Origin of the sequence: Streptomyces sp. NBC_01476, assembly GCF_036227265.1 — a bacterium.
Lineage (GTDB): Bacteria > Actinomycetota > Actinomycetes > Streptomycetales > Streptomycetaceae > Actinacidiphila.
The window spans coordinates 2,146,598-2,203,373 of the sequence record NZ_CP109446.1 but is presented as its reverse complement, the minus strand read 5'-3'; the positions used below and the strand labels follow the sequence as shown (position 1 = coordinate 2,203,373).

The window sequence follows — 56,776 nt, the reverse complement described above, 5'->3', positions numbered from 1 at the left end:
GGAGCGGCTGAGCAGCGCGTTGGCGTACGTGTTCACGATCGGGTCGTTGTCGACGTACGCGATGCGCACGTCGGGCGCCACTTCCTGGGCGATCTCATGGACGTTCGGCGAGGTGGGCAGCCCGGTGCCGATGTCGAGGATCTGCCGGACCCCGCTGCCGACCACGTACCGGACCGCGCGCTGCAGGAACGCGCGGTTCGCCCGTACGCCGATCCGCACCTCGGGCGCCGCGAAGGCGATCTGGTTGCCCGCCTCGCGGTCCACCTCGTAGTTGTCCTTGCCGCCCAGCAGGTAGTCGTAGATCCGCGCAGGGTGCGGTCTGCTGGTGTCGATCTCTTCGGCGCGGAAACCATTCTGCGTCACGCTGCACTCCCCTCGACGGCCGCCGCGGCCACCCCCGGACCGCGAACCGGCTGATCAGAGTTTCCCACACCGACTCCCACACCGACTCCCACTCCAACTCCCGCCCCGGCTCCCGCACTTCCGCCCGGCGACGGTCCGATAAGGAGCTGATCGGGAGGAAATCCCCGTGCTCGGTGAGGTCGTCCCAGAAGTTGACGGGGACGTGGCCGACCGCCCGGCCCAGCTCGTCCAGCAGCCGCCCCATGCGCTTGACGGTACGCAGCACGATGAGGCGGTCGACCACCTGGACCTGGGGGAGTTTCGCGGCCATCGCCAGCTCCAGCCGGTGGACCTCCTCCACCGTGCGCAGCCAGGTGCCGAGCACCAGGCTGGACTCGGCCGCGACGGTCGCGCACAGGCGGGCCTGGCGCAGCCGGCTGAGCGCCTGGGCGCTGTCGGCGCGGGCGTCGACCGGGGCGTTCGCCCACAGATACGCCTGCACCGGCCATCCGCAGACCGCCGCGGCGACATCGGTACGGGGCAGGATGACGCCGGAGGCCAGCAGGTATTCCACCTGGCGGCGGGCGGTGGTGGGGCTGACGCCGGCCCGTTCGGCGAGTTCTGCGTACGAGGCGCGCCCGTCGTGCGAGAGGTGGGTCAGCATCGTCTTGAGGGTGTCGGTGAGGGCGAGCGGCGCGTCGCCGGGCCGCTGCGCGGGCCGGTCGTCACGCCGCTGGTCGAGCAGCGCCGCCGCGCGGGGCGCGAGATCCCCGAGCCGCCACACCGAGCCCTCGGCGTACAGCCGGGTGGCGAACCAGGCCCGGGTGGTCAGCACGTGTTCCACCTGGCCGAGGTGTTCCAGCAGGTAGTGGGACATCGTGGTGAGGTCGGCCGCCGCGACGGTGACCAGGATGTCCGCGCGGCCCGAGGTCAGCTCCACATTGAGGGCCGGCGGATGGGTGGCCAGTTCCTGGGCGACCCGCATCCGGTGCGCGGGATGGCAGGTGATCTCCACATAGGCCAGGCACTGGGCGTTGCGGTAGGTCATGCCGGGGCCGACGGTGACCCAGGCGACGCCGTTCTCGGTGAGGTGGCGCCACCTCCGCGCCGCGGTCACGGGGGTGATGCCCAGCGCCGCACCCAGCGCCGACCAGGAGATGCGGGGTGCTATCTGCAGGGCATCGATCAACAGTCGCTCACCATCGGTGAGAGTGATTGATTTCGACAATTTCACCACCCAAAAAAGTGATTTCTGCACATGTAACATCCCGGTGATTATTCGGATCCTAGCCTCATCCGCACCCCGTCAGCCCTACAGACAGGTACGGACATGGCTTCTCAGCAGGCCCTTCGCACGGCTGCGGCAGAGCTTTCGCCGCAGCTCACGGCCTTGCGGCAGCGGTTGCACCGACATCCGGAAATCGGTCTGGAGCTTCCCTGGACCCAGGAGACGCTGCTCGGCGAGCTCGACGGCCTGGGTCTGGAGATCTCCACCGGCAAGGCGCTGAGTTCGGTCACCGCGGTCCTGCGCGGACCGCGATCCGCGCGGGCCACCGTACTGCTGCGGGCCGACATGGACGCGCTGCCGGTGACGGAGGCGAGCGGGGCCGCCTTCGCCAGCGAGATCGACGGTGCGATGCACGCCTGCGGCCACGATCTGCACATGGCCATGCTGGTGGGGGCGGCACGGCTGCTGTCGGAGCACCGGGAGGCGCTCCGCGGTGATGTGGTCTTCATGTTCCAGCCCGGCGAGGAGGGCTGGGACGGCGCCGGCCTGATGATCGACGAGGGGGTGCTCGACGCCTCCGGCCGGCGGGCCGACGCGGCGTACGGCATGCACGTGATGGCGGCGAAGTACCCGCGGCGGACCTTCGGGACCCGGCCCGGCACGCTGATGGCCGCCAGCGACTGGCTCCGGGTCACCGTGCACGGCCAGGGCGGCCACGGCTCCGCGCCGCACAACGGGCGCGACCCGGTGACCGCGGCGGCGGCCATGGTCACCGCGCTCCAGACGATGGTCACCCGGCGCTTCGACATCTTCGACCCGGTGGTGGTGACCGTCGGCGCTTTCCACGCCGGCACCCGGCGCAACATCATCCCGGACACCGCGCACTTCGACGCGACGGTACGGACCTTCTCCGATCGGGCCAGGGACCGTATCCGCGCGGAGGCGCCGCGGGTCTGCGCGGAGATCGCCGCGGCCCACGGGGTGGAGGCGGCGGTCGAGTACCGCGACGAGTACCCGGCGACCGTCAACGACGCGGTGCACGCGGAGTTCGCCCGGCAGGTGGTCACCGAGGTCTTCGGCGAGGACGGCTACCGGGGCATGGCGCACCCGGAGGCCGGGGCGGAGGACTTCTCCCGGGTGCTGGCCGCGGTGCCCGGCTGCTATCTGATGCTCGGCGCGGCCACCGGCGACCCGGCACGGAGCCCGGACAACCACAGCCCCCGGGCCACCTTCGACGACGCCGTGCTGCCCATCGGGGCGCTGCTGCACGCCGAGTTGGCGATCAGGTCGCTCGCGCGCGACGACGCGGCGGCGGCCGGCGCACCGGCCGGAGCGGCGGAAGGCGGCCGCTCATGACCGCCGCGTCCGCGAACCGGCCGGCTCCCCGCCGTACCGTCCTGCACGGCGGCTCCCTCTTCGACGGCACCGGCGCCGCCCCCGCCGCCGCGGACGTCGTGCTGGCCGGCGGCCGGATCGTCGAGGTCGGCACCGGGCTCGACGGCGACGACGGCGTGGACGTCAGCGGGCAGACGATCCTGCCCGGCTTCTTCGACTGCCATGTCCACGTCACCATGGCCGGCGTCGACGTCATGCGCCGGATCAACCAGCCGTTCAGCTACGAGTTCTTCCAGGCCGGCCGGCACCTCAAGGCGACCCTGGACGCCGGTGTCACCACGGTGCGGGACGCCGGGGGAGCGGACGCGGGGCTGCGCGAGGCGGTGCGCGACGGGCTGATCGAGGGCCCGCGCACGCTGATCGCGATCACCATCATCGGCCAGACCGGCGGCCACAGCGACGGGCTGCTGCGCTCGGGGTACGACCTGCGGCTGTCGCATCCGCACCCGGGCCGCCCCAGCGGCCTGGCCGACGGGCCCGACGAGATGCGCCGGGTGGTCCGGCAGGTGATCAGGGCCGGCGCCGACGTGATCAAGGTCTGCTCGACCGGCGGTGTGCTCTCCCCCGACGACAACCCGCGGCACGCCCAGTTCGGCCGGGACGAACTGACCGTGGCGGTGGCCGAGGCGGAGGCGGCGGGGCTGTCGGTGATGAGCCACGCCCAGGGGCCGGTGGGGATCAAGAACGCGCTGCTGGCCGGCGCCCGGTCCATCGAGCACGGCATCTACCTCGACGACCAGGCCATCGAGCTGATGCTGGAGTCCGGTGCCTGGCTGGTGCCCACCCTGGTCGCCCCGCTGGCCGTCATCGAAGCCGCGGCCGGCGGCGTACAGCTCGCCCCCTCGGTGGTGCGCAAGGCCGTCGAGGTCGCCGAGGCGCACCAGGACTCGGTACGCAGGGCGGCGCTCGCCGGGGTGCGGATCGCGATGGGCACCGACAGCGGGGTCGGCCCGCACGGCGACAATCTGCGCGAACTGGGCCTGATGGCCGAGTGCGGCATGCGGCCGGCCGACGTGCTCTACGCGGCGACCGGCAGCGCCGCCGAACTGTGCGGCCTCGCCGAGGTGGCCGGCCGGGTGGCGCCGGGCCTCGCCGCCGATCTGGTGGTCGTCGACGGCGACCCGTACGAGCTGACCGGTATCGCGGACCGCATCGCCCAGGTCTGGCAGGGCGGACGGCGCGTGGTCAGGACCACCCGCACCCCCTCCGCACCGACCGCGACCGAGCACACCGAGAACGAGGAGCCCGCCCATGCCCGGTGACCTGCTGCTGGCCAACGCCACGGTCATCCCCCTCGACCCCGGCGTCCCGCCCACCGCCAACGCCATCGGCGTCCGGCGCGGCCGGATCGCCTGGGTCGGCGACATCAAGGACGCGCCGTACGCCTTCGGCGGCAACCCCCGGGAGGTCGACCTCGGCGGCGCCACCGTGGTGCCCGGGTTCATCGACGCGCACCAGCACGTGATCACCCTCGGGTACTGGATGTCCCAGATCGACTGCCGCTACCCCGCGGTCCGTTCCATCACCGAGATCACCCGCGCGGTCGCGGAGCGCGCGGCCGGCACCGAGCCGGGGCAGTGGATCCTCGGCCGGGGCTACGACGACAACAACCTGCACGAGCACCGGCACCCCACCCGCCAGGACCTCGACGCGGTCAGCCCGCACCACCCGGTGATGATCCGCAACGTCAGCGGCCACATGAGCGTGGCCAACTCCGTCGCGCTGCGGCAGGCCGGCATCACCCGGAACACCCCGAGCCCGTTCGGCGGCCACATCGCCACCGACGCCGACGGGGAGCCGACCGGGCTGCTCCAGGAGAAGGCACAGGACCTGCTCGGGGTGCCCTTCCTGCCGCAGGACAGGTCACAGCTGCGCGAGTACCTGCGCACCGGGGGCCAGGCGTGCCTCGCGGCCGGCATCACCAGCGGCCACGAGGCGGGGATCTTCAGCCCGCCGGAGTTCTCGGTCTTCCAGGAGGCGTGGGCGGACGGGACGCTCGCGCTGCGGACGTACATGATGATCCGCACCCCCTTCCTCGAAGCGCTGGAAGGGCTCGGCCTCTACACCGGCTTCGGCGACGACCGGCTGCGGGTCGGTTCGATCAAGGCGATCTCCGACGGGTCGCTGATCGGCAGGACCGCGGCGGTCTGCCACCCGTACGAGGACGCGCTGCGGGAGTCGTCGGCGGACGGCGCGGCCCCGGCAGGCAACGAACTGGGCCTGGCCATGTTCACCCAGGACGAGCTGGACGACATCGTCTGGCGCGGGCACAGCGCCGGCTGGCAGCTGGCGATCCACGCCATCGGCGACCGCGCGATCGACATGTGCCTGGACGCGTACGAGAGCGCGCTGCGGCGGGCGCCGCGGGCCGACCACCGGCACCGCATCGAGCACTGCGGGGTGATGCGCCAGGACATCATCGAGCGGATGGCCCGCATGGGCGTGATCCCGGTGGGCCAGCCGCCGTTCATCGCCGAGTTCGGCGACGGCTTCCTGCGGCACCTGGGGCCCGAGCGCTGCCGGCTGACCTATCCGCTCGGCTCGCTGCTGCGGGCCGGCATCCCGGTGGCCGGCAGCAGCGACTCGCCGGTCTCCTCGTACCAGCCGCTGATCGGGATCCAGGCCGCGGTCACCGAACTCACCGCGAACGGCAGGCCGTTCGCGCCCGACGAAGCGCTGACCGTCGAGGAAGCGCTCACCGTCTACACCCGCAACGCCGCCCACGCCGCCTTCGACGAGCGGAAGAAGGGCTCGATCACCGTCGGCAAGTACGCCGACCTGACGGTGCTGGACAGCGACCCGCGAACGGTCCCGGCCACGACGATCTCGCAGATCGGCGTCGCGGCCACGATTCTCGGAGGTGAGATCGTCCATGAGGCAACGACCACAGTGCCCCGCTGACTCCGCACGGTGTCACGGAGCCGCGCGATGAACGCCCGGCTGGCCTACGCGGTCCGCAGAGTGCTGCTCACCGTGCCCGTGCTCTTCGCGACGAGCGTCTTCGTCTTCCTGCTGATCCGGCTGGTGCCCGGCGACCCGGTCCGCACCATGCTCGGCATCCGGGCCACCCCCGGCACCATCGCCACCGTCCGCGACCAGCTCGGTCTCGACCGCCCGCTGCCCGAGCAGTACTGGATGTGGCTCACCGGGATCTTCCACGGCGACCTGGGCACCGACTTCGTCAGCCACGAGCCCATCACCCAGCTCCTGGGCGTGGCGCTGCCGGTCACCCTCGAACTGACCGTGCTGTCCATGCTGCTGGCACTGCTGGCCGGGGTGCCGCTGGGGGTGCTCGCGGCCACCCGCGGCGGCTGGACCCGCAAGCTGACCGGCGGCTTCGTGATCGGCGCCATCAGCATCCCGGACTTCTGGCTCGGCCTGATGCTGGTCCTGGTCTTCACCGGGGTCTTCAACCTGCTGCCGCCCACCGGTTATGTGGCGCTGACCACCGATCCCGTGCAGAACATCCAGTACATGATCCTGCCGGTGCTGACCCTGGCGACCGGGCAGAGCGCGTACATCCTGCGCACCACCAGGGCCGCCATGCTCGGCACGCTGGGCGAACCGTTCGTCGCCTTCCTGCGGGCCAAGGGGCTGCGGGAGCGCTCGGTGGTCGCGGTGCACGCGCTGCGCAACTCCTCCGGGCCGATCGTGACGGTCACCGGCATCCAGTTCGGCGTGCTGCTCGGCGGCGCCATCGTCATCGAGACCCTGTTCGCGCTGCCCGGCGTCGGACGGCTCGTGGTCACCGCCATCAGCCAGCGCGACTACGTGGTGGTGCAGGGCGGCGTGCTGGTGGTCGCCTGCCTGTTCATCGTGGTCAACCTGCTCACCGACCTGGTGCACGGACTGCTCGACCCCCGGGTGGAAGAGGCGGTGGCGCGATGACCGCCCTGGACCAGGGACGGACGGAACCGGTCCCCGCCCGCAGGCTGCGCGGTGGCGGCTCGCTGCTGAGCCGGCGGCTCGGCGGCCGGGAAGGAGTGATCGGCTGGTCGCTCCTGGCCCTGCTGGTGCTGATCGCCCTCCTCGCCCCGCTGCTCGCCCCGCACAGCGCCGAAGCCATCGACGACACCCGGGTGTTCGGGTCGCCCAGCCTCGCGCACCCGCTCGGCTCCGACGACCTCGGACGGGACGTGCTCAGCCGCATCCTGTTCGCCTACCGGGTCTCGCTCGGCATCGCGGTCGGCTCCGTCGTGCTGGCGATGCTCATCGGCATCCCGCTCGGTGTGCTGGCCGGATACGCCGGCGGCTGGATCGACCTGCTGCTGATGCGCGGTGTCGACCTGCTGCTGGCCTTCCCGGCGCTGCTGCTCGCCATCTCGCTGATCGCGATCCTCGGCCCCGGCAGCGGGGTCGCGCTGCTGGCGATCGCGGTGATCTACGTACCGATCATGGCCCGGGTGGTACGCGGCTCGGTGCTGGTGGTGCGGAACCAGCCGTACGTCACAGGCGCCAGGACCCGCGGTGTCTCGCACCTGAGGATCGTGTGGGGCCATGTGCTGCCCAACGCGATCGGGCCGGCCCTGGTGCAGGCCAGCGTCCTGACCGCGTTCGCGATCGTCATCGAGGCGTCGCTCTCCTTCCTGGGCCTCGGTGCCCAGCCGCCCACCCCGGAACTCGGCCTGATGCTCGCCGAGGGCAACAACTACCTGACCCAGGCGCCGTGGGTGGAGATCTTCCCCGGCCTGGCGATCTCGCTGACCGTCTTCGCCTTCAACATGATCGGCGACGGACTGCGGCGCGGCTTCGACCCCTACGGGATGGCGCGATGAACGAGCCCCTGGTGCAGTTCCGTTCCGTCGGTGTCCGCTACGGGGCAGGCTCCGGCTCCGGCGGCTCCGGCGGCTCCGGCGGCTCCGGTGGCTCCGGTGTCTCGGCCGTCGAGGATGTCTCCCTCGACCTCCACAGCGGCGAGACCTTCGGCCTGGTGGGGGAGTCCGGCTGCGGCAAGACCACGCTGGCCATGGCCTTGATGGGGCTGCTGCCGCCGGCCGCACGGGTGGAGGGCGAGATCGTCTTCCAGGGCCGCGACCTGGGGTCCCTGCCCGAGTCCGGCCGCCGGGCGCTGCGCGGCGACCGGATGAGCATGGTCTTCCAGGACCCCGCCACCTCCCTCGACCCCGCCTTCGGCATCGGCGGCCAGATCGCCGAGACGATCCGCGCCCACCGCGGCATCGGGCGCAAGGAGAGCAAGGCCCGGGCGCTGGACCTGCTGCGGCAGGTCGGCATCCCGGCCGCCGAGCAGCGGTACTTCGACCCGCCGCACCGGCTCAGCGGCGGTATGCGGCAGCGGGTGGTGATCGCCGCCGCGCTGGCGAACGACCCGGCGCTGCTGCTCGCCGACGAGCCCACCACCGCGCTGGACGTCACCATCCAGGCGCAGATCCTCGACCTGCTGCGGGACCTCCAGCAGCAGCACGGCACCACGATCCTGCTGATCGCGCACGACCTCGGGGTGGTGGCGCAGGTCTGCGACCGGGTGGGCGTGATGTACGCCGGGCAGCTGGTCGAAGTGGCCCCGGTCGCCGAGCTGTTCGCGCGCCCCGAGCACCCGTACACCCGGGCCCTGCTGGACGCGCTGCCCGGCGCGACCCGTACGGCGGGCCCGCTGCGGGTGGTGGCGGGCGAGGTGCCCGATCTCGCCGACCCGCCGTCCGGCTGCCGGTTCAAGGACCGCTGCCCGCAGCGCACCGGCGACTGCGACCGGACCCCGCCGCTGGCCGACGCCGGCTCCGGCCGGCGGATCGCCTGCTGGCTCTCCCCCGCGACCCGGGCGGCAGCTGCCCGGCCCGCGTCCGGAAAGTCCACGACCTCGGTAGGTGAGCTGAGTTGACCGGTGAGATGACGGAGCAGAAGGCGTTCCGCCCGCTGCTGGAGGTGGACGGCGTCGTCAAGCGCTTCCCGGTGCGCCGCGGACTGTTCGGAGCCGGCGCCTGGGTGCACGCGGTCGAAGGCGTGGACCTCACCGTGGGACACGGCGAAGTCGTCTCCCTGGTGGGGGAGTCGGGCTCCGGCAAGAGCACCCTCGGCCGCTGCGTGACGGGGATGTCCGCGCCGACCTCGGGCCGGATCCGGTTCGACGGCGAGGACATCACCGGCGCGGACGCGGCCGGCGGGCGCCGGGCGGCCCGGGCGGCCCGGCAGTCCTTCCGGCGCCGGGTGCAGCCGGTCTTCCAGGACCCGCGCGGTTCCCTGGACCCGCGCTGGAGCGTCGAGCGCACCATCCGCGAGCCGCTGAACGCGTACCGGGTCGGCACCCCGGCCGAACGGACCGCGCGGGTCGCCGAGCTGATGGCCCTGGTGGGCCTCGGCCGGCATCTCGCGGAGCGCCGCCCGCGGGAGCTGTCCGGCGGGCAGCAGCAGCGGGTCGCCATCGCGGCGGCGCTCGCGCTGGGGCCCGATCTGATCGTCGCCGACGAACCGGTCTCCGCGCTGGACGTGTCGGTGCAGGCCCAGATCCTCAATCTCCTCGCCGAGCTGCGCTCCGAACTGGGCGTCGCGCTGCTCTTCATTGCGCACGACCTGTCGGTGGTCGAGCACATCTCGGACCGGGTCGCCGTGATGTACCTCGGGCGGATCGTCGAGACCGGCACGGTCGCGGAGATCTTCGGCCGGCCGCGGCACCCCTACACCCAGGCGCTGATCGACTCGATCCCGCGCCCCGACCCGGCCCAGCGGATGTCCGCGGTCCGCCTCTCGGGGGAGATCCCGAGCCCGGTCGACCCGCCGTCCGGCTGCCGCTTCCACCCCCGCTGCCCGGTCGCCGTCGACCGGTGCGCCACGCAGGAACCGCCCACCGTCACCCTCGGCCCCGGCCACCGGGCCGACTGCCTCGTCCTCGCCGAGGAGATCGCCGCCGAGACCCCGGCCGAGACCGCCGCCGATCCCGCCGCCGGAACCGCCGGAACCGCCGGCACCGACAGCGCCGACAGCGCCGGCGCGCACCCCGCCGCCCACCGTGCCGCCCCCAGCAAGGAGATGTCATGACCGACCAGTCCGTTCCCAGCACGGCCGACCTCAGTGCGGTCCCGCCCGGGCCCGCCGCCGCACGGTCCGGAGCCGACGGCCGCCGTGTCGCGGTCTCCCTCACCTTCGACTTCGACGCCGAGTCGGCGTGGCTCGGCTCCTTCAAGACCGACACCCCCTCCGCCCTCTCCCGCGGCGCCTACGGCGCCAACGAGGGGGTGGGCCGGATCCTCACCCTGCTGGAGAAGTACCAGCTGCCCGCGACCTTCTTCATCCCCGGCGACACCGCGGACCGCCACCCGCAGGAGACCAAGGCGATAGCCGCCGCGGGCCACGAGATCGGCCACCACGGCTACCTCCACGAGCCGCCGCCCGGACTCACCGAGAGCCAGGAGCGGGAGATGATCGAGCGCGGCATCGACGCGCTGGAACGCCAAGTGGGACAGCGTCCGCGCGGCTACCGCTCCCCGGCCTGGGAGCTGTCCCACAACACCTATCCGCTGCTGGCCGAGTACGGCATCGAGTACGACGCCAGCCAGCTCGGCGCCGACCGCCCGTACTGGGTGCACGACAAGGGCGTGCGGACCGGCATCGTCGAAGTGCCGGGCGCCTGGGAGCTCTGCGACTCCTCCCTGTTCATGTTCGCCTTCTCCCCGCACTACCTGGCCGGCATGTCGTCACCGCACAAGGTCCAGGAGATGTGGTGCGGCGACTTCGACGGCATGTACGCGGAGAACAGCGACGCCTGCTTCGTGCTCACCATGCATCCGCAGATCATCGGCCGCCACTACCGCATGCAGATGCTGGAACGGGTCATCCGGCACATCTCCCGGTTCGAGGGCGTGTGGTTCGCCCAGATGGGAGAGATCGCCGACGACTTCCGGGCCCGGCAGGCGGCCGGCCCCGCGAGCTGACCGGCCGCTCCTCTCCCGTACCCCCGTCACCCCCTCGGTTCCGCCCCTCGCCCTCAACAGGAGCTGTCATGACCCCTGAGAAGAACGACAACGACCGTGCCGCATCACTCGCCAACGGCTTTCTGTCCGGCCGGATCAGCAGACGCGACCTGTTCCGGCGGTCCGCGGCGCTCGGCGGCGGCGCGGTCGCCGCGACGACGCTCGGCTCGCTGCTCGCCGCCTGCGGTCCCAACGACTCGGCGGGCGCGAAGAGTTCGGCCGCCCCGACCGGCAAGCCCGTCACCGGCGGCACGCTGACCGCGGCGCTGACCGGCAACCCGTCGAGCATGGACCCGGCCGCGGCCGGGATCTACACCAGCCTCCAGGTGATCGACAACATCTTCAGCAAGCTGATCGTCTTCGACGACAAGGGCGGCTTCGTGGGGGACCTGGCCACCTCCTGGAAGCAGGACGACCCGGTCACGTACACCTTCGACCTGGTGGACAACGCCACCTTCCACAACGGCGAGAAGTTCACCGCGGACGACGTCAAGTACACCTTCGAGCGCATCGCGGACCCGAAGACCGCGTCCTCGTACGCGTCGGCCTACACCTCGATCAAGAGCATCGAGGTCGTCTCGCCGACCCGGGTGGTCTTCCACCTCAGCGAGCCGTTCGCGCCGCTGCTCACCAACATCGCCCAGAACGGCGAGATCGTGAACCGCAAGGCCGTGGAGTCGGCCGACCCCACCCGCAAGCCGGTCGGCACCGGCCCGTTCAGCTTCGTCGAGTGGGTGCAGAGCGACCACATCACGCTCAAGCGCAACCCCACGTACTTCCGGGCCGGCCAGCCCTACCTCGACACGATCGTCTTCAAGTTCCTCGCCGTCGACAAGAGCCGGGTCGAGGCGCTCCAGTCGGGTCAGCTGGACTGGGCGGACGCGGTGCCGCTGGACGAACTGCGGGCGCTGAAGGCCAACCGCAGCTACCGGTACGTCACGTCGGCCCGGGCCGGCATCCCGGACTTCGTCGCGATGAACACCGCGAAGGCGCCGTTCGACAACAAGGCGCTGCGGCAGGCGGTGGCCGCTGCGATCGACCGCAAGCAGATCCTGGACGTCGCCTACTTCGGGGCGGGCGAGGCCGGCACGATGGAGGTGCCCTCCGGGTCCTCGTGGTACGGCGGCACGCCGCCCTACGCCTCCGGCCCCGACCTGGACACCGCCCGCAAGAAGATGGCCGAGGCGGGGCTCTCCAAGGGCCTGAGCATCACCTATCTGACGCTCCCTCAGTACCCGGAACTGCAGAAGACCGCGGTGCTGGTACGCGACCAGCTCGGCAAGATCGGCATCGACGTCAAGCTCCAGCAGACCGAGGTCACGGTGTGGTTCGACCACTACGCCAAGGGCGACTACCAGATGACCTCCGCGTACTGGTCGGGGACGGTCGACCCGGACAACTTCTACTCCACCCAGCTCGCCACCGGATCGCCCAACAACAGCACCAAGTACTCCAATCCGGCCGTCGACAAGCTGATCAAGCAGGCCAGGGCGGCGTCGAGCGAGAGCGAACGCAAGCCGCTGTACGAGCAGATCCGGCAGATCATCTGGGACGACGCGCCCCTGGTCTTCGTGCACTACGAGACGATCAACTACCTCATGCGCTCCGGCGTCTTCGGGTCCACCATCAACCCGTCGCTGGAACTGGGCTTCGGCCACGTCTGGAAGCAGAGGTGACCCCCTGACCGGCGGCCCCACCCGCCCGGAGCGGGCGGGGCCGCGGGGGCGGCTCAGGCGCTGAGCACCTTGAGGTCGACGCCGAGCTGCTGGGCGGCCGCGTCGACGGTCTGCTCGATCAGCGTGGCGATGGTCATCGGGCCCACCCCGCCGGGGACCGGGGTGATGAGGCTCGCCCGGTCCTTGACCGTCTCGAAGTCCACATCGCCGATGTTCCCCGCGCTGTAGCCGGCGTCGACCACCACGGCGCCGGGCTTGATGTCCTCGCCCGTGATGAAGCGGGGCTTGCCCACGGCGGCTATCAGCACGTCCGCCCGCCGCAGGTGCGAGGAGAGCTCGGAGGCCGGGGTGTAGCGGTGGCAGTACGTCACGGTGGCGTCCCGCGCCAGCAGCATCATGCCCGCCGGGCGGCCCAGGATGGCGCTGCGGCCGACGACCACCGCGTGCTTGCCGGTCAGCTCGACGCCGTACTCGTCGAGCAGCCGCATGATGCCGCCCGGCGTGCAGGACGCGAATCCGGGCAGGCCGAAGCCCATGGCCGCGAAGGACCGCATGGTCACGCCGTCGACGTCCTTCTCCGGGGCGATCGTCTCGAACGCGGCCCGCTCGTCGATGTGCGGGCCGGCCGGGTGCTGGAGCAGGATGCCGTGCACCGACGGGTCGAGCGAGAGCCCCCTGATGGTGGCGACGAGTTCGGCGGTGGTGGTGCCGGCCGGGAGCTGGACGAGCCGCGACTCGACGCCGGCCGCCTCGCAGCGGCGGCGCTTCATACGGACATAGGTCACCGACGACGGGTCCTCGCCGACCAGCACGGCGGCCAGGCACGGGGTGACGCCGGTGCGGCGCCGCAGCTCGGCGGCGGTCGCGGCGGAGTTCTCGATGATGCGCTGGGCGAGTTTGGTGCCGTCCATCAGACGGGCCTGCTGGGTCACTGACAGCTCCGGGTGAGCGTGATGAGGGGCCCAGGCGCGCGGCACACGACACGGTCTGTCAGGCCGCTCCCCGGTGGTACTCCACCCAAGCGCCAGTCACGGCCCACAGACAGCGTAAACGATCCGTGGTGCGGCCACCGATCCGTTGCCCGCGGGCGGCGGCTACTCGCCGGTGGCGCCGTCCACCGACTCCCGGATGAGGTCGGCGTGACCGTTGTGCCGGGCGTACTCCTCGATCATGTGGCACAGGATCCAGCGCAGGCTGGGCGACCAGCCCCGGGGGCCGGTGCGCCGCGCCAGTTGGCCGAGGCCGTCGGCGGCGAGTGCCTCCGCCACCGCGGCGCGGGAGCGGGCCACCGCTTCCTGCCAGAGCGTACGCAGCTGCTCGGGGCTGTCCGCGGCGGCGGAGTGCCAGTCCCAGTCGGCGTCGGCGGACCAGTCGACGGTGTCCCACGGCGGCTGCGCGTCCCGCCCGTGCAGCCACTGCGAGAACCACCAGTCCTCGACGAAGGACAGGTGCTTGAGCATCCCGCCCAGGGTCATCGGGGAGGAGGCCACCGTCGCCCGCAGCCCGGCCGCGTCGAGACCGGAGCACTTCCACTCCAGCGTCGCGCGCTGGAACTCCAGGAACCCCAGCAGCGTGCCGGATTCATCGGCCGCGCCGGGCGGTTCCGGCCGTCCTTGCTCGTCCAGTTCGGTCATGCGGCGTGACTCTACCGATCCCCGCCCCTGCCGGGCCACGGAATTCAGCGGCGGCCGGCCCGTACCGGCGGCAGGGGTTCCCGCTGCTCAGGGCGGTCGGGCGGTCAGCCGCCCGCGTGCGCCGGATCGGGTTCCGTCGGCTCGGCGGGCGCGGCCGGTTCGGCCGGCTCGGCCGGCGGCGGAGCGGGGGCCCGGGCGGGGAGGAAGGAGCCGAGGATGCGCGCGAACGGCTCGGTGAAGCGGGCGGTCAGCGGGCCGACGATCACCAGGATGAGCACATAGGCGGTGGCGAGCGGACCTATCCGTGGTTCGGTGCCGACCGCGAGGCCGGCGATCACGATGGAGAACTCGCCGCGGGCCACCAGGGTGCCGCCGGCCCGCCATCGGCCGGGCGGTTTGATGCCGGCCCGGCGGGCCGCGTACCAGCCGGTGCCGACCTTGGTGAGCGAGGTGACCGCGGCGAGCGCGAGCGCGGGCAGCAGCACCGGGGGGATGTCCGCGGGGTTGGTGGACAGGCCGAAGAAGACGAAGAAGACGGCTGCGAACAGGTCCCGCAGCGGCGTGAGCAGATTGCTCGCGCCCTCGGCGACCTCGCCGGAGAGCGCGATGCCGACCAGGAACGCGCCGACGGCGGCGGACACCTGGAGCTTCTCGGCGACACCGGCCACCAGCAGGGTGAGGCCCAGGACCACGAGCAGCAGCATCTCGGCGTTGTCCGAGGAGACCGCCCGGCTGATCAACCGCCCGTGGCGCAGCGCCAGATAGAGCACCGCGCCGACCGTACCGAGCGAGATCAGCAAGGTGAGCGTGCCGCCGGCCAGACTCAGGCCGGCCAGCAGGGCGGTGAGGATCGGCAGGTAGAGCGCCATGGCGAGGTCTTCGATGACCAGGATGCCGAGGATGACCGGGGTCTCCCGGTTGCCCAGCCGGCGCAGGTCGCGCATCACCTTGGCGATCACCCCGGAGGAGGAGATCCAGGTGACACCGGCCAGCGCGACGGCGGCCACCGGGCCCCAGCCGAGCAGCAGGGCGGCGATCGCGCCGGGTACCGCGTTCAGTACGAAGTCGACGGCGCCGGACGGGTACTGCGTCTTGAGGCTGGTGACGAGTTCGGAGGCGCTGTACTCCAGGCCGAGCAGGAGCAGCAGCAGGATCACACCGATCTCGGCGCCGGTGGCGATGAACTCCTCGCTGGCGTTGAGCGGCAGGATCCCGCCGTGCCCGAACGCCAGGCCGGCCAGCAGGTAGAGGGGGATCGGGGAGAAGCCGACCCGGCCGGCGAGCCGCCCGAGCAGGCCGAGCGCGAAGATGACCGAGCCGAGTTCGATGAGCATGGATGTGGTGTCCTGCACAGGTTTCTACCCTCCGGCGATCAGTTCGGCGACGGCGTCGACCCCCTCGCGGGTCCCCACGACGACAAGCGTGTCGCCGGTGGCGAACCGGAAGTCCGGGGTCGGTGAGGGGAAGGCCGCGGTACGGCGCAGCACCGCGACGATCGAGGCGCCGGTGCGGGTACGGGCCTGGGTCGCGCCCAGCGTGCGCCCGGTGTAGGGGGAGCGGCCGGTGATCTCGATGTGTTCGGTGACCAGGTCGATCTCCAGGTGCTGGTGGAGATAGGCGACCGGGTCGCGGGCGAGCAGTTGCGCCACCCGGGCCGCCTCGTCGGAGTCGAGCGGGATGGTGTCCTTGCAGCTGTCGTCGTCCTGCGGATCGCGCAGCGCCAGCACGCGCCGGCCGTCTTCCTGGACGATCACCGACAGGTGCTGGCCTGCTTCCGTCTCCAGGTCGTAGCGGACACCGATGCCTGGCAGTGGTGTCTGGCGGATTCGGGCGGTGAGCCCCATGGCAAGCTCCAGATGGGCAGGGTGGGAAGCGGCACGTTGCTGGTGGGGGACGGCGGGCGGCCACGGCCCACCGCGAGGTGACGGCGGGACCGGCCGCCGGGGCGCGCCGGTGCGCGGCGCCAGCGCGGCTTTCGGGAGCTGGCCGGAAGCCGGTCAGCGGGGAAGGCGGCGCCCGTGGGTATCGGGCACGTGGTCGCGGGGCGCGATGTCGATCCGCGCGGCGCGGCCACCGCAGGCGGCGCGGAGCAGTGGGGCGGCACCCGGCACGAGGAGGGTGAGGGGAGAGTTCACTCGGTCCATGTCCGGGCCCTCCTCCGGGCCGACGGCCCGCTCGGTCCTGCGGGAGCGGAGGCGGCACCGGCCGGCCTCAGCTCCTGGTAATGATTCGGTAAAGAATCCTATCAGACTGAAGATCCGACACGGAGAGTGACGGCCGCCGGCCGGCAGCGGGCAGCCGGTAGTGGGCGTGAAGGCACGCCGCCGCGGAAGGGAGCTGTCGCGCCGGGCGGGTGCGGACACGGGACCGCCGGGTCAGACGGTCAGGTCCGCCAGCGGCTCCGTGCCGTTGACGAAGGAGCGGGCCAGGTCGGACAGGCGCAGGCTGTGCGAGCGGGCGTAGCCGCGCAGGGCGGTGAAGGCCTGTTCCATGTCGATGTCGTGGCGTTCGGCCAGCTTGCCCTTCGCCTGCTCGATGAGGACCCGGCTGTTCAGCGCCGTCTGCAACTGCTCGTTGAGGACGCTGCTGCGCTGGGTCGAGCGCTGCTGGAGCAGGCTGATGGTGGCGACGTCCGCCAGCGCCTGGGCGATCGGGACGGCCACCGCGTCCAGCGAACCGGCGTCGGCGTGGAAGAGATTCAGCGCGCCGACCACCTCGTCCCGCAGCCGCATCGGCAGCGCCTGTACCGAGGAGTATCCGCTGAGCCTGGCCTGGGCGACGAAGCGCGGCCAGCGGTCCGCCTCGGCGGCGAGGTCGGGGACGGTGACCGGGACGCCGTGCTGGAAGCACTCCATGCACGGGCCCTCGCTGTTCTGCAGCTGGAAGAGCTCCAGCAGCCGTACGCGCTCGTCGGAGGCGGCCATCACCCGCAGTTCACCGTTGTGGTCGGCGAGCAGGACGCCGGCCGCGCCGGCGCCGAGCATGCCGACGCAGCGGTCGGTGAGCAGCCGGAGGAAGTCGATCAGATCGAAGTCCGCGACGAGGCTGTCGGCCAGCTCGACGAACGTCTTGGCCAGGAGGCGTTCATCCATGGCGTGCACCTTCTGTCGGGTTGTCGTTGTCGGGTCGGGTTCCGCCGGGGGCGGCGGGAGATTCCAGCGGGTACGGCGGGGGCGTCCGGCGGGCGCGCGTTCAGGTCCGGTCGTCGCCGCTCCGCCCGGCGCCCGGGTCCGTATCCGGGTCGGTGCCGCCGTCGGTGCCGGTGCCGGTACGGCTGTCGGGTGTGAAGAGCAGCCGGCGGTACACCACGTCGGCGGCCACGTCGGTCAGGCGCCGCCCCTGGGCATAGGCGTGGGCACGCAACCGCAGGAAGGCTTCCTCGATGCCCACCCCGAGCTGCTCGGTGAGCATCCCGGTGGCCTGGTCGATCTGGGCACGGTCCGCGCCGAGGTTCCACCGGAACCGCTCGGGTCCCTCGGCCCGGCCGCCCAGCAGCAGCAAGGTGGCGGTGTCCGCGAAAGCCATCGCGTCGGCGAGGTGTTCACCGTCCAGCGCGCCCGGCCGTTCACGGTACAGGTCGAGCACTCCGGGGCTGATCGCGCCGATCTGCAGCGGGAGGGCGAACACCGCGCCCGCGCCGCTGTCCACCGCGGCGGCGGTGAACGCCGGCCAGCGGGCCCGTACCTCGGGCGCCCGCAGGTCGGGGCTGAGCACCGCCTCGCCGAGGGCGAAGGCGTCCATGCAGGGCCCTTCGCCGAGGGTGAGCTGCAACTCCTCCAGTGACCTGCTGATGTCGTCGGTGCCGCACAGCGGATAGCTGCTGCCGGCGGCCGGCGACATCGCGGACACCCCGGCGCCGTCCACCGGCAGGGCGGCGACCATCGCGGCACACACATGCACCACGTCGACCCGCTCCCCGCGCCGGGCCGCTTCCTCGGCCACCAGCGCTTCTATCCGGTCGGAACGGCCGCCGCCGGTGGTCATGACGCGGCCCGGTGGTCCTGTTCGCCGGTCCGGCCGCCGTTCACGGTGCTGTCGAACGGCAGGGGCGCGGATATCCGGTCGCGCTGTGGCGGGAGCGCCGGGAACCGGTGCAGGAGGAAGCCGGAACCGGTGGCGGCGAAGAGGCGGGCGACCGCGGGACCGGGGCGGTGCAGCGTGAGCGACGCGCCTTCGACGACGCTCAGCATCGACGCCTCCAGGAAGGCGTTGAGGCCGCTGCAGTCGCAGAAGGTGACGGGGGCCAGGTCGACATCGATGGTGTGGATGCCGTCGCGCAGGCAGCCCGCCAGCGACGCGCGCACCAGCGGTGCGGTGAGCATGTCGATCTCGCCGGCGAGGGTGATGAGGGCACGCTGCTGTGTGTCCTCGCGGTGGACGTGGAGCGGACAGGAGAGCGGTGTCATGGTGCGCCTCGGTTCACGGACCGATCCGTTGCACGGATGCGGTCGTACGTCGTCAGGCAGGTGAGTAACCGGGCGGGCAGCCTGTGTTCGCTGGGCGTCAAGCTCGCAGGAATGGGTTCCGGCTCCCCTCGGGGATGCGCCGGGTAACCGGAAGTGCGGTCCGGATCGGCGGGCATTCATATGGTTCGGAGTGCCGCCGGGGTCTCGGGCGTCGCATGTGCAGCATAGCCCGGCCCGGCCCGGCGTGGGCGGTTGGGCGGACGCCGGTTGCGTGACATACCGAACGCTCCCGCCCCCCGGGTGATGGGCCGTCCGGCTCTTGCGGGAAACCCGTTCCTGCTGCCGCGTCAGCCGCGCGCCGTGCTCCGGCCCGCGCGCCCCCGGGTCCGTACGGGGTGGCGGCGGCACACTGGCCGGACAGCCACCGCACTGAACACCGCGAGGTCACCATGACATTCGGCCTGGCCCGTCGCGAACTGCGGCCGCGGGTACCGCTGCGGCCCGGGGAGGGCGACAAGAACCGGCTGACCGCGCTGGAGGGGCTCGCCGCCCTCTCCCTGGACGCGCTCAGCTCGGTCGCGTACGGGCCGGAGGCGATCGTCCTGGTGCTGGTGGCCGCGGGGAGCTCGGCGCTGACGGCGACGCTGCCGATCACCCTGGCCATCACCGCGCTGCTCGCGGTCCTGGTGATCTCCTACGGCCAGGTGATCGCCGCCCATCCGGACGGCGGCGGTGCGTACGCGGTCGCCAAGAAGGACCTCGGACCGCGCACCAGCCTGCTGGCCGCCGCGAGTCTGGTGGTCGACTACGTGCTGACGGTCGCGGTCAGCCTGGCGGCCGGCGCCGCCGCCCTGGCCTCGGCCTACCCCGCCCTCGGCGCGCACCTGCTGGCGATCTCCCTGATCGGCCTCGCCCTGCTCACGGCGGTGAACCTGCGGGGGGTGGCCGAGAGCGCCCGGGTACTGATGCTGCCCACCGCGCTCTTCATCGTCAGCATCCTCGGCATCATCGTCCTCGGCCTGGTGCGCAGTCACCCGGTGGCCGTCGTCGGTACCTCCCACCCGGTGCACGCCTCGGAGGGCCTGGGCTTCCTGCTGCTGCTCAAGGCGTTCTCGGCCGGCTGTTCCGCCCTCACCGGCGTCGAGGCGATCGCCAACGGCGTGCCGACCTTCCGTGAACCGCGCGTCAAGCGGGCCCAGCACACCGAGTTGATGCTCGGCGGACTGCTCGGGCTGATGCTGGTCGGGCTGTCGGTGCTCATCCGCCGCGACCATGTCGCCCCACGCGGCGGGGTGACCGTCCTGGCCCAGCTCACCGCCGGCTCCTACGGCACCGGCTGGGCCTACTACGGAACCAACCTCGTGGTCACCCTGGTCCTCGGGCTCGCCGCCAACACCAGTTTCGGCGGCCTGCCGGTCCTGATGAGCCTGCTGTCCCGGGACCACCGGCTGCCGCACCTGTTCGCACTGCGCGCCGAACGGCCGGTCTACCGCTACGGCGTCCTGGCGCTCGCCGGGCTCGCCGCCCTGCTGCTGATCGCGGTCGGCGCGAACACCCATGAACTGCTGCCGCTCTTCGCCATCGGCGTCTTCATCGGCTTCTCCATCAGCCAGATCGGCCTGGTCCGCCACTGGCGCACCGAACGGCCCCCCGGCTGGCTGCGCCGGGCGATGATCAACGGCCTGGGCGCGGTACTGACCACGCTGGCCGGCATCGTGCTGCTCGCCAACAAGTTCCTCGCCGGAGCGTGGGTGGTGGTCGTCGCGGTGCCGCTGCTGATGCTGCTCTTCGCTCGCATCCACCGCTACTACGCCGAGGTCGGCGCGGAGCTGGGGCTCGGCCGGATCCCGCCGGTGCCGCGCAGAAAGGCGCCCGGCCTGGTCATCGTGCCGATCGGCGAGGTCAGCAGGCTCTCGGAGTACGCGCTGTCCGCCGCGCTCTCCTTCGGTGACGAGGTGGTCGCGGTCGCGGTCCACGCCAGCGAGCACCGGGCGGCGATGCTGCGGGAGATGTGGGCCCGCTGGAACCCGGGGGTGCGGCTGGTGATCCTGGACAGCCCGCACCACTCGCTGGTGGAACCGGTGGTGGAGTACGTCCGGCAGGCGGCCGCCGAAGGCCGCCAGGTCGCCGTCCTCATCCCCGAAGTGGAGCCCAGGCACCGGCGCTACCAGATCCTGCAGAACCAGCGCGGCATCCTGCTGGCCACCGTGCTCCGCGCCCGTACCGATGTCGTGGTCTGCCTGCTGCCCTACCGGCTGCGGGTGTGAAACCGGCCGGCGCCCCCCGGGCCGCGGGGAGCGCCGGCCGGCCGCCGGGCACGCGGGTCAGGCGAGCACCCGGGTGTGCAGCGCGGTCACCGCCTTGCGCGCGGAGGCGAAGGCGCCGTGCTGCCAGGCGTCCATGTAGCTGAGCCAGTCACCGGCGAAGTACACATGCCCGGTGGGGTTGTTGAGGGAGTTGTAGCGGGGGTCGTCGGGACCGCCGGGCGTGCTGTGCCAGGCGGCTTCCTGGTACGGGAACTGGCGCCAGTGCTGCGAGAACGAATGGGCCAGCTCGGTGCGGTACTTGTCGCCGTAGATCTTCACGCCCGCGGCGACCGCCCGGGTCTCGCGGTCCTTGGGGGTGAGCGGCGCGTACGAGTCGGCGTTGGCACCGGTGTTGTAGTAGCCGATGATCACGCCGCGCTTGCCGTGGTAGCCGTACGACGGATGCCAGATGTGGGTGACGTCCAGATCGGTCTCGGTGATGCCGCCGTAGATGTTGTGGTCCAGCTCCCACCAGCGGGACGTGTACTCCAGGCCGATCTTGCCGGACGAGGACGGGGTGATGGCCTCCAGCGCGGACTGCACGTCGGAGCCGAGGTTGTGCGGGACCTTGGAGAGGATGTTGGGCGGCATCGCGGCGACGCAGTAGTCCGCGTCGATGGTCCGGGTCCTGCCGTCCTGGGTGTAGGTGATGGTGACGCCGTGTGCCGTGTCGGTGACCCGGGTGACCGCGCAGCCCGTCTTGATCTTCCGGGAGCCGACGGCGCCGGAGAGCGCGTGCGGGATCCGGTCCATGCCGCCGACCGGCTGGAACATCAGCATCGCCTGGTCGTAGCCGAATTCGAAGGAGAAGTAGCGGCCGACGCCGGTCGCGAAGACCTCGGAGGCGGTCGGCAGGCCGCCGTACTCCACCCCGGGGGTGCCGGCCGCGCCCGGCACGACGGAGTAGCCGCGGCGCTCGCTGCCGGTGTAGCTGAAGTCCCGGCCGAGATCGCCGTAACCGCGCAGGAAGGAGACCAGCGCTTCCTTGTCGGCGGCGGTGAGGTCCTGGTCGAGGGCGCCCTGGTTGCTGGCCTTGGCGAGGAGTTCGGAGACATAGCCGTAGACATCGGCCTTGGCGGTGCGGTAGCGCATCGGCGCGGTCATGCCGGCCTTCTCGTTGTACAGATACGCGTCCGCGTTCTCGTTGGTGAACACCTCGATGGGCACGCCGAGTTCGCGGCAGTAGTCGAGGGTGAGCATCCACTGGGCGATCCGCGCCGGGCCGGCGTTCATGTACTGGCCGTCGGAGAAGCGGGCGGTCTGCTTGTAGCCGTACAGGTCGGTGGTGGTGGTACCGCCGCGGACGGTGAAGTTGCGGCCGCCGGTACGGTTCTGCGCCTCCAGGATGGTGCAGTCGTAGCCGGCCTTGCCGAGTTCGTAGGCGGTGGTGAGCCCGGCGATGCCGCCGCCGAGGATCACCACCTTGGCGGCTGCCCGGTGGGTGAGGTGGAAGTCGCCCGGCGTCGGCGCCCGGAAGGGCGCCTCGTGGCCTGTTGCCGCGGCGGCGGTGGGCGCGAGGCCCAGCGCCCCCATGGTGGCGAACATCGCGCCGGCGCCTCCGGTGGCACCGACGGCGCGCAGGAAGGCACGGCGGTTGAGTGATGTCACGTGTCATGTCCCCTTTCACAACTGGCGCAGGGGACTCTGACAGCGCGTTGTTACACGCCGTCAGTCGGGAGATCACACGGACGTGTGCGAAGGCTCACCGGTCCTGGCCGGGGAGGCCGCACGGGGAGCGGCGGAGCGGCCCCGGACCGCTCCTGTCCTTCAGCGGTCCCCTCGTCCCGGGCCGCCGCCGGCCTACGCCTCCCGCACCCGCAGCGCGTTGTACGCCTCGGCCACCAGAGCCGGCCGTGCGGCGGGTTCATCCCCGCCCGCCGCCCAGCTGACGGTCACCTGCCGGGACTCGCCGGGCAGCAGCCAGAAGCAGTTGTCGTCCGCGACGGCCGGGCGCACCCGGTCCGCGGCGGGCGCGGCGGCGAGCGCCAGCCGGACCATCGCGGCCGGTGACGTACCGGTGTTGCGCACGGTGGCGGTGACGGCGAGCGGTCCGGCCGGCCGGGTGCGGAGCGAGAGCGGCACGCTGGGCAGGCCGTTGAGGGAGCGCATGTCGGTGGGGGTCCGGCAGCGGAGGTAGTCGTTGGCGGAGAGCACCCGTCCGGCGCCGTCGGTGAGCCGCAGCCGCAGCAGATGGGTGGCGGGCAGCGAGCGGTCGAAGGGTACGGCGAAGGCGTCCGCGGTCCCGTGCGGGGCGAGGTCCAGCTGCCGGGACACCGGCGCGCCGATCGGCCGGCCGCCGAGGTCGTGGAGCCGCGCGGTGACGGTGGCGCGGTGGACGGCGGCAGCCGTGCCGTTGGCGGCGAGCACCTGCCAGCCGTCGGTGGCGGCGGCCTGGACGTGCAGCGGTTCTGCCCCCTTGCGGGCGCCGTAGTGGGCGCCGCCCGCCGCCAGGCCGTGATCGCGGCGGTGCGCGCCGGGATGCGCCACCCACAGCGGCAGCGTCTCCCCGCCCAGCGGCCGTCCGGCGCGCCACGCCTCGAACGCCGCCCGCGCCTGCTCGTAGTTGACGAGCTGCGCCTTGCGGCAGAAGTCGGCGGGCGAACTGGAAGGACCCAGGCGGTCGTTGACCGCGGTGAGGTAGGCGTCCGACCACTGGCCGGTACCGGGCCGGTCGTACGGGGACCAGGGGACGTCGTCGCCGACCGGGTGGCCGCCGGGCGGCTGGGCGACCGCGATGCCGATGCCGGCGGGGGCGCCGGAGGCGGTCAGCTCGTGGAGGGCACGTCTCAGCCCGGTGCCGGCGGCGTAGGACCAGTCGCCGCCCGGCCGCGTCGCGGACAGCCCGAGGCCCGCGAGCAGGGAGCCGCCGGGGGAGACGGGTACGCGTCTCGACAGGCGGAGGCGGGGAGGGTTCTTCGGCATGGACACCGCTCCGTTCGGGGGCCGCTGGGGGAATCGGGTGCGTCGGACCAGGGTTCCGACCACGTACTCTGACAACGTTGTCAGACTTCTGTGAGGCAGTTTCTCCCCATTGGGCGGCTACTTCAAGCAGCAGGCGGACACAATCTGTGGATCAGCCGCGGCCGATGTACGGCATGGTGGTCGCCATCACCGTGGCGAACTGCACGTTCGCGGTCAGCGGCAGCTCCGCCATCTGGTGGACGGTGCGGGCGACGTCCGCGACGTCCATCACCGGCTCGACGGCGGTGGTGCCGTTCGGCTGCAGGATGCCGGTACGCATCCGGCTGGTCATGTCGGTGGCCGCGTTGCCGATGTCGATCTGGCCGCAGGCGATCCGGTAGGGGCGGCCGTCGAGTGAGAGCGACTTGGTCAGACCGGTCATGGCGTGCTTGGTGGCGGTGTAGGCGATGCTCTGCGGGCGCGGGACGTGCGCGGAGATCGAACCGTTGTTGACGATCCGGCCGCCCTGCGGGTCCTGCTCCTTCATCTGCCGGAAGGCGGCTTGGGCGCAGAGGAAGGCGCCGTGCAGATTGACGTCGACCACGGCCCGCCACTGGTCGAACGCCAGGTCCTCCAGCGGGACCGCGGGGCCGAAGGCACCGGCGTTGTTGAAGAGCAGGTCGAGCCGGCCGCAGCGCTTGCGGACCGCGGAGAACAGGGCGGTCACGTCGGACGGCCGGGTGACGTCGCAGGGCACCGGGAAGGAGCCGGGTGCCAGCGTCGCGGTCTCCTCCAGCGGGTCCGGGCGCCGGCCGGCCAGCGCGACCGTCCAGCCGCCGGCGGCCAGCTCGACCGCGACGGCCCGCCCGACGCCGGAACCGGCGCCGGTGACCACGGCGATCCGCGCGGGGCCTTCGGGGTGCGGGCTGTTCTGGTTCTCGTCGTCGCTCATAGCACCGCAGCGTAGGCGGTCCGGCTCCGCCGTACCCGGCACGACGTGCGGTGGAGTGCGCGGGGCGGTGCCCTCGGCCGGCCGGGGCGCGCCGCAGCGAGGGCCCGGTCGTCCCGCCCCAGCCGGCGGCGAGGCCGGACGACCGCTGCGGATCGTGCCGGGTCATTCCCCCGGCTCGGCGGGCAGTTCCGCGTCCAGTGCCGCGCAGTGACGGTGACCCGGGTGCCGGAACGGGGCCGGGCGGCGACGGGATGCCGGGCGCCGCGCGTGGCGGTGAAGGGTACGAAGGCCGGCATGGACGGGGCCGCGGGGGCGGATCGGCGCCGGGGGTCAGGAGGAGAGCGTCGTGACGGGCGACCGGAGGTCGTCGGGCGGGCCGATCCCGCTGCGGCCGGCCCCGCGGCCGGGGAGGAGCAGGAGCGGCGTGGCCAGCATCAGGGCGCCGGCGCAGGCGATGGCGGGGCGGGGGCCGGTGAGGGTGCTGAGGAGGCCCCAGCAGCCCGTGAGGGCCGCGATCGCGGCTTTGGCGGTGATGGACCAGGCCGTGAGGGTGCGGGCGACGCGGTCGGTGGGGGTGTGTTCGAGGCGGTAGGCGGCGAAGACCGGGTTGAAGACGCCCATGCAGGTGATCAGGCCGAACTCGGTGGCCATGACGGCGACCAGGCCGCCCGGGCCGGGGCCGACGAAGGCCAGGCCGGCGGACCAGCAGGCACGCAGCACCCCGCTGGTCCGCATCACCCGGTGCTGCCCGAAGCGGGTCACCAGTGGCCGGGCCAGACGCGAACCGAGGAGGCCGCCGAGGCACGGCACACCGAAGGCCAGGCCGTACTGCCAGGGCGCGAAGCCCAGATCGCGCAGGAGGAGCACCGCCAGCAGCGGGGCGGTCGCCATGACCAGGCCGTTGACCAGCACGGTGTTGAAGAAGAGCGGGCGCAGCCGCGGGTGGCGCAGGATGTACCGCCACCCCTCGGCGATGTCACCGGCGCCGAACCGCTGGGCGGACCTGCCGGCCGGCGCCTCCTCACGGCCGCCGATCGCCCGGATGCCGAGCGCCGAGAGCAGGTAGCTGCCCGCGTTGAGCGACACCGTCGTCATCGGCCCGAACCAGCCGATCGCGGCGCCGCCCAGCGGCGGACCCAGCGCGGTCGCGGTCCAGGTCGTCGTCTCGAACCGGGCGCCGGCCGCCAGCAGACCGGCCGCCGGCACCAGGGCCTTCATGCACGCGCCGCTCGCCGCGGTGAAGACGATGTCGGCCGCCGCCACGATCACCGACACCACGACGAGCTGCCCGAAGTCCAGCCACCCGAGGGCGTACGCGGCCGGTACGGACAGCAGGCTCAGCAGCCGGACCAGATCCATCGCGATCATGACCGGGCGTTTGCGGCGGAACTCCACCCACGGCCCGAGCGGCACCGCGATCAGCGCGCCCGCCGCCAGCCCGGCCGCGGACAGCGCGGACACCTGGGCGGCACTGCTGTGCAGTACCAGCACGGCGATGAGCGGAAAGGCGTCGAGTGCGAGCCAGGTGCCCGCCGTACTCGCTGCGAACGCCGCCCACAGCCACCCGAACTCCCGGCCCAGCGACTGCCGTTGCCCCACCACTGCCTCCCGGCCGGTCCGCCCCGCGCCACCGCGCCCCGATCGGGAGATCCAACCGCCGCAGGCGGGTGGCGGCCAAATCACCGCCGCCTCCGCGTGGCGCCACCGGCCGGGGCGGGCCGTGCCGGGGAATGGGCCGCCGTCCGGCCGGTGGTGCCACGCAGGGGTGGCGACCCCGGTCAGTCCAGGTCCACCCCGGCGTACCGCACGCCGATCCGCTCCCGGATCCGGTCCAGCGTCCGCATTACCGCAAGCGACCCGTCCAGCGGGACCAGCGGCGACTCGGTCTCACCGGCCCGCAGGCAGCGCATGACCTCGATGGCCTCGTGCCGCATGGTGGCACGCTCGGTGTCGGAGTGGACGTCGGCCAGGCGTACGGTCCGCGGGGTCTGCTCGCCGCGGCCGTGGACGGTGAAGGAATCCGGGCAGAAGAAGTTCCCGGCGATCTCGATCCGGCCCTGGGTGCCGCTGATCATGGCGGGCGCGCCGGTCTCCGCGGTGAAGGTGCAGCTGAGCGCGGCCACCGCGCCGCTCTGCCAGCCGAGCACGATGGCGGTGTTGTCGTCCACCGCCTCCGGGGTGAGATGCGCCACCGCCTGCACCGTGTCGGGCTCGCCGAGCACCAACTGGGCGAAGGAGACCGGGTAGACGCCGAGGTCGAGCACCGCGCCGCCGCCCTGCCGCGGGTCGCGCATCCGGTGCTCGGGCCCGAAGTCGCCGACGAAGCCGAAGTGCGCCGAGACGTGGAGCACGTCACCTATCGCGCCGTCGGCGATCAGCCCGGTCATGTGCCGGATCAGCGGGTTGCAGTACGTCCACATGGCTTCCATCAGGAACAGCCCGCGGGACCTGGCCAGTTCCACCAGTTCGGTTGCCTCACGGGTGTTGATGGTGAACGCCTTCTCGCAGAGCACCGCCCGTCCGGCCTCCAGACAGAGCGCAGCCGCCTCCCGGTGCGCGGAGTGCGGGGTGGCCACGTAGACCACGTCCACCTCGTCGTCCGCCGCCAGTTCGGCCCAACTGCCGTACGCGCGCGGGATGCCGTACCGCTCGGCGAACGCCTTGGCACCCGCCTCGGTCCGCGAGCCGACCGCCACCACCTCGGCGTCCGGCAGCGATTGCAGCGCCTCGGTGAAGGTCGCCGCGATCCCGCCGGTCGCCAGGATGCCCCAGCGGATCTTCCGCGTGCCCGTGCCCGTGCCTGTGCCTGTACCGCTCACAGCGTCCACCTGTCTCGCCTCTCGATATGCCCGTCCGACGATCTCTCCCGGCTGAAAGAATAAGGAACGATTCAACTACTTCCCATGGAGAGTGCCGCCGTGCCGGACGCCGGGCCGTCGATCCCTGCGCAGACCACCGCAACACCCACCACTTCCGCTTCCCCCTCCTCCGCCTCCTCCGCCTCCTCCCCGTCCTCCCCGTCCTCCCCGTCCTCCGCTTCCACCTCCCTCACCCCTCCCGCCCCAGCAGCTCAGCGCCACGTCAGCCTGCTCGTCACCCTCGTCCTCGGCGGCCTCACCGCACTGCCGCCGCTGTCGATGGACATGTATCTGCCCGCGCTGCCGCAGGTCACCGACGCCCTGCACGCACCCGCGGCCACCGTGCAGCTCACCCTCACCGCCTGTCTGGCCGGGATGGCCCTCGGACAGCTGGTGGTCGGCCCGCTCAGCGACCGCTGGGGCCGCCGCCGCCCGCTGCTGGCCGGCATGGTGGTCTACGTCCTGGCCACCGTCGTCTGCGCCTTCGCCCCCTCGGTCGAGCTGCTGACCGGCTTCCGGCTGCTGCAGGGCCTGGCCGGCTCGGCGGGGATCGTCATCTCCCGCGCGGTGGCCCGCGATCTCTACGACGGCGTGGAGATGGCCCGCTTCTACTCGACGCTGCTGCTGATCTCCGGGGTCGCCCCGATCATCGCGCCGACGATCGGCGGCCAGATCCTCCGCTTCACCGACTGGCACGGCATCTTCTGGGTCTGCGCCACCGTCGGGACCCTGCTCACCGTCGTCGTCTGGCGCCGGCTGCACGAGACGCTGCCGCCGGAGCGGCGGCACACCGGGGAGCTGAGGGACACCTTCGGCTCGATGCGCCGGCTGATCGCCGACCGGGTCTTCACCGGTTACGTGCTCACCGGCAGCTTCTGCTTCGCGGCGCTGTTCACCTATGTCTCGGCGTCGCCGTTCGTGGTCCAGGACATCTACGGCGCCTCCCCGCAGACCTTCAGCCTGCTCTTCGGCCTCAACTCGGTGGGCATCGTCGGCGTCGGCCAGCTCAACGGCAAGGTGCTGGTCGGCCGGGTGGACATGGACAAGGTGCTGGCCGTCGGCCTGGTGCTGGTCACCTCCGCGTCGGCGGCGCTGGTACTGCTCACCACCGGGGTCTTCGGCCCGCCCGGGCTGCCGGCCATCGCCGCCGGGCTCTTCGTCCTGATGGCGTCGCTGGGCCTGGTGCTGCCCACCAGCAACACCCGGGCGCTGCTGCGGACCAAGCGCGCCGCCGGTTCCGCCTCGGCGCTGCTGGGCACCTCGTCCTTCCTCTTCGGCGCGGCACTGTCGCCGCTGGCCGGGATCGCCGGGGACGGGACCGCGGTGCCGATGGCCGTGGTCCAGCTGTCCTGCACGCTGATCGCCTGCGCGGCCTTCGCCGGGCTCTGCGTCCGCGGGCGGCGTACGGTGGAAGGACCGTAGGGCGCACCCGACGGGGTGGGCGCCGACACCCTCTTCAGGAGGACGCGATGTCCGACGTTCCGGACGAAAGCAAGTGGGCCTTCAAGTCGCCCGACAGCGTGCTGCACACTGGGTCGGAACACGAGGTGGACCCGGAGGACCTGGTGATGGCCTCCGGCCGGGAACCCACCCCGGAGCTGATCGAGAAGGCCCGTCAAGCACTGGAGAAGAATGGCGCCGCCGCTGTCGAAAGGTCCCTCCCCTGACGCGGCGGGTCTCGACCCGGGACAACTGAACCGGATCGTCCCCGAGCTGGCCCGGTACCTGCGGCCGGCGCCCGCACACCCCTGGTGTGCGGGCGCCGTGGTCCTGGCCGGACGCGGGCGTACGGTCGCGCTGCACGAGGCGATCGGCTGGGCGGTGCGCTACTCCGGTTACGACGAGCACACCGACCGCGGGGTCGGGCTGCCGCTCGACGCGTGGGTGCCGATGCGGCCGGACACGGTCTTCGACCTGGCGTCGCTCACCAAGCTCTTCACCGCGGTCGTCGCGGTGCAGCAGATGGGGCACGGGAATCTGGACCTGGACGCCCCCGTCGGCGCGTACGTGCCGGTCGCCGAGAAGCGGATCACCGTGCGGCACCTGCTCACCCACACCTCGGGCCTCCGCCCGGAGCTGCCGCTGTACGACCTGCCGGACGCCGCCGCCCGGGCCGCGGCACTGGCAGCGGAGGAGCCGCTGACCGCGCCCGGCGCCACCCGGGTCTACTCCGACCTCAACCTGCTGCTGCTCCAGGCGGTCCTGGAACGGATCACCGGCCGCCCGGTGGACCGGCTGATCGACGACGGGATCACCGGACCGCTCGGTATGACCGACACCCGCTTCAACCCGCCGGCCTCCTGGCTGCCCCGGATCGCCGCCACCGAGGACCAGCGCAGGCCCTGGGGCAAGCTCGACCGGGGCATGGTGCACGGCAGTGTGCACGACGAGAACGCGTACGCGATGGGCGGCGTCGCCGGGCACGCGGGTCTCTTCTCCACCGCCTGGGACCTGGCGCTCTTCGCCCGGGCGCTGCTCGACGGCGGCGGGGCGATACTGCGCACCGACTCCGTACGGCTGCTGCTGGGCGGGCTCACGGCGCCCGACGGGAGCCGCCGCCCGCTGGGCTTCGAGGCCGACCAGCCGTGGTTCATGGGCGAGTTGGCGGGCCGGGGCGCGGTCGGCCACACCGGGTTCACCGGTACGAGCCTGGTCCTCGACCCGGCCACCGACACCTTCCTGGTGCTGCTCACCAACGCCGTCCACCCGGTGCGCACCTGGCGTGACGGCAACGCTCCGCGGGCCGCCGCCGCGACCAGGCTGGCCCGGGCGGTGCGGAAGAGGGACTGAGAAGAGGGACTGAGAAGAGGGACTGAGAAGAGGGACTGAGAAGAGGGACCGAGCGGCCGGGGGACCGGGGTCTAGCGGAAGATCCCGGTGTGGCCGAGCGAATAGCGGCCCGGCTGCGGGTAGACGGCCAGGCCGTGCGGGCCCGCGCCGACCGGGATCTTGGCGAGCGTCCTGCCGGTGGCGGTGTCGAGCGCGTACACCTCGCCGTCGTACCGGCCGGAGAGCCACAGCACCTTGCCGTCGGCGGAGACACCGCCCATGTCGGGGCTGCCGCCGCCCTTGATGTGCCACTTCTTGACCAGCTTGCCGGTGGCGAACTCCAGCAGCGAGACCGAGCCCTCCTCGCGGTTGGAGATGTACATGTACTTCGAGTCGCGCGAGACGTACAGGCCGTGCGCGCCCGCGCCGGTGTGCATCAGCACCGGCTTGGAGAAGGTGTCGCCGTTCATCGTCCACACCCCGTCGGCCACCATGTCGGCGATGTACCAGGTCCTGCCGTCCGGGGAGATCTTCACGTCCTGCGGCATCGCGTCGGCCAGCGGCAGCCGCTGCCGGCCGATCACCTTCATCTTCTCGGTGTCCACCTTCAGCAGTTCACCGCTGAACTCGCAGGAGACGATGAAGTACGTGCCGTCCGGCGAGAAGTCGGCGTGGTTGACGCCGTAACAGCTCACCGGGACGGTCTTCTTCACCGCCATGGTGTGCGCGTCCCGGAACACCAGTTGCCGGTCGAGCGAGGCCATCACCACCGCGTACTTGCCGTCCGGGGTGAAGTAGAGGTTGTACGGGTCGTGCACGGCGACCGGCTTGCCGGTCTTGCCGGTGGCCGGGTCCAGCGGGGTCAGCGAGTTGCCGACGTCGTTGTTGATCCACAGCGTCTTGAGGTCCCAGGACGGCACCACGTGCTGCGGCTGCTGCCCCACCGCGATGGTCTCGATCACCTTGTACGTCTTCGGGTCGATGACGGAGACCGTGTTGGACTCGGTGTTGGGCACGTAGACCCGCGACGGGAAGTTCCGCACCACCGGGGAGAGGGCGTTCGGCCGGTCGGCGGCGTAGACGTCCTTCTGGTCGAGCAGCGGGGGCATCCCGGGCAGACCGGGGGGCAGCGCGGGGCGGACCACCGCCTCGGGGGCGGCCTTGGCCTTCACCGGGGCCGGGGCGTGCGACTGCGTTCCGGAGTCGCCGCAGCCCGCGGCGGCCACGGTGACGGCGGCGAGCAGGGCGGCGGCGAGGGTGCGGCGGGTACGGCGGGTACGGCGCATCAGGCAAGCAGCTCCGAGGTCGTGACCGCGCGGATGCCCCGGCGGTGCAGGTCGTCGAGGATTCCGGGCAGCGCCGCCACGGTGCCGGCGTGCCCGAAGTGCAGGGAGACCACCGAGCCGTTGCGGGTCAGCCGGGCGGTCTCGGACCGCACCGCGTCGGCGCCCGGGTCGGAGTAGTCACGCGGGTCCACGTCGTAGGACAGCAGGTGCGGATAGCCGGCCTGCCGGGCGAGCCGGACCACCAGGGGGGTGGCGAGCCGGCCCTGCGAGGGCCGGAACCAGCGGCCCGGCGAACCGGTGAGCCTGCGCAGCCGCTCGGCGCAGCCGGCGATCTCGGCGGCGGCCGTGGCCCGCTCCATCGCGTCGATGTTCCCGTGCGTCTGGGTGTGGTTGCCCAGTTCATGGCCGCCGTCCAGGATCCGGCGGGCGAGTTGGGGATACGCGTCCAGCCAGCTGCCCACGGCGAGCACGGTGAGCCGCGCGCCGGCCCGCTCCGCCTCGGCCAGCAGGGCGGTGGCCAGCGCGGGTTCGCCCTGGCCGTGGAAGGTGAGCGCGACCTGGGGGCGGTCACGGGGGCCGTGCTCGACCTGGTCGGGCAGCGGGGGAGCCGGTACGGCGGTGGGGGACGCGGGCGGGGTCCCGGTCGCGGGCGGGGCGGCGGACGTCCGGGACGCCGGCGGTACGGGTGACGAGCCGTCAGCGGGCGCGGCGGGCGGGTGCGCGCACCCGGCAAGCAGCGCTCCCGAGGCGGTCACCTGGAGAAGGTTTCGGCGCGAGATGGACATCGCGCATCACTGTAGGGCGGATGGTCTGTTATACCCTCGTATGCCGCGGGTGACCGGGCCCGCGTCGCGCGGATGGCCCTGACCGCGGCGGAGCCCAGCGGTGACGGTGGGCCAGGTCGTAGGGTGGGCTTGGCTTCGTTTCCGGGGGAAGGAAGAATCCGTGGCCGTTTCCGGCGCACGCCGCCGACTGCTGCTGGTCTCCACCAACTACGCGCCGGAGCAGGCCGGTACGAGCCGCTACGCGACCCAGATCGCCGAACAGTGGGCGGCCGGCGGCGCCGAGGTGCACGTCCTGGCCGGTATGCCGCACTACCCCGCGTGGCGGCTCGACCCGGCGTACGCGGGGGTGAAGCAGGCCGAGGAGGAGCGCGGCGGCGTGCTGGTGCACCGCCGCAGCCATACGGTGCCGGCCCGGCAGACCGCGCTCGGCCGGGTCCGGTTCGAGGTGTCGGTACTGCGCGGCGGCCTCAAGGCGGCGCCCGCGATCGAACGGCCCGACGCGGTGGTGGCCCAACTGCCGACGCTCGCCGCCGGGGTGCTCGGCGCCCGGCTCGCCCGGCAGTACGGGGTGCCCTATGTGCCGGTGGTACGGAATCTGCTGGGCTCGCGCGGCACCAGGGGCCGGGCTCTGTCGGTGCCGGCCGGGTGGGTGGAGCGGTACGCGCTGCGCAGGGCCGCGCTGGTCGGGGTGGTGCACGAGTCGATCGTGGCGGAGGTCGCCGCGCTCGGGGTGCCCGCGGAACGGATCCGGCTGATACCCAACTGGTCGCATCTGCCCCGCCCTTCACGTCCCCGCGAGGAGATGCGGGCCCGGCTGGGCTGGCGGCCGGGGCAGACCGTGGTGCTCTACTCCGGCGCGCTCGGCGCGGAGCAGGACCTGGACACGCTGGTGGCGCTGGCCCGGCTCGACCCCGGGCTGCGGGTGGTGCTGATGGGCGAGGGTGAGCGCCGCGAGGAGCTGCGGGCGCTGGCCGGCGGGCTGCCCAACCTCGACTTCGCGCCGACCCCGGAGGACGCCGAGTATCCGGATGTGCTGGGCGCGGCGGACGCGCTGCTGATCACCCAGCGGGCGGGGCTCGGCGGTACGGGCATCCCGCCGGAGCTGGCGGCCTGTCTCGCCGCCGGGCGGCCGGTGGTCGCCGCGGTGCCGCCGCGGGGTGCGACCGCCCAGGAACTCGGCCGCTCGGGAGCGGGGGTGCTCGTCGCACCGGAGGACCCGCGGGCACTCCTGGCGGCGGTGCACGCGCTCGTCGCCAACCCGGCGCGGGCCGCCACCCTGGCCGCGAACGGCCCCGCCTACGCCGCCGCCCACCTCAGCCGCGAGGCCGGCCTCACCCGCATCGACGCGCTCCTCGCCGAGGCCCTCTCCACCACCCCCACGGTGCGGGGTGCCCCCGCGGAACCGCCCGTCCCGCCCCGTCCGAGCGCCCCCCCGGCCGCCCCGGGTGACGGGGTGCCCGCCGGGGCGGACACGAGCGGGACGCCGGTTGCTCCGCCGCTGCCGCCCGTCCCGCCGCAGGTCGCCGCGCAACCGTCCGTCTCTGCGGTGCCTCCCGTCCCGCCCCGGCCGAGTGAGCCCCCGGCCGCCCCGGGTGATGGGGCGCGCGCCCGGGTGGAGGCGGGTGAGGCGCCGCCCGTTCCGGGGGTGCCGCCCACCCCGGCCCAGCCCGGTGAGGCGCCGCCCGTTCCGGCGAAGCCGCCCGTTCCGCCGGGCGGCGGAGGGGTGGACACGCCGTCGCGTGGGGGTTTGTGAACGGCCCGCCGGCGGACGCGGGTTGGGCGTCCGGGGGCGGGCCGTCGCCGGTCGACCGGCGGAGCCGTCAGTACGCGCCGCGTCCGTCCACGACGGCCCGCAGGGTGCGGGCCATCACATCGACGTCCGCGGTGAACGACCAGTTGTCGACGTACCGCAGGTCCAGCGTGATCGTCTCGTCCCACGACAGGTCACTGCGCCCGCTGACCTGCCACAGTCCGGTGATGCCGGGCCTGACGGCGAGCCGCCGCACCTCGACCTTGTCGTAGCGCGCCACCTCCTCCGGCAGCGGCGGACGCGGGCCGACCAGCGACATCTCGCCGCGCAGCACATTGACCAGCTGCGGGAGTTCGTCCAGCGAGTAGCGGCGCAGCACCCGGCCGACCGGAGTCACCCGGGGGTCGCGCCGCATCTTGAACATCAGACCGTCGTTCTCGTTGGCGCCCGTGCGCTCAAGGTCGGCCTTGCGGGCATCCGCGTCAGCGACCATCGTGCGGAACTTCCACATCAGGAACGGCGTGCAGTTCTGGCCGTACCGGGTCTGCTTGTAGAACACCGGCCCCGGCGAAGTGCACCGGATGGCCACCGCCACCATCGCGAAGAGCGGCGAGAGCAGCAGCAGCCCGAAGGCGGCCCCGGCCCGGTCCACCAGCGACTTCAGCGCGATCTGCAGACCGTGCCGCAGCGGCGGCGCGATGTGCAGCATGGTGAGCCCGGCGGGCGCGTCCATCTGCACCCTGCGGGGCGCCACATCGATCAGCCCCGGCACGATCGCCACCGGGGTCCTCGCGTCGTGCAGCGTCCAGCACAGCCGCCGCAGCCGTTCCGCTGACAGCCGCGGGCCGGGTGCGACCAGCACCAGTTCCGCGTGGTGCTCGCGGGCGGCGCCCAGCACGATGGCACCGTCCTCACTGTGGCTGTCCGGTTCGACCGAGCCGAGCCGCGCGGTCACCGGGGCCCCGCACTCCAGCTTGGCGTTGCCGACCGGGACCACCCCGACCACCACGTACGCGTGCTCGGTCCTGGCCGCCAGATGTCCCACCACATGGTCGGCGGTGCCGGGTTCGCCGATCACCAGGACCCGGCGGACCGCCTGCGCGGACTTGCGGTCCGAGATCAGGTGGCGCTGGGTCAGATTGCCGCCGACCATCGTCAGCAGCGGCGCGAGCGCCACTCCCACGAAGGCCACCACCGGGCGGACGACTTCGCCGCACGCGGTGCGGAGCACGGCAAGTACCCCGAGCAGCACCATCCAGTCGCCGAGGGCCGCGAGGATGCCCCGGGTCTCCCCGAGGGCAGCCGCCGCGTATCTCCGGCGGATCGCGCGGATGAACGGCCACAGGGCGGCCGCGATCAGCGCGCAGACCAGCGGATGCGGCTGGCCGGTGTGGCGCAGGATCAACAGGACGGGGACACCGGACCCGAGGGTGTCCACCGCCAGGGCCAGCGGCAGGTACCAGGCCGCCTTGTCCCCGTAGGTGCTGTGCGCGGAGTGCACACTGTGCTTGCCGTGCCGGCGCCGCTTGAGACAGGGCCCGGGCACGCCAAGGGCATCGGCGGAACCCGATGCCCTGGTGTCGAAGGGTTGCGGAGCGGAACTCCGCACGTGTCTGGGCTCGCTTTCCACCGATGTGGACATGCCCGGTATGACCGGGTTTGCTCCGATACGCCGCATGGACCCCCCATGGCACATCGCGACTGCTGAGCGTTCCAGCACTTCCCCAAGCACTGGACGCGCCCTGACAACTGCGAACGCTAGGCCAACCGGGTGGTGCTCCGCTGCGGATTGCACAGATTCGAGCCGATGTTATGACCGAGTTCACGCGGCTATGGCGCTTCTGGGGGCACTCGCGGTAAGGGGGACGATACCGGTGTGACCGGCCCTTACAGTTGGGGCTTGTGCCCACAGTTCCCCTGCCGGACGATCTCCGCCACGCACTCGCCGACCAGCTGCACGCCACCGCGCCGAGCCACGCCTCCGCGCAGGTCGAGCGGCTGATCGAGAACTACCGCGGTACGACGCCGACCGCCGCCCCGATCCTGCGCGAAGCGGCGGACGCCGCCGCCTATGCCGCGTACCGGATGCCCGCCACCTACGCCGCGGTGCGGACCGCGCTGGGCGCCCTGCGGGAGCGGGCGGGCGGCTGGGCGCCGGCCACGCACCTGGACCTGGGCGGCGGGACAGGCGCGGCCACCTGGGCCGCGGCCGACGCGTGGGACCCCGCGCGGCACGCCAGTACGGTGCTGGACTGGTCGCAGGCCGCGCTCGACCTCGGCCGCCGGCTGGCCCGGCAGGCCGAGGAACCCGCCGTCCGCGACGCCGAGTGGACCAGGGCGCCGCTCGGCGCCTCCGCCCAGCTGCCCGCGGCCGACCTGATCACCGTCTCCTATGTGATCGGCGAACTCACCCGCGCCGACCGGACCTCGCTCGTCGACGCCGCCGCGACCGCCGCCCGGGGCGCCGTCGTGGTCGTCGAACCCGGCACCCCCGACGGCTACGCCCGGGTCATCGAGGCCCGCGACCGGCTGATCGGCGCCGGCCTGACCGTACTGGCTCCCTGCCCGCACGACGCGGCCTGCCCGGTCACCGGCAACGACTGGTGCCACTTCGCCGCCCGCGTCCCCCGTACGTCCCTCCACCGCCAGATCAAGGGCGGCACGCTGCCCTACGAGGACGAGAAGTTCTCCTATGTGGCCGCGGTCCGCCCCGCCGCCGTCACCGCGGGCCCGGCCGCCAACCGTGTGGTGCGCCACCCCCAGATCCGCAAGGGCCTGGTCCTCCTCGACCTGTGCACCACCGCCGACGGCCTCACCCGCACCCCGGTCTCCAAACGGCAGGGCCCCCTCTACCGCACCGCCCGCACCGTCGACTGGGGAGACTCCTGGCCGCCGGAGCCGGCCGGCTAGAGCCAGCCGTACCGGCGGAACGCGCGGTAGCACAGGGCCGACAGCGCCGCCGTCACGCCCAGCATCAGCGGATATCCGAAGGTCCAGCGGAGCTCGGGCATGTGGTCGAAGTTCATGCCGTAGAAGCCGGCGATCATGGTGGGGATGGCCAGGATCGCGGCTGAGGCACTGATCCGGCGCATGTCCACGTTCTGCTGCACCGCCAGTTGGCTGAGATTCGCCGCCAGCAGCCCGTCCACCAGCTCGCTGTAACCCGCCAACCGCTCCCGCACCTGCGACAGATGGTCCGCGACATCCCGGAAGTAGCGCCCCATCTCCGCGTTGATCAGCGCGTCGGACTCCTCGCTGAGCCGCTGCAGCGGCCGGGCCATCGGGTGCACCGCCCGTTTGAACTCGATCAGCTCCCGCTTGAGCTGGTAGATCCGCTCGGCGTCGTCCCCGTGGGTCGCCGAGAAGACGTCCGACTCCAGTTCCTCCACGTCGAGTTCGACCTCGTCGGCGACGTCCAGGTAGTCGTCGACCACCTGGTCGGTGATGGCGTGCAGCACCGCGGCCGGCCCGTGCCCCAGCATCTCCGGGTGCTGCTCCAGCGCCCGCCGCACCCGGGTGAGGCCGGGCGCGCTGCCGTGCCGTACCACCACCACGAAGTCGGTGCCCAGGAAGATCATCAGCTCGCCGGTGTCGACCACCTCGCTCGTCGCGGTGAGCTTCTCGTGCTCCACGAAGACGATCGTCTTCAGCACCAGGAAGAGCGTGTCGCCGTACCGCTCCAGCTTCGGCCGCTGGTGGGCCTGCACCGCGTCCTCCACCGCGAGCGGGTGCAGCCCGAACACCTCGGCGATCTCGGCCAGGTGCTCCTGCTCCGGCTGGTGCAGCCCTATCCACGCGAACCCGCCCGGCCGCTTCCGCGCCGCCGCCAGCGCCTCGCCCGGCGGCAGCGACGCCACCCGGCAGCCGTCCTCGTACACCGCGCAGTCCACCACCACGTCGGCGGTGCGGCGCCGCTGCCGCGGCAGGCCGCCGTCCTCGCCGAGGGTGTGCCACTTGCTGCCACCGCGCAGCCACTGGCGGCCGATGGAGCGACGGGTGCCGTTCTTGTGGTGAATGATCCTTGGCCTGTGGGTCATCATGCCTTCTCCAGTACCGCCATGGCCGCGTTGTGCCCCGGGACACCGCTGACTCCGCCGCCGCGGACCGCGCCCGCGCCGCAGAGATAGACGTTCGCATACCCCGTGCCGACTCCCCACCGCCCGGTGGTGCTCGTCACGTCCTCCGCGCCGTGCACGCCGTCCGTTCCGTCGGCGTACGGCCAGGACAGGTCCTTGTGGAAGATGTGACCGCCCGGCAGCCCCACCTCGCGCTCCAGGTCCAGTGGCGACTTCGCCTCCAGGCAGGGCCGGCCGTCCGCGTCCAGCGCCAGGCAGTCCGCGAGCGGCTCGGCCAGCACCGCGTCCAGTTGCGCCAGTGTCGCCGCCAGCAGCGCTTCCTTGGCGCCCCGCGGGTCGTCCTCGAAGAGCCGGGCGGGCGCGTGCAGACCGAAGAGGGTCAGCGTGTGCGTGCCCCGCGCGGCCAGTTCGGGGGAGAGGACCGAGGGGTCGGTGAGGCTGTGGCAGTAGATCTCCGACGGCGGCGCGTCCGGCAGCCGGCCCGCCGCGGCCTGTTCGTACGCGGTCTGCAACTGCCGGTAGGACTCGGCGATGTGGAAGGTGCCGGCGAACGCCTCCCGGGGGTCCACCGCGGTGTCCCGCAGGGCCGGCAGCCGGCGCAGCAGCATGTTGACCTTCAGCTGGGCGCCCTCGGGCCGGGGCGGCGGCTCCTGGCCGAGCAGCCCGGCCAGGGCGTACGGCGAGGCGTTGACCAGGACGTGCCGGGTGCCGACGGTCAGGCCCTCTCCGTACGTCACCTCCGCGTGTACGCCGTCGGTGGCGATCGAGGTCACCTCGGCGCCGGTGACGATCTCCGCGCCGGCCGCGCGGGCCGCCGCCGCCAGCGCGTCGGTGAAGGCGCCCATGCCGCCGATGGGCACGTCCCAGTCGCCGGTGCCGCCGCCGATCACGTGGTAGAGGAAGCAGCGGTTCTGCCGCAGTGAGGGGTCGTGGGCGTGGGTGAAGGTGCCGATCAGCGCGTCGGTGAGGACCACCCCGCGGATCAGGTCGTCGCTGAACTCCCGCTCCACCGTCACGCCCAGCGGCTCCTCGAAGAGCGCGCCCCAGGCGGCCGGGTCGCCGATCCGGCGTTCGAGTTCGGCGCGGCCGGGCAGCGGCTCGGTGAGCGTCGGGAAGACGGCTTCCGCGACCCGGCGGGTCATCGCGTAGAACCGCTGCCAAGCCTCGAAGTCCCGGTCGGAGCCGGTGAGTTCCCGGAACTGCTGCCGGGTGCGGCCGTCGTCCTCGGCGTCCACGAGCAGTCCGGTGTCACCGGCCGGGGTGTAGGAGGAGATCCGGCGGCGGCGGACCGCGAAGCGCAGGCCGAGCTCGTCGGTGATCTTCCGGGGCAGCAGGCTCACCAGATAGGAGTAGCGCGACAGCCGCGCGTCCACCCCGGTGAACGCCCGGGTGGACACCGCGGCCCCGCCGGTGCCGGGCAGCCGCTCCAGCAGCAGCACCCGGCGTCCGGCGCGGGCCAGATAGGCGGCGGCGACCAGTCCGTTGTGGCCGCCGCCGACGATCACGGCGTCGTACGAGGCGTGGGTCGTAGTGGGCATGGCGGCACCTTACGGGGGCAAGCCGCAGGCAGGGCAGGTGCCGCGGCGCCGCGCCGCGTCCGACGTGTCCTGCCGGTCCCGCGGGCGGACGCCGCTGTGTGTCAGACCCGGCCCGGCCTGAGTTCCTGGGTGCAGCACTTCACGCTGCCGCCCGCCTTGTGCAGCTCCGACATGTCGACCGGGACGGGTTCGAAGCCCCGGGCCCGCAGGGGTTCCCGCAGTCCGGTGGCGGCCCGGGGCAGCAGGACGTTGCGGCCGTCGCTGACCGCGTTGAGCCCGAGCACGGCGGCGTCCTCCTCAGTGGCCTGCAGGGCGTCGGGGAAGAGCCGGGCCAGTACCGTGCGGCTGTCCGCGGAGAAGGCGCCCGGGTAGTACATGATCTCGTCCCGGGCGTCGTCCAGTACCGCGAGGGCGGTGTCCAGGTGGTAGTAGCGCGGGTCGGTGAGTTCCAGGCTGACCACCGGCCGCCCGAAGAACTCCTGCGCCTCGTCGTGCGCGAGCGGGCTGCTCCGGAAGCCCTGCCCGGCCAGCAGCCAGGAGGCGGTGACCGCGAAGTCGCCCTCCCCTTCGTTGACGTGCTCGGGCTCGCGGACCTCGGCGAAGCCGGCGGCCCGGAACCAGGCGAGGTGCGCGGGCGCCTCGGCGGTCCGCTCCGGATTGGCGAACCGCGCGCCCAGTACCCGGCCGCCGACCACGGTGGCGCCGTTGGCCGCGAAGACCATGTCGGGCAGGCCGGGCAGCGGGTCCATCACCTCGACGGTGTGGCCGAGGGCCCGGTACCGGTCCCGCAGGTCCTCCCACTGGAACAGGGCCAGCGCCGGGTCGACCGGCTTGGTCGGGTCCATCCACGGGTTGATCGAGTACGTCACGCGGAAGTGCGCCGGCGGGCACATCAGATACCGGCGGGGCGTCGCACTGCGCAATGGGGGCTCCTCGGAGGGTGGTTGAGTGCCTGACCTGCACGGAATCGTCCCCCCGGGCGGACGGTCGGCCCGCCGGGAGGACGCAGAGCCTATGGCTGCATTGTGCGGCCGGATCTGTCTGTGCGCACCGGGGGCGGTCGCGTTCCTGCCCCGCGGGAGGTGTTCCCCGAACCGGTCGGTGGGTTAGGTTAGCCTTACCTTGCCTGGCAGTCCGGAGGAGTCCCCGTGCCGTTCTTCCGCCGTACCCGGATCCGCCCCGGCTGACCTCCCGAACCCGCGGCCGACACCGCGAGCCCCGGGTGGGGACCCCGCGCGGGTCCCCGCCCGGCGGAACCCCGCCCGCCCCGGTGTCTCAGGCGCTCAGCGGGAAGGCCGCCCCGAGTTCCGCGAAGACGTCCGTGTTCAGCGTGAAGGCGTTCCCGCACTCCTCCACCACCCGCAGCCGCTCCAGCTCGTCCACCGCCAGGGCGTCCAGCAGCTCCCGGTACTCCCGCTTGAAGGCGGCGGGGTTGGGGATGCCCTCGAAGACGTAGAAGCGCACGCCGTCGCCCCTGTGCTCGAAGCCCCAGCTCTTCTCGGCGATGCCCCGGATCACCTGGCCGCCGGAGAGGTCGCCGAGGTAGCGGGTGTAGTGGTGGGCGACATAACCGGCCGGCCAGTCGCGGGCGACCTCCGTGACCCGGGCGGCGTAGCGGGCGGTGGCCGGAAGCGGCTGGGCGCGGTCCTGCCAGCCGGGGCCGAGCAGATGGTCGAGGTCCCGCTCCAGGGACGCCACCCGGAGGAGTTCGGGTCTGAGGAAGGGCCCCGCCACCGGATCGTCCGCCAGCCGCACGGCACCGTCCTCCAGCGCCCGGTAGACGTACCAGAGCTGCTCGGTGTACCGGGCGTACGCGGCCACCCCGAGCCGGCCTCCCAGCAGGTCCGACATGAAAGCCGAGTTCTCCGCCTCGGTGTGCTGCTGCCGGCTCGCGGTACGGATGACAGTGGAGAAAGGCGTCGGCGTCAACGGGACCTCCCGGGTCGCAGGCGGTGGACCGGCCGGTGCCACCGGCTCGATCCTGGCAACTTAGGTATACCTAAGTCAATGATTTCCCGACAACTTGTCGGGAAGAGTCGGAAGGAAGCTTTCCACCCCGGGTGGGTGTTCATTCCAGCCAAGGGGGAGGATGGCCCCAACCGTCCGCGTACCGTGTACCGCGATGGACGGGGGCCGGACCGGGGACGGGCCGGAGCGAGGGAAGGAGCTCGATGGCAGGCAAGAACAGGTTGTCCGGCTGGCTGCGACGCGGTGCGGACAGTGCTTCAGGTTCTGCCCGGGGCTTCGACCAGAGTTCCGTCCGCGGCTTCGACCGGGACTTCGCCCGCCCGGCCAAGGAGACCCGCGCCTCCCGCTCCCGTGACGCCCGCCAGGCGCTCGTCACCGCCCACCGTGACGAACTGATCACCGCGGCCGCCGGCGCCGGCCTGCCGCTCGCCCCCGCCGCGTATCCGGACGGCTACGGCTGCTCGTGCGACCGCATCGGATGTCCCATCCCCGGGCTCCACCCGGTCTCGCTCGCCTGGCAGACGCAGGCGAGCACCGAAGCGGAGCAGGTCGGCCAGTGGTTGCGCACGCAGCCGCTGGCCAATTTCGTCACCGCCACCGGCATCACCCACGACGTGCTCGACGTCCCCGCCGAGGCGGGCCGCCTCGCGCTGGAACGGCTCACCGCCGACTCCGCCACCCTCGGCCCGGTCGCCGCCCAGGGCGAGGGCCGGCTGCTCTTCTTCACCGCGACCCGCGGCACCCCGGCGGACGAGGACGAGTGGTGGCCGTGCCAGCTGGACTGCCACCCCGAGACCGCCGACGAGCACCCCGGCATCCGCTGGCACTGCCGCGGCAGCTACGTCCTGCTCCCCCCGGCCCGGCTGCCCTCCGGTGAGACGGTGAGCTGGCTGGAGGGCCACGGCCCCGATCTGCCGCTGCCCGACCCGCTGCCGGTGCTCGCCATCCTCAGTGACGCGTGCGCCCAGTTCGGTTACGAGACCGAGTCCGAATCGATGGCCTGGGGACGCTGAGCCCCCGGGCCGTACCGGCCGCGCCTACTGGCCGGTCGCCGCGACCAGCCCGGTCACCCGGCTGAGGAACGTCACCTTCGCGGAACCGCCGCTCTCCGGCACCGCCACCAGTTGCTGGCCCACGGTGGAGAGCGTCACCGAGGTCTTCGGGGTGCCCGTCATGAGCGCTTTGGTGTCCGGGTCCACCGTCAGCCGGTAACCGGCACGGTAGGTCGCCCGCGACTGGTGCCGGGTGCCGAAGAAGACCAGCGCGCCGCCGTCCTTCGTCCGCAGCGCCACCGGCTCGAAGTCACCGCCCCGCGCCGGCTGGTCGGCGTACTGCGTCACCGAGTTGGCGGTCCGCGCCCGGCTCGCCCGGTTGGCCCGCAGCTGCGAGGTCGCGTTCCCGCTCGCGAACTGCCCGCCGGTGCCCTGCTGGAGGTAGGCGGTGTACGCCGTCGCCACCTGCCCCGGCTGCACCAGCAGGTCGGTGCCCGCCGCCGGTACGGCCACCGCGTTGCCGTGCTCGTCGGTGGCCGTCGCGGGCACCTGCCCGGCGGCCGGGGCGGCCAGGAAGTCCGCCTTCCACGGCAGATCGGCCGCGGCCCGCCGGAAGACCAGCAGCCAGCGGCTGCCGGCGCCGCGGTTGACGGCCGCGTCGGCCACGAAGAACTTCGGCCAGCCGACCTGGCGGGGTATCAGGAAGTGGGCGTCGGAGAAGGCCAGCGGCCGGAAGGACGGGTTGCCCGCCGGGTGGTTGGCGTGCTTCGCCCGCAGCCCCGCCTGGTCGATCGCGCCCAGCGGACCGGCCTCGACGGTGCCGATCAGCGCCGGGTCGTACGCCTTGGTGGCCGCGTTGTTGACCGCCGCGAAGTGCGTCAACACCTCGGCGGCCCTGGCGGGTTGGACGGAGGGGACGTTCTCCCGCTCGCCGTGCACGGTCATACAGCCGGTCAGTGGCGCGGCCAGCGCGAGGAGCGCCGCCCCCCAGCGCAGCCTGCGGCGGATCATGACGTGCCTGCCCCCTCGTATCCCCTGGGGCCCCTGGAATGTCATGGTGGCCCCCGCTGTCCCGCGCGGTCCGTCGCGCGGGCCGCCCCGCCTCCCCGGCGGAAACGCGGCCACCCTACCGGGCGCCGCCGCTCAGGGCAGCGTCAGGACCTCGGCCCCGTCCGCGGTGACGACCAGCGTGTGCTCGAACTGGGCGGTCCGCTTACGGTCCTTGGTGACGACCGTCCAGCCGTCGTCCCAGATGTCGTACTCGTGGGTGCCCAGCGTCAGCATCGGCTCGATGGTGAAGGTCATCCCGGGCCGCATCACGGTGGTGGCCCGCGGGTCGTCGTAGTGCGGGATGATCAGCCCGGAGTGGAACGAGGTGTTGATCCCGTGGCCGGTGAAGTCCCGGACCACCCCGTACCCGAAGCGCCGGGCGTACGACTCGATGACCCGGCCGATCACATTGATCTGCCGCCCCGGCCGTACCGCCTTGATCGCCCGGTCCAGCGACTCCCGGGTCCGCTCCACCAGCAGCCGCGACTCCTCGTCCACGTCGCCGACGAAGTAGGTGGCGTTGCAGTCGCCGTGCACCCCGTGGATGTACGCGGTCACGTCCAGGTTCACGATGTCGCCGTCCCGCAGCACCGTGGAGTCCGGGATGCCGTGGCAGATCACCTCATTGAGCGAGGTGCACAGCGACTTGGGGAAGCCCCGGTACCCCAGGTCCGAGGGATACGCCTGGTGGCCGACCATGTACTCGTGCGCGATCCGGTCCAGCTCGTCGGTGGTCACCCCGGGCGCGATGGCCTTCGCCGCCTCCTCCATCGCCCGGGCGGCGATCCGGGAGGCGATCCGCATCTTCGCGACGGTCTCCTCGTCCTGCACCTCCGGCCCGGTGTACGGGGTGGGGCCCGGCTTCCCGACGTACTCGGGGCGCGGAATCGAGGCGGGGACATGCCGGGTGGGCGACAGTTTCCCGGGGACGAGCAGTGACTGACCAGACATGCCGACGAGTGTATCGGCGCTCCTTGGGGCAAGCTGGCGGCAGGGACACCAGCCCGGACACCTCGGAGGACGACCATGGCGCTGTTCAAGGCCCGCAAGCCGGCCGGCAAGCCGGGCGAGTGGTTCTACTGCCTGGAGCACAAGACCGTCGAGGAGGGTCCCAACTGCCCGGCCAAGGACCGCTTCGGCCCCTATCCGTCCCGCGAGGAGGCGCAGCGCGCGATGGACGCGGCGGCGGAACGGAACCTGGAGTGGGACACCGACCCGCGCTGGCACGACAAGGGCGACGACCCGGAGGGCGACAAGTAGCCCGCCCCGCCGCGGCCGGCCCCCCGGATCAGCCGGCCTCCAGGCCCACAGGCACCACCGCCACCAGGCCCACCGCGGCGCGCGCGTCGTACCGCGTCAGCGCGGGCAGCGCCACCGCCACCAGGCCCACCGCGGCGACGCAGGCCAGGCCGCCGGACCAGACCGAGGCCCGGGCGGAGCTGATCGCGGCCACCCCGCCGGAGCGGACCTGGCCCAGCTGCGGGCCGACCGAGTAGGAGAGCAGCTCGATGCCGGCCAGCCGGCCGCGCAGTTCGTCGGGGATGGTCTGGTTCCACATGGTGCTGCGGCCGATGCCGCTGATCATGTCGAGCCCGCCGGCCGCGGTCAGGAAGAGCAGCACCAGCCAGATCTCCCCGGCCCACCCGGCGCAGGCCATCGCGGCGCCCCAGCCGGCCGCCGCGAGCACCACCATCCGCCCGTGCCGGTGCACCCGCGTCGACCAGCCGCTGGTCAGACTCACCAGCAGCGAGCCCACCGAACCCGCCGCGTACATCAGCCCCAGCGACCAGGGCGCGTGCAGGTCGTCGGCGAGGAACGGGTAGACCGCCACCGGGTAGGCGAAGAACATCGCGGCCAGGTCGATCGCGTAGGTGCCGAGGAGTTCCTTGCGGCTCCAGGCGTAGCGGGCGCCCGCCGCGATGCCGCGCAGCGACGGCGGTACGGCGTCGTGGGCCGCGGGGGAGCGGCGCAGGCCGAGGCCCAGGCAGACCGAGACCGCGAAGGTGGCCGCGTCGGCGGCGTACGCCCAGCTCAGCCCGGCCCAGGCGATCACCAGACCGGCGACGGAGGGGCCGGCGATGGCGCCCACCTGCCAGCGCAGGGCGTTGAGCGAGGCCGCCGCGGCCAGCTGCTCGCGCGGCACGATCCGCTGCACGATCGCGTCCAGCGCGGGGCGCTGCAGGCCGGTCAGGGCGCTCGACAGCGCGGCCATCACATAGAGCAGCCACACCATGGGGTGCGGCAGCAGCGTGTTCACCAGCAGGCCCAGTGCCAGCAGCCCCTGCGCCGCCTCGGTGGCGTTGATCAGCACCTTGCGGTCCATCGCGTCGGCCAGCGCCCCGCCGTACAGGCCGAAGACGATCAGCGGCACCAGCTCCACCGCGCCGATCGCGCCGACCGCGGCGGCCGACCCGGTCAGGTCCTTCAGCTGCACCGGCAGCGCCACCACGGTCAGGAAACTCCCGAACGTGGTGATGGCTCCGGCCATCCACATCAGCCGGAAGTCCTTCGAGTCCCGCCACGGCGCCAGATCCGGCAGCAGCGCGGTGCGTTTGGCGCCGGGGCGCGAACCGGTTTCATCATCCACCGACCGCACCATGCCTGCTCAGGCGGACCGGAGCAAAGCCTTTTCCTGACACCCCCCGCCGGCCCCGTCCGCGACAAGGCGAGCGGCAGCACCACCGCCCCCGCCGGACCCGGGCCCTGCAGACCACCGGTCCTGTCGGTCACGGACCTGCCGGTCCTGCGGTCCCGTCGGGCCTGGCGGGACCGGGCGGAGTCGCCGACTCGCCGGAGGCGTCGGACCTGTCGGTCCGCTGGACGCGGACCCGCCGGTCCTGCCGGTCCTGCCGGACCCGTCCGTCCGCCAGACGCGGGTCTGCCGGACCCGCCGGATCGGCCGGCGCACCGGGGCCTGCGGATCGCCGCGGACCCGGTCTTCCAGCTCGTGGAGCTGCGCAGGTGCGGCTCCGAGTACCGATGGGAGGTACTGGAAAGTCTTCCGCTCACGGTGCCAGAGTCCATCGGGGACTGTCCAGGGGCATGACTACCGTTACCGCCTTCCCACGCTCAGCAGGCGGCGACCAACGCGCCGACCAGGCGGTGTGCTCGCTCCGCAGAGGTCACTTCTGAAGGAGTGGACGGCTCAGCAGATGCGCCGCGCGCGAGCGGAGGGCCGCGAGGAGGTCTAAGTCGCGGCCGGTGTGAAGGAGTTGAGTTATGACGACGAGTTCGGCGTGGCGGCCCGCAGGGGTGTCGAGGATGTGGGCCAGCTCGTGGCGGACGCGGGCGGCGACGGCTGGAGCGAGGAGGCTGTGGCTGTGGAGGACTGCCGCGTCGTAGCTTGTCGGGGCGAGGCCCCAGCCTTCCCAGTCGAGGATGCGGAGGGTGGGGGCGCAGAGGTTGGCGAAGTGGAGGTCGCCGTGGGCGGTGGACCAGGACGGCGCCTCAGTGGTGATGGGAGTACCGAGGTAGCGGGGCATCGCGCGGTCGAGGAACGGCTGGTGGACGGAGAGGCGGTCCGTGGGGACCGTGGTGATGTCGGTGAGAGCGGTGGCGAGGTTCGTCCACCACGCGGGCGGGAGGTCGGGCGCCGTCGTCAGGGTGGGGGTGGCGGAGACGAGACGTTCGGGCTCGTAGTCATACAGCTCGGCGCGGTAGCTCCACGAGCCCTCGGTCCAGTCGTGGACGTCGCGTAGGCGAGGGCGTGGTATCGACGGCGGGAGGGACTTCTCGGCCTCAAGGGAGCCGTTCCAGAAGGTGGCGTTGATCTGGTCGGTCAGGGATCCAGCGAGGCGGAGCCAGGCTCGGCCGTCGGAAGCGGTGACTGGTCGGCCGTACGTACGGCCCTGCCAGCCCCACGCCTCCGCAGGGCCTGGAACCAGGTCGGGACGGACACCCAAGGCGGAGCAGGCCCGGCGTTGGGCAGTGCGCATGCGCTCGATCACGGCCGGGTCGTCGGGCTGTGGGTACATCAGGAAGCCGGGAGGCTGCCGCCGGGCGGCACGCTGACCGGATTCATCACGGTGTCGTGGGCGGCTCGCGCCAGGATGGCCTGAGTACGGCCAGGGAGACCGAGGCGGTTCCAGTGGAAGATCACGTGGTGGGCGAGGATGTCCCGTAAGCCGCGTTCCACGGTGCCGTCGTGTGCGGCACGGCCCAGGGACCGGCCCGCTGTGGTGAAGGCGGTTGCCCAGGGTGCCGCGAAGGCCAGGGGCCGGTCGGCGGCGAAGAGTGGGCTGTCGGGGCCGGTGTCCACGGTCATCAGGCGGCGGAGGCTTGCGGTCAGGTCATGCAGTCGGTGGGTGGGCGTATCCGCAGGCAGGGAGCGCATACTGGCCACCCGGTGCCAGATGTCGCCTTGTTCGTGCCACTCCTGTCCGGCTCCGTGGAACAGCGCGCTGCACAGCAGGACGGACAGCTCGCGGCGGCCGAGGGTGCGACCGGCCTCGCCCGTGTCGCCGCGACGACGGATGTAGTCGAGGATGGCGCTGCTGTCGGCGGAGAAGAGGTCGTGGGCGGCCTCCATGCCCTGGGGACCGCCGAACGCCAGGACTTCCGGCTCGTAAATCGTTTCCCACCACCGGCGCACCGGGCCCGCAGCGGTGAGGCTGTCCAGGACCGCGTTGACGCTCGCCCGTGTATCGGCGAGAGCACCCCCGGGACCAGGACGACAACGGAGCCGCCAGTACGGGGCCTTGCGGATGAACCACCAGGATCCGACCGCGGGGGTGAGCTGTTGCAGACGTGGGCCGAGGTGGTGGGCGCTTGTCTGTTCGGCGCCGTCCCAGGCGGGGAACTCGATGTGCACCTGGTACCAACGGCCCTCCGCAGGTTGCGCGTCGAGGGCCGCCTCTCCGGCTGCTTGGTACACCTCGACGGCGTCGGACAGGTCGGCGGGTTCCATGGCGAGACGTCCGGCGGCCTGGTCGAGCGGGATGCCGGCCAGCACGGCGAGTACGCCGTCCACCGTCCGGTGCGGCGCGGCGGGTGTTGTCACGGTGACGGCCCCTCGTTCGGTCGGGAAGCGGGTCAGTTGATCAGGAGAAACGCGTCCCACGCCGAGATCGGGGATCCGGCATCAGCGACTGTCTGGAGGGCGAGGGCGAGGCCGGCGGCTCCCTCCAGCAGTCCGTCGGAGTCTGTGGTTCCGGGGTTGTGGCGTTCCTGCTCGCCTTCCTCCTGGGGTCCCGCTCGCACTGATCGGACAAGGCGGCCCGTTATGTACGGGAGGCACTTCCGGATCTCGGGCGTACGAGCGTCTTGGGCGGCACGCCAGGCCGTCTGATGGAGGCCGGCCCAGCCGTGGCAGAGGCTGCCGTCGGTGATCCGGGCGAGCTGCGCGGGGTCGGACAGGCACCAGGCGAGGGCGGATTCGGCGATCTGCTGTCGAGCCGTGTCGTGTGTCGCGACAGCGGCGAGCTGTTGGGCGCGGGCGAGGCCGGGGGTGCCATAGCACCAGCTCGGCCGTAGTGGGCCGCGCTGTTTCGGGCGCCCGGTACGCAGTTCCTCACGGGTGATCCACTGCGGCCACCACACGCCGAGGTCGGCGTTCTGCCGCCAGGTGTCCAGCCAGGTGCAGATGGTGTCGATGGCCTCGTGCTGTCCGTCAACGGTGACGCCCCGCCGCAGGGCTTGGGCGAACAGCGCGAGCGGTCCGGTGATGCCGTGCGCGATGCCGAGGTTAGCGTGGCCGCCGGGGAAGTCCGGCGAGCGCCGTAGGCGCGGGTCGTGCGGGACCCACCAGCCCGGCAGCACGGTCCCTTCGAAACGCATGGGCGCGGTGAGGCTCACCAAGTACCCAAGAACGCGCCCCAAGGCATCTGCTCCCGGGGCGTGTTGCAGCAGATGCGCGCCGATGCCGGTCAGACCGTGCAGCAGGTCGTACTCGGCGAAGTCGGGGAGCGCGCCGCTGTCGATACGGGCCAGGGCGGCGTCTACACGGCGGTGGGTGAGTGCGGTGACGTGTTGGTCGAGGTTGGCGAGGGCACTCCCGTAGCGGGTGATCCCATCGGCCCCCGCCGTATGAAGGACGTAGGCGAGTGCTGGGGCGCCGAAGTGGAGACCGCTGTCGTCGGCCGCGCTGACTCCGGCGCGAGCTGCCGCGGTTACCCAGCCATGCGCCGACTGCCAGCTGCCTTTGCCGTTGTGTGCACGCTCGATGTGCACGAGCGCGATCCCGGCAGCGCCCTGGTAGAGGGATTGGGCAAGCCGTGGCGAGTCAGCCGGCAGCGCCGGGGGTGTAGCCAGGCGACGGGCGAGGGCTCCCGCAGCGGCGGCGGCAGAAAGCCTCGGGGCGTTCACGAGGAAGTCCGGGAGCCGCGGGCGATCAGGCGTAAGGCCGCGGCGCGGGCCAAGCGGTTGGTGATGCGTTCTCGTTCCGGGTCGACGGCCAAGGCCCGGACATGGTGCTGGTGGAGGAGGGACCGCAGGGCGGAGAGCGGACCGTTCCGCTGGAGAGCGAGCTGTTCTCGATACGCGGCCAGCTCCGTCTTCCGCCGCTCCCAGGCCAACAGGATTCGGTCGCCGCCGGGTTGGCTGCGCAGGGCGGCCCAACCGTCTCCCGGATCCGCGAGCCGAAACGTCGTGTCGCGCAGGGCGGTATCCAGGCGGCCGTGCTCCTGCGGCAGTTCGGTGGTGAGCCGGTGCAGGCCCTCCTCTGCCTTTGCGGCGTACGAGCAGACGAGGTCGATGAAGCTCGCAGCGGTAACCGCCTCCGCGGGTATGCCCGTGCGTAGGGCCAGCTCGATCTGGGCGAGAGCAGCGGCCGAGTCGGCGGCGAACACCTTCTCGGCGGCGGCCATCGCCGGACCGTGGCCGTAGCGCCCGGTCTCAGGGCGGTAGCCGGCGAACTCGATACCGGGGACCAGCCCGACGGAGCGCAGGTCGCCAGCCCGGGCGCTCACCCGGCTGGCGGCGGCGCCATAATGGCCGGCTGAGGGGAGCCGCGCGTACAAGGCGAGGTACTGCTCGCTGTCGGGGCGGGTGGTGTCACGGTGCCGGGTGAACCACCAAAGCAGCGGGTCGTCCCATCCAGCGAAAAGTCGGGGTAGGTAGCCGGTCAACATGTCGTCCTGGCGGTCCGGATGCCCGTGGACACGCACGTGCAGCCGCGAAGAATCACCCGGCAGATGATCAGCCTCGCGCCGGACCGGGGTGGGTTGAATCAAGGGCCGATCGACAATGCTCCGGGGACGGACGAGGCGCAACGGTAAGAGAAACTCGTGTGCCCGGCCGACCCACGCGAGATCGGCGGACGACGGGGCTTCGCGTAGCTCGACGTTCCCGGTGCGGTCGAGACGGGAACGCAGCAGCGCCCGGTGCAGGGGCCGATCGAGGGCAAGGGGCAGGCGTAGGTCGACCTCGCACAGCACGACGGCGGTCGGGACGCGTAACCGGCTACGCCACGCGGTCAGGGCGGCGTCCCAGGCAAACTTCGCCGCGGTACGCGGAGCGAGGTCGGCGGCGTTCAGGAGCCACCGGGCCGGAGCCAGCACGGTCCGGCCGTGGCGCAGACGCGGCAGGTAGGGCAGACGTGCCGCGGCGCCCCAGTCGAACGCCTGGTAGTGGGCGCAGCGCGCCGTGGTGATCTCGGCCAGGAAGCGGGCCAGGGGCGGCATAACCGTTCCGGCCTCCAGCGCGTGCAGGACGCGCGGCTCGACGTACCGGCCGGTTGAGAGCTGGAGCAGGTGGAACTGGCGGGCATCCGCAGTGACCGCGAGGTCGCCCAACTCGATGAGGTTGCCGTGGTCGGGGTCGCGGTGTTCCGCCAGCGGGATCGTCAGCGGCAGCAACTGCCGTGTACGGGTGACGTTCTCACTGCGTCGCCGCCTCGGGGCGAACGCCAGTTGGGCCACGAGCGTCTCGGGGTCGTCGGTGCTCACCGCGGCGTAGGCGCGGCTCACGCGCTGGCGGTCGACCTCCGGCAGCAGTTCGGCGAAGCGTCCCGCCATACTGCTCGCGACCCGGGGGACCCCGGTCACAATCAGGCGGAACGCTCCGCGCCGCAGGGCCTCGCTCGACACGGTGTGAAGCTGGAAAGCCAGCTCGGCGCGCGGTGGCGGAAGCATCTCGACCGGGTCTCCGACTGCCAGCGCCTGGATCGTCGCCTCGGTCAGCACGATCTCCTCGGCACCGTCGAGCGCTGCTTGCTGGACCAGGGACAGCACCGTCTCGTCGCGCCTGGTGAGTGGACGCGGAGGCGTCTTCTGCGCCGAGCCGAGGTAGTCGGCGGGCAGCCCGAGTCCGGCGTCGGCAACCAGATCGCGTACGGGGACAACCGCACCAACGCCGTAGCGCTGCCGGAAGCGGAGGTGGAAGTCCTTCCACCGGGGATGACCGAACGGGTACGGCGTCAAGCGCAGGAGTACGGAGGCTGCCGTCTCCGCCTCGCGGATCACCGCTTCGGGCACGGTGATGTCGCAGTCCAGACGGGTTTCTACGACCAGCGGCTGAGCCGCCCTATCGCAGATGGCCGCCATGTGGTCGGCCGCCGCGGCGCGGAGCGATTGGGCGTCGGCTGGCGATGCCACCTGATCGTGGCGGGTCAACTCGACCTGGAGAAAGCGAAGTTCATGCGCCGTGGGTGCCAGGCTCGGCAGTTCGTCGGCCCCGGCGACCGTGAGCTGGGCGCACACATGTCCCAAGGCGTCGGGAACGGTCATCGGAGTGCGGAGGCTCGTGAGCAGAAAACGCTCCTTGACGAGTCCAGTGAGCAACGCCTCAATCTGGACGAGCGATGCCTGCGGGTAATTGGCTGCCAGCGCTTTCGCCAAATGGGCATAGGGAAGGGGCCTACGAGCGAGTTCCATGGCGCCACGGACCGGCCCGGTGAAGCGGACCGACACCTGCAACGGGGCCGATTCTCCCGGTCGGCTATCGGCGGCCTGGCCAGGGATGACGAGCCGATCTCCGCGTACGAAAGCAGAGTCGTTCCCCACTACCGGCAGTCGCTGCAGGAGCTCAGGAATTCGCTCCAGCCGATCGACGACTCCGCCCATCCACTCCGCGTCGGCCCGGATCACCGCGCGGTGATGGTTCCCCCACCGGACGCTTGCTTCGCCGCCTATCCGGGCCGCTGCCACGCCCGCGAAGAAACCGAATGGCGTCGCCCGGCCCTGCCAGCGCAAGAGGTACGAGGCCACGGAGTGGACGAGACGGCGGGCCTGACGGGCATCTGTCAAAGGTCCGGCGATCGCCTCGCGAACGGCCTCCGAGAGGACGGGGCTGGCGACCTCGACCGCACGGCGAAAGTCGTCCAGCCGCCACACCTGCTCCAGAAACTCCGAAGTCCGCTCCAGCACCGTCTCGGGCGCACCGTACAGGTCGGGGTCCTCCGGAAACGCCAACCTTTCGGGAGCGGTCGTCGCCCGAATGAGGAGTACGTCGGCATGCCGGTACAGCAGCCTGTCCGTTCTTCCCACGATGACCCCTCCGTCGAATGTCTGGCTCGCTTCACCCGTGCCGCTCGATGCGGGACGGGGTGCTGCCGTAGCGCCGGCGTCAGATACGTCCGGCGCGACGGCAGCGGCTGCCCGGGTCAGGCCGGGTCGCCCACGTACGAGCTACAGGCGGTACCCGAGCACGTCGAGCCGCAGTTGTCGCTGGTGTCGCGCAGCAGATCGCGGACCGGCAGACCGGCCTCGATCACGCGCACGTCGAGCTCGAACTCCATGTCGAACGCCGTGGCGCCCCTGAGAGCTTCTGCCATGGGGATCACTCCTTCTCATCGAGGTGTTGCTGACTGGCCTGGCCAGCGGCCGGGAGGGCCGCCGATGGCCAGGAAATGACCACGCGGACGTGCCGCTTGGTGATGACTCGTCCCTCCGGCAGCTGCTCGTCGGCAGTGGCAGCGGGGTGGACGGTGATGAGCGGTCCAGGCCCGGCCCGGTGGTCGCGGTCCCAGACGCGGATCTGCCCGGCCATCGTCTCGGCGAGGGCGGCGGCCTCCGGTCCGAAGCCGTGCGCGCCGAACTCGAAGGTCGTCCGGTCCGGCTCGTCCGGGTCGTCGTTGAGTTTCCGCAGCGCGAGGTAGGCGAAGGAACCACCCTCGACGACCGCCGGGCAGGCCATGCGGTTCTGCGGCGCGACCAGTCCCGTGTCGAGTTTCGGGTCGACGGACATGAGGCAGAAGCCGTCGAGCGCTGTCGCCAACCACATCTGGAGTGTGTCGAACGGCACGGCGCGGCCGATCGTCACGCCCGTCCACAGCTCGGTCCTCGCGGTGTCGAGCGCGCCGTTCAAGGCATCCGGATCGGCCGACAACTCCTCATCGAACCGCAGTCCGATCTCCTCACCGCGCAGGAGCAGCAGGCGTTCCCGGTGAGCGCCGGCGCCCTGCATCGTCACGAAGCCGCAGATCTTCGCCGAGCGGCTGACCAGATGGTCGGCTTCGCGGGCGAAGGTGATCGAGCGGGTCAGGCCGCGCATCCGCAGCGGGACGGTCAAAGTGCCGTCTTCGGTGAGCTGGTCAGTCCAGGCCGGCGGGATGTCCCAGGCCCCGACGGTCACGATCGTCCGGTCGTAGGGGGCGTGTTCGGGGCAGCCCTCTTCGCCATCGGCCAGGACGACATTCACCCGGTCGTCGTATCCGGTCTCCGTGAGGAAGGTTCGGGCGCGGTCGGTGATGTCCGGGTCGATGTCGAGGGTCGTGACCTCACCATCCGTACCGACCAGCTCCGCCATCAGCGCGGCGTTGTAGCCGCCGGATCCGATCTCCAGGCAGCGCATGCCCGGTCGGAGGCCGGCCTGCTCCAGCATCACGGCCTGGACCGAGGGTGCGGACACCGAGCTGATCGTGGTCCCGTGCTCGTCCCGTTTGGCGACCACAACGTTGAAGGGGGCGTACGCCTCTTCCGGCGTCGCTCCGGGCGCGAAGAGATGCCGGGGCACGGTGAGGAACGCCGCCTCGACCTCCTTCGACACGATCGAGCCGGCGGTCATCAACTCCGCTACGAGCTTGCCCCGCAGTTCGGCGGCGTGGGCTGACTCGGCGGTTGTTTCGGTCACGAGCGATGTTCCCTTCTCAGGCCGGGTGGGGCGTTCTTGCGCTGCGGCAGTTGCGGACCGCTGGTGAACGACCTCGCTCGGATCAGTTCCCAGTCGCGATCGGGTAACAGAACGTATCGGCCCGATCGCCATGAGGTGTTCACCGTCGTGAACATAGCCCTGGCCATCCGCGGAGGGGACGAGGACAGGCCACCACCCAGCGCCCCAGCTCTAGTTGGAATGATGAGAAGTCGCAGGCAGGCGGACTGGAGGCATCGAGGTAAGCGGGTGCTGGCCCGTGGAGCGTCGGCGTGATTACTGTGTCCCGCCAAGGGCAGGAGCGCGCCACGTGGGGAGGGCGAACGCGGGTCCCTGTGTCGCTGGAATTCATCGTAGGGACGGCGCCGAACGGAGGTGGGCAGACCGGTGGAAGGCTCGGGACATCGGGAGTACGGCTCTCCGGCCGCCGGACCGATCGGAGCGGCGTTGGCGGTATGGCGTGCGCGCCGCGGGCTGAGCCAAGAGGAGTTGTCCGCTCGCGCCGGACTGGATGTCCCATGGGTGGAGGCACTTGAGGCAGGGCACGAGTGGGTGGATCGGCGTCGGACGTTGATGGCCCTGGCCTCCGCGCTCGGGCTGGACGCCGGTGAACTGACCGGCCAGCCGTATCCGCCGCTGAGCCTTGAGCACGCGGAAGTGCGAGCGGTCGCCTATCGGGTGAGACGGATACTGGCCGGCTCCCACTCGGGTACGGGGCACACATCCCCAGAGCGAAACGAGTTGGAGCACCTTCTCGTGGTGGCGGAGGCGGCGGAGGGTGCCGGTGACGAGCACGGTCTGGCCCTGGCCGTGCCTCCTCTGATCTCGGCCGGCGGTTCACCACGTGCCGACCAGGACGATGCGGCCGAACTTCGCTCGCGGGGGCACGCGGTGGCGGCAGGGCTGCTGCGTCGTCTTGGCTACCGGGACCTGGCCTGGCTGCTTCTTCACCGGGCGGTGCGGACGGGCGGAGCCGACGCCGGTGCGGTTCAGGCCGAACAAGTGCGCCTGCTGCTTGACCTGGGACTGCCGGAGCAAGCGTTGGTCCGCGTTCATCACGCTGAGGGTGCCCAACTCCGTCTACTGGAAGCCGTCGCGCATGCGCTGGCCGGCCGCCTCGAGAAGGCCACCTCCCTCTTGGACGCCGTGGCGGAGCGGGCTGAGAGCGACGATGCGCACGCCGTAGTGGCCGCCGTCCGCGTGGCCGTAGCAGTCGAGGCCGGTGACTTCGGCGCGGCAGCCGAATACGCCCTGGTCGCCCAGCCGCAGCAACTGTTGCCCGCAGCCCGTACCGCGCTGCTCGTCCATCTCGCCGCCGCGGCGGCCCACGCCGGTCGAACGGAGGAGGCGGCTGAGCATCTTGAGCAGGCCGAGGCGACCGCTCCGCTGCGGTTTCTGCTCGACCCGTTCGCCCGGGAGCTGATGGCCGCACTGTCCGCGCGCGTCACGGACCCCGACGTGGCCGTACGACTCAGGGACGCCGCCCAGCGAGCGGGGCTGCCGTAATCCACCGCTGAGAGCGGGGGCACGTCGACGCGTCGTCACAGGGCGCCTACGCTGAGATCAAGCGATCCTGGGACAACGGATGACGGCGTGATGAGCGAAGACCAGCCCCACCACATCGGGCAGCAGCTGCGGTCGGCCCGGCGGCAAAGAGGCATGTCTCTGCGTACGTTGGCGGGCCTCTCCGGGCTGTCGATTGGTTTCCTGTCGATGGTCGAGAACGGGCAGCGGAACCTTGACCGCACGGGATACATCACTGCCTTGGCGACTGCGCTACGGATCGCCCCGACGGAGCTGACCGGTCAGCCATTCGCTTCGACGGGTCTCACCACCGCGTCGGCCCACGAGGCCGTTCCAGCACTCCGGTTGGCATTGATGGGCCTGAACCTTGGCTTGTCGCCGGGCCAGGCCCCG

General features: G+C 72.2%; 48 protein-coding genes, 2 pseudogenes and 1 riboswitch (2 of these 51 cut by a window edge). Of the genes and pseudogenes, 20 read left to right on the top strand and 30 right to left on the bottom strand.

Annotated features, from left to right (window positions below; genetic code table 11):
* Positions 1-363, bottom strand: partial view of an SAM-dependent methyltransferase gene (locus tag OG552_RS09595; protein ID WP_329131238.1) — the start only. Its footprint begins 435 nt before the window's first position; 363 of the gene's 798 nt are visible here — the first part of the coding sequence; the start codon lies at positions 361-363; its stop codon lies beyond the left edge, outside the window.
* A gap of 535 nt (positions 364-898) precedes the next feature.
* A pseudogene (locus OG552_RS09590) lies at positions 899-1,609 on the bottom strand (AsnC family transcriptional regulator); the annotation flags it as partial.
* Positions 1,610-1,672: 63 nt separating this feature from the next.
* Between OG552_RS09590 and OG552_RS09585 the strand changes: the two are divergent.
* The 9 genes from OG552_RS09585 to OG552_RS09545 all read left to right on the top strand — a co-directional run bounded on the left by OG552_RS09585 (position 1,673) and on the right by OG552_RS09545 (position 12,563).
* Positions 1,673-2,926, top strand: coding sequence for a M20 metallopeptidase family protein (locus OG552_RS09585; protein WP_329131237.1), 1,254 nt, complete (start codon positions 1,673-1,675; stop codon positions 2,924-2,926).
* Positions 2,923-4,227, top strand: coding sequence for a metal-dependent hydrolase family protein (locus OG552_RS09580; protein ID WP_329131235.1), 1,305 nt, complete (start codon positions 2,923-2,925; stop codon positions 4,225-4,227). Before OG552_RS09585 ends, OG552_RS09580 begins: the two co-directional genes overlap by 4 nt.
* Entirely contained in the window at positions 4,217-5,866 is a 1,650-nt protein-coding gene (locus OG552_RS09575; protein WP_329131233.1) for an amidohydrolase, read from the top strand. The genes OG552_RS09580 and OG552_RS09575 overlap by 11 nt, the downstream gene beginning before the upstream one ends.
* A gap of 27 nt (positions 5,867-5,893) precedes the next feature.
* Complete coding sequence (locus OG552_RS09570; protein WP_329131232.1) at positions 5,894-6,853, top strand: ABC transporter permease; 960 nt, start codon at positions 5,894-5,896, stop codon at positions 6,851-6,853.
* The gene (locus tag OG552_RS09565) at positions 6,850-7,740 is read left to right on the top strand and encodes an ABC transporter permease (protein ID WP_329131230.1); all 891 of its coding nucleotides are present in this window, start codon (positions 6,850-6,852) and stop codon (positions 7,738-7,740) included. Before OG552_RS09570 ends, OG552_RS09565 begins: the two co-directional genes overlap by 4 nt.
* Positions 7,737-8,801: an ABC transporter ATP-binding protein gene (locus tag OG552_RS09560; RefSeq protein WP_329131228.1), complete on the top strand. Its 1,065-nt coding sequence runs from the start codon at positions 7,737-7,739 to the stop codon at positions 8,799-8,801. The genes OG552_RS09565 and OG552_RS09560 overlap by 4 nt, the downstream gene beginning before the upstream one ends.
* The gene (locus OG552_RS09555; protein ID WP_329131226.1) at positions 8,798-9,955 is read left to right on the top strand and encodes an ABC transporter ATP-binding protein; all 1,158 of its coding nucleotides are present in this window, start codon (positions 8,798-8,800) and stop codon (positions 9,953-9,955) included. The genes OG552_RS09560 and OG552_RS09555 overlap by 4 nt, the downstream gene beginning before the upstream one ends.
* Positions 9,952-10,848, top strand: coding sequence for a polysaccharide deacetylase family protein (locus tag OG552_RS09550; RefSeq protein WP_329131224.1), 897 nt, complete (start codon positions 9,952-9,954; stop codon positions 10,846-10,848). Before OG552_RS09555 ends, OG552_RS09550 begins: the two co-directional genes overlap by 4 nt.
* 68 nt (positions 10,849-10,916) lie before the next feature.
* Positions 10,917-12,563 (top strand): ABC transporter substrate-binding protein, encoded by a 1,647-nt coding sequence (locus OG552_RS09545; RefSeq protein ID WP_329131222.1) that lies wholly within the window; start codon positions 10,917-10,919, stop codon positions 12,561-12,563.
* Between the two features lie 53 nt (positions 12,564-12,616).
* Here the strand turns inward: OG552_RS09545 and OG552_RS09540 are convergent, their stop codons facing one another.
* The 4 genes from OG552_RS09540 to OG552_RS09525 all read right to left on the bottom strand — a co-directional run bounded on the left by OG552_RS09540 (position 12,617) and on the right by OG552_RS09525 (position 16,041).
* The gene (locus tag OG552_RS09540) at positions 12,617-13,474 is read right to left on the bottom strand and encodes a bifunctional 5,10-methylenetetrahydrofolate dehydrogenase/5,10-methenyltetrahydrofolate cyclohydrolase (protein WP_443071156.1); all 858 of its coding nucleotides are present in this window, start codon (positions 13,472-13,474) and stop codon (positions 12,617-12,619) included.
* A gap of 42 nt (positions 13,475-13,516) precedes the next feature.
* Positions 13,517-13,605: riboswitch (ZMP/ZTP riboswitch) on the bottom strand.
* 52 nt (positions 13,606-13,657) lie between these two features.
* Positions 13,658-14,197, bottom strand: a complete 540-nt coding sequence (locus OG552_RS09535) for a DinB family protein (RefSeq protein WP_329131220.1) — start codon at positions 14,195-14,197, stop codon at positions 13,658-13,660.
* 104 nt (positions 14,198-14,301) lie between these two features.
* On the bottom strand, positions 14,302-15,549 hold the full coding sequence (locus OG552_RS09530; RefSeq protein ID WP_329131219.1) for a cation:proton antiporter: 1,248 nt from the start codon (positions 15,547-15,549) through the stop codon (positions 14,302-14,304).
* Positions 15,550-15,555: 6 nt separating this feature from the next.
* A complete protein-coding gene (locus tag OG552_RS09525; protein ID WP_329131217.1) occupies positions 15,556-16,041 on the bottom strand; it encodes a cation:proton antiporter regulatory subunit in 486 nt (161 codons plus the stop codon).
* Positions 16,042-16,215: 174 nt separating this feature from the next.
* Between OG552_RS09525 and OG552_RS09520 the strand changes: the two genes are divergently transcribed.
* A complete protein-coding gene (locus tag OG552_RS09520; protein WP_329131215.1) occupies positions 16,216-16,422 on the top strand; it encodes a hypothetical protein in 207 nt (68 codons plus the stop codon).
* Positions 16,423-16,572: 150 nt separating this feature from the next.
* On the opposite strand, the gene OG552_RS09515 is transcribed toward OG552_RS09520, so the two are convergent.
* The 3 genes from OG552_RS09515 to OG552_RS09505 all read right to left on the bottom strand — a co-directional run bounded on the left by OG552_RS09515 (position 16,573) and on the right by OG552_RS09505 (position 18,603).
* Complete coding sequence (locus OG552_RS09515) at positions 16,573-17,289, bottom strand: GAF and ANTAR domain-containing protein (RefSeq protein ID WP_329131213.1); 717 nt, start codon at positions 17,287-17,289, stop codon at positions 16,573-16,575.
* Between the two features lie 100 nt (positions 17,290-17,389).
* Positions 17,390-18,181 (bottom strand): GAF and ANTAR domain-containing protein, encoded by a 792-nt coding sequence (locus tag OG552_RS09510; RefSeq protein ID WP_329131211.1) that lies wholly within the window; start codon positions 18,179-18,181, stop codon positions 17,390-17,392.
* A complete protein-coding gene (locus OG552_RS09505; RefSeq protein ID WP_329131209.1) occupies positions 18,178-18,603 on the bottom strand; it encodes an STAS domain-containing protein in 426 nt (141 codons plus the stop codon). The genes OG552_RS09510 and OG552_RS09505 overlap by 4 nt, the downstream gene beginning before the upstream one ends.
* Before the next feature lie 449 nt (positions 18,604-19,052).
* Here OG552_RS09505 and OG552_RS09500 point away from each other — a divergent pair, with 449 nt between their 5' ends.
* Positions 19,053-20,870: an APC family permease gene (locus tag OG552_RS09500; RefSeq protein ID WP_329131207.1), complete on the top strand. Its 1,818-nt coding sequence runs from the start codon at positions 19,053-19,055 to the stop codon at positions 20,868-20,870.
* Between the two features lie 57 nt (positions 20,871-20,927).
* Here the strand turns inward: OG552_RS09500 and OG552_RS09495 are convergent, their stop codons facing one another.
* The 5 genes from OG552_RS09495 to OG552_RS09475 form a co-directional block, all read right to left on the bottom strand.
* Positions 20,928-22,454, bottom strand: a complete 1,527-nt coding sequence (locus OG552_RS09495; RefSeq protein ID WP_329140705.1) for a flavin monoamine oxidase family protein — start codon at positions 22,452-22,454, stop codon at positions 20,928-20,930.
* A 255-nt stretch (positions 22,455-22,709) separates the two neighbouring features.
* Entirely contained in the window at positions 22,710-23,831 is a 1,122-nt protein-coding gene (locus OG552_RS09490; protein WP_329131205.1) for a hypothetical protein, read from the bottom strand.
* 151 nt (positions 23,832-23,982) lie between these two features.
* Entirely contained in the window at positions 23,983-24,762 is a 780-nt protein-coding gene (locus OG552_RS09485) for an SDR family oxidoreductase (RefSeq protein WP_329131203.1), read from the bottom strand.
* A gap of 330 nt (positions 24,763-25,092) precedes the next feature.
* Entirely contained in the window at positions 25,093-26,361 is a 1,269-nt protein-coding gene (locus OG552_RS09480) for an MFS transporter (RefSeq protein WP_329131201.1), read from the bottom strand.
* A gap of 179 nt (positions 26,362-26,540) precedes the next feature.
* Positions 26,541-27,581 carry a Gfo/Idh/MocA family protein gene (locus OG552_RS09475; protein ID WP_329131199.1) on the bottom strand — a complete coding sequence of 347 codons (1,041 nt, stop codon included), beginning with the start codon at positions 27,579-27,581 and terminating at the stop codon, positions 26,541-26,543.
* Between the two features lie 84 nt (positions 27,582-27,665).
* On the opposite strand from OG552_RS09475, the gene OG552_RS09470 reads away from it, so the two are divergent.
* The 3 genes from OG552_RS09470 to OG552_RS09460 are packed head-to-tail and all read left to right on the top strand — an operon-like array spanning position 27,666 to position 30,410.
* A complete protein-coding gene (locus OG552_RS09470; protein ID WP_329131197.1) occupies positions 27,666-29,042 on the top strand; it encodes a multidrug effflux MFS transporter in 1,377 nt (458 codons plus the stop codon).
* 47 nt (positions 29,043-29,089) lie between these two features.
* A complete protein-coding gene (locus tag OG552_RS09465; RefSeq protein WP_329131195.1) occupies positions 29,090-29,287 on the top strand; it encodes a hypothetical protein in 198 nt (65 codons plus the stop codon).
* Positions 29,253-30,410, top strand: a complete 1,158-nt coding sequence (locus OG552_RS09460) for a serine hydrolase domain-containing protein (RefSeq protein ID WP_329131194.1) — start codon at positions 29,253-29,255, stop codon at positions 30,408-30,410. Before OG552_RS09465 ends, OG552_RS09460 begins: the two co-directional genes overlap by 35 nt.
* Positions 30,411-30,481: 71 nt before the next feature.
* On the opposite strand, the gene OG552_RS09455 is transcribed toward OG552_RS09460, so the two are convergent.
* Together OG552_RS09455 and OG552_RS09450 are read right to left on the bottom strand one after the other, a co-directional pair.
* Positions 30,482-31,675 carry a YncE family protein gene (locus OG552_RS09455; RefSeq protein ID WP_329131192.1) on the bottom strand — a complete coding sequence of 398 codons (1,194 nt, stop codon included), beginning with the start codon at positions 31,673-31,675 and terminating at the stop codon, positions 30,482-30,484.
* Complete coding sequence (locus OG552_RS09450; protein WP_329131190.1) at positions 31,675-32,460, bottom strand: polysaccharide deacetylase family protein; 786 nt, start codon at positions 32,458-32,460, stop codon at positions 31,675-31,677. The genes OG552_RS09455 and OG552_RS09450 overlap by 1 nt, the downstream gene beginning before the upstream one ends.
* A gap of 193 nt (positions 32,461-32,653) precedes the next feature.
* On the opposite strand from OG552_RS09450, the pseudogene OG552_RS09445 reads away from it, so the two are divergent.
* A pseudogene (locus tag OG552_RS09445) lies at positions 32,654-33,826 on the top strand (glycosyltransferase family 4 protein); the annotation flags it as partial.
* Positions 33,827-34,280: 454 nt separating this feature from the next.
* On the opposite strand, the gene OG552_RS09440 reads toward OG552_RS09445, so the two are convergent.
* Positions 34,281-35,756, bottom strand: a complete 1,476-nt coding sequence (locus OG552_RS09440) for a sugar transferase (RefSeq protein ID WP_329131188.1) — start codon at positions 35,754-35,756, stop codon at positions 34,281-34,283.
* 356 nt (positions 35,757-36,112) lie between these two features.
* Between OG552_RS09440 and OG552_RS09435 the strand changes: the two genes are divergently transcribed.
* Positions 36,113-37,120, top strand: a complete 1,008-nt coding sequence (locus OG552_RS09435) for a small ribosomal subunit Rsm22 family protein (RefSeq protein WP_443070900.1) — start codon at positions 36,113-36,115, stop codon at positions 37,118-37,120.
* Here the strand turns inward: OG552_RS09435 and corA are convergent.
* From corA to OG552_RS09415, 4 genes are all read right to left on the bottom strand, one after another.
* A complete protein-coding gene (gene corA / locus OG552_RS09430; RefSeq protein WP_329131186.1) occupies positions 37,117-38,247 on the bottom strand; it encodes a magnesium/cobalt transporter CorA in 1,131 nt (376 codons plus the stop codon). The genes OG552_RS09435 and corA overlap by 4 nt on opposite strands.
* Complete coding sequence (locus OG552_RS09425; protein ID WP_329131184.1) at positions 38,247-39,824, bottom strand: phytoene desaturase family protein; 1,578 nt, start codon at positions 39,822-39,824, stop codon at positions 38,247-38,249. Before OG552_RS09425 ends, corA begins: the two co-directional genes overlap by 1 nt.
* A 101-nt stretch (positions 39,825-39,925) precedes the next feature.
* The gene (ddaH, locus tag OG552_RS09420) at positions 39,926-40,747 is read right to left on the bottom strand and encodes a dimethylargininase (RefSeq protein WP_443070899.1); all 822 of its coding nucleotides are present in this window, start codon (positions 40,745-40,747) and stop codon (positions 39,926-39,928) included.
* 352 nt (positions 40,748-41,099) lie between these two features.
* Entirely contained in the window at positions 41,100-41,753 is a 654-nt protein-coding gene (locus OG552_RS09415) for a biliverdin-producing heme oxygenase (protein WP_329131182.1), read from the bottom strand.
* 242 nt (positions 41,754-41,995) lie between these two features.
* On the opposite strand from OG552_RS09415, the gene OG552_RS09410 reads away from it, so the two are divergent.
* Positions 41,996-42,805, top strand: coding sequence for a bifunctional DNA primase/polymerase (locus OG552_RS09410; protein WP_329131180.1), 810 nt, complete (start codon positions 41,996-41,998; stop codon positions 42,803-42,805).
* 24 nt (positions 42,806-42,829) lie between these two features.
* Here the strand turns inward: OG552_RS09410 and OG552_RS09405 are convergent, their stop codons facing one another.
* Together OG552_RS09405 and map are read right to left on the bottom strand one after the other, a co-directional pair.
* Complete coding sequence (locus OG552_RS09405) at positions 42,830-43,795, bottom strand: hypothetical protein (protein WP_329131178.1); 966 nt, start codon at positions 43,793-43,795, stop codon at positions 42,830-42,832.
* 132 nt (positions 43,796-43,927) lie between these two features.
* Positions 43,928-44,785, bottom strand: a complete 858-nt coding sequence (gene map, locus OG552_RS09400; RefSeq protein WP_329131175.1) for a type I methionyl aminopeptidase — start codon at positions 44,783-44,785, stop codon at positions 43,928-43,930.
* Positions 44,786-44,860: 75 nt separating this feature from the next.
* Here map and OG552_RS09395 point away from each other — a divergent pair, with 75 nt between their 5' ends.
* Positions 44,861-45,094 carry a hypothetical protein gene (locus OG552_RS09395; protein WP_329131173.1) on the top strand — a complete coding sequence of 78 codons (234 nt, stop codon included), beginning with the start codon at positions 44,861-44,863 and terminating at the stop codon, positions 45,092-45,094.
* Between the two features lie 28 nt (positions 45,095-45,122).
* Here the strand turns inward: OG552_RS09395 and OG552_RS09390 are convergent, their stop codons facing one another.
* The 7 genes from OG552_RS09390 to fxlM form a co-directional block, all read right to left on the bottom strand.
* On the bottom strand, positions 45,123-46,433 hold the full coding sequence (locus tag OG552_RS09390) for an MFS transporter (RefSeq protein WP_443070898.1): 1,311 nt from the start codon (positions 46,431-46,433) through the stop codon (positions 45,123-45,125).
* A 523-nt stretch (positions 46,434-46,956) separates the two neighbouring features.
* A complete protein-coding gene (locus OG552_RS09385; protein ID WP_329131171.1) occupies positions 46,957-47,769 on the bottom strand; it encodes a hypothetical protein in 813 nt (270 codons plus the stop codon).
* A gap of 38 nt (positions 47,770-47,807) precedes the next feature.
* Positions 47,808-48,833, bottom strand: a complete 1,026-nt coding sequence (locus OG552_RS09380; protein ID WP_329131169.1) for a thiopeptide-type bacteriocin biosynthesis protein — start codon at positions 48,831-48,833, stop codon at positions 47,808-47,810.
* 32 nt (positions 48,834-48,865) lie between these two features.
* Positions 48,866-50,137: a lanthionine synthetase C family protein gene (locus OG552_RS09375; RefSeq protein ID WP_329131167.1), complete on the bottom strand. Its 1,272-nt coding sequence runs from the start codon at positions 50,135-50,137 to the stop codon at positions 48,866-48,868.
* Positions 50,134-53,256 carry a lantibiotic dehydratase gene (locus OG552_RS09370; protein WP_329131165.1) on the bottom strand — a complete coding sequence of 1,041 codons (3,123 nt, stop codon included), beginning with the start codon at positions 53,254-53,256 and terminating at the stop codon, positions 50,134-50,136. Before OG552_RS09370 ends, OG552_RS09375 begins: the two co-directional genes overlap by 4 nt.
* A gap of 116 nt (positions 53,257-53,372) precedes the next feature.
* On the bottom strand, positions 53,373-53,543 hold the full coding sequence (locus OG552_RS09365) for an FxLD family lanthipeptide (RefSeq protein ID WP_329131163.1): 171 nt from the start codon (positions 53,541-53,543) through the stop codon (positions 53,373-53,375).
* 5 nt (positions 53,544-53,548) lie between these two features.
* Entirely contained in the window at positions 53,549-54,841 is a 1,293-nt protein-coding gene (gene fxlM / locus OG552_RS09360; RefSeq protein WP_329131160.1) for a methyltransferase, FxLD system, read from the bottom strand.
* Positions 54,842-55,234: 393 nt separating this feature from the next.
* Here fxlM and OG552_RS09355 point away from each other — a divergent pair, with 393 nt between their 5' ends.
* Positions 55,235-56,365: a helix-turn-helix transcriptional regulator gene (locus OG552_RS09355; RefSeq protein WP_329131158.1), complete on the top strand. Its 1,131-nt coding sequence runs from the start codon at positions 55,235-55,237 to the stop codon at positions 56,363-56,365.
* 90 nt (positions 56,366-56,455) lie between these two features.
* Positions 56,456-56,776, top strand: partial view of a helix-turn-helix domain-containing protein gene (locus OG552_RS09350; protein WP_329131157.1) — the 5' portion only. It continues 918 nt past the right edge of the window; 321 of the gene's 1,239 nt are visible here — the first part of the coding sequence; the start codon lies at positions 56,456-56,458; its stop codon lies beyond the right edge, outside the window.

What these genes read in the sequence shown, in the direction of transcription:
- OG552_RS09585 (WP_329131237.1), top strand. Translation starts at nt 1,673, where the DNA reads ATGGCTTCTCAGCAGGCCCTTCGCACGGCTGCGGCAGAGCTTTCGCCG.
- OG552_RS09580 (WP_329131235.1), top strand. Translation starts at nt 2,923, where the DNA reads ATGACCGCCGCGTCCGCGAACCGGCCGGCTCCCCGCCGTACCGTCCTG.
- OG552_RS09575 (WP_329131233.1), top strand. Translation starts at nt 4,217, where the DNA reads ATGCCCGGTGACCTGCTGCTGGCCAACGCCACGGTCATCCCCCTCGAC.
- OG552_RS09570 (WP_329131232.1), top strand. Translation starts at nt 5,894, where the DNA reads ATGAACGCCCGGCTGGCCTACGCGGTCCGCAGAGTGCTGCTCACCGTG.
- OG552_RS09565 (WP_329131230.1), top strand. Translation starts at nt 6,850, where the DNA reads ATGACCGCCCTGGACCAGGGACGGACGGAACCGGTCCCCGCCCGCAGG.
- OG552_RS09560 (WP_329131228.1), top strand. Translation starts at nt 7,737, where the DNA reads ATGAACGAGCCCCTGGTGCAGTTCCGTTCCGTCGGTGTCCGCTACGGG.
- OG552_RS09550 (WP_329131224.1), top strand. Translation starts at nt 9,952, where the DNA reads ATGACCGACCAGTCCGTTCCCAGCACGGCCGACCTCAGTGCGGTCCCG.
- OG552_RS09545 (WP_329131222.1), top strand. Translation starts at nt 10,917, where the DNA reads ATGACCCCTGAGAAGAACGACAACGACCGTGCCGCATCACTCGCCAAC.
- OG552_RS09540 (WP_443071156.1), bottom strand. Translation starts at nt 13,474, where the DNA reads ATGGACGGCACCAAACTCGCCCAGCGCATCATCGAGAACTCCGCCGCG.
- OG552_RS09535 (WP_329131220.1), bottom strand. Translation starts at nt 14,197, where the DNA reads ATGACCGAACTGGACGAGCAAGGACGGCCGGAACCGCCCGGCGCGGCC.
- OG552_RS09525 (WP_329131217.1), bottom strand. Translation starts at nt 16,041, where the DNA reads ATGGGGCTCACCGCCCGAATCCGCCAGACACCACTGCCAGGCATCGGT.
- OG552_RS09515 (WP_329131213.1), bottom strand. Translation starts at nt 17,289, where the DNA reads ATGGATGAACGCCTCCTGGCCAAGACGTTCGTCGAGCTGGCCGACAGC.
- OG552_RS09510 (WP_329131211.1), bottom strand. Translation starts at nt 18,181, where the DNA reads ATGACCACCGGCGGCGGCCGTTCCGACCGGATAGAAGCGCTGGTGGCC.
- OG552_RS09505 (WP_329131209.1), bottom strand. Translation starts at nt 18,603, where the DNA reads ATGACACCGCTCTCCTGTCCGCTCCACGTCCACCGCGAGGACACACAG.
- OG552_RS09500 (WP_329131207.1), top strand. Translation starts at nt 19,053, where the DNA reads ATGACATTCGGCCTGGCCCGTCGCGAACTGCGGCCGCGGGTACCGCTG.
- OG552_RS09495 (WP_329140705.1), bottom strand. Translation starts at nt 22,454, where the DNA reads ATGTTCGCCACCATGGGGGCGCTGGGCCTCGCGCCCACCGCCGCCGCG.
- OG552_RS09490 (WP_329131205.1), bottom strand. Translation starts at nt 23,831, where the DNA reads ATGCCGAAGAACCCTCCCCGCCTCCGCCTGTCGAGACGCGTACCCGTC.
- OG552_RS09485 (WP_329131203.1), bottom strand. Translation starts at nt 24,762, where the DNA reads ATGAGCGACGACGAGAACCAGAACAGCCCGCACCCCGAAGGCCCCGCG.
- OG552_RS09470 (WP_329131197.1), top strand. Translation starts at nt 27,666, where the DNA reads ATGGAGAGTGCCGCCGTGCCGGACGCCGGGCCGTCGATCCCTGCGCAG.
- OG552_RS09465 (WP_329131195.1), top strand. Translation starts at nt 29,090, where the DNA reads ATGTCCGACGTTCCGGACGAAAGCAAGTGGGCCTTCAAGTCGCCCGAC.
- OG552_RS09460 (WP_329131194.1), top strand. Translation starts at nt 29,253, where the DNA reads ATGGCGCCGCCGCTGTCGAAAGGTCCCTCCCCTGACGCGGCGGGTCTC.
- OG552_RS09455 (WP_329131192.1), bottom strand. Translation starts at nt 31,675, where the DNA reads ATGCGCCGTACCCGCCGTACCCGCCGCACCCTCGCCGCCGCCCTGCTC.
- OG552_RS09450 (WP_329131190.1), bottom strand. Translation starts at nt 32,460, where the DNA reads ATGTCCATCTCGCGCCGAAACCTTCTCCAGGTGACCGCCTCGGGAGCG.
- corA (WP_329131186.1), bottom strand. Translation starts at nt 38,247, where the DNA reads ATGACCCACAGGCCAAGGATCATTCACCACAAGAACGGCACCCGTCGC.
- OG552_RS09425 (WP_329131184.1), bottom strand. Translation starts at nt 39,824, where the DNA reads ATGCCCACTACGACCCACGCCTCGTACGACGCCGTGATCGTCGGCGGC.
- OG552_RS09410 (WP_329131180.1), top strand. Translation starts at nt 41,996, where the DNA reads ATGGCAGGCAAGAACAGGTTGTCCGGCTGGCTGCGACGCGGTGCGGAC.
- OG552_RS09405 (WP_329131178.1), bottom strand. Translation starts at nt 43,795, where the DNA reads ATGATCCGCCGCAGGCTGCGCTGGGGGGCGGCGCTCCTCGCGCTGGCC.
- map (WP_329131175.1), bottom strand. Translation starts at nt 44,785, where the DNA reads ATGTCTGGTCAGTCACTGCTCGTCCCCGGGAAACTGTCGCCCACCCGG.
- OG552_RS09395 (WP_329131173.1), top strand. Translation starts at nt 44,861, where the DNA reads ATGGCGCTGTTCAAGGCCCGCAAGCCGGCCGGCAAGCCGGGCGAGTGG.
- OG552_RS09390 (WP_443070898.1), bottom strand. Translation starts at nt 46,433, where the DNA reads ATGGTGCGGTCGGTGGATGATGAAACCGGTTCGCGCCCCGGCGCCAAA.
- OG552_RS09385 (WP_329131171.1), bottom strand. Translation starts at nt 47,769, where the DNA reads ATGCGCACTGCCCAACGCCGGGCCTGCTCCGCCTTGGGTGTCCGTCCC.
- OG552_RS09365 (WP_329131163.1), bottom strand. Translation starts at nt 53,543, where the DNA reads ATGGCAGAAGCTCTCAGGGGCGCCACGGCGTTCGACATGGAGTTCGAG.